We start from the raw sequence: 56,564 nt of genomic DNA, 5'->3' as shown, positions 1-56,564 counted from the left end.
GCTGAGGCCATCGACTATGCGCAATCCATTGCGACTAAGGTGGTGGCGATGCACGTTTCCTTTGATATTAATCCGGCTAAGGAAGAAAAGATTGCCAAGCAGTTTACAGCTAATTTTCCAGATGTCCGTTACGTCGACGTGCACTCTTCTTACCGATCGATTGTTAAACCAGTGGTTGGTTTTGTGACCAAGGTTTCCCATCAATCTGAAAAGATTAACCATTCCGTAACGGTCATTATTCCCCAGTTCGTGCCGAAGAAGCCTTGGCAAAATATTTTGCATAACCAGTCCTCGTTGCGACTGCGAGCAGCCTTATCGGCAATGGATAATATCTCTATTTCGACCTATTATTACCATCTTTCGGAATAACAATCAGTCAGCCAATCATCTTTAGGATTGGTTCAAAAAAAGCCTCCAAATTGTTTTGGAGGCTTTTTTGTTACCTATTTTTAGAAAGTTTCGGCAGGAACTTGATCCAACTTGGCTTGCCAATCAACGTCTGGATATTTGCGAGATAGGGCAGTCGCCAAGACGCGTTTGGCTAAGTTACCATTGCGGGTGAAGATTGGGCCGTGGAAGTAAGAACCATAAACGTTATGATAAATCACGCCTTCGGTCTGATCCATGCCGTTATTGCCTTGGCCAGTTGTGACCGTGCCTAAGGCTTTTTCACCTTGGCCCAAGAATGTTCGACCTTGATGGTTTTCAAAGCCGTGGTATTCTTCGCCAGTTTCGTTATTTTTGATGACAATGTCACCAGTTAACCGTTTACCCTTCAGGGTTTTAACCTGGTTGTCCGTCATATTGGTAGTGTAGTGATCCATGACCCCGATACCATCAACTTTGGTGCCATCAGCCATTTCCATATAATGACCGAGGAGTTGGAAACCACCGCAGACAGCTAGAAGTGGACCATCGTTTTCGATGTATTCCTTTAGTCCGTCGGCCTTCAATTTCAAATCATTGGCTACGACAGTTTCTTCGTAGTCTTGGCCACCGCCAAAGAGGACAAAGTCGTAAGCTTTTGGATCGAAGTCATCATCGAGGGAAACCAGCTGGTCATCAACATCGACGCCAATTTGCTTAGCATAGTAACGCAGGGCAATAATGTTGCCGTAGTCACCATAAGTGTTCATTAAATCACCATAGAGGTGGGCTAGTTTGAGTGTATAGTCAGCCATTAATATTCCTCCTGAATGTAACCATGGTTTTTTAAGACGGCCCGAATTTGGAGCATGGCCGTGTAGGTCGCGGCCAAATAAACTTTTTTAGTTGGCGCTTGGTCGATTGCGGTTAGGATTTCTTCCGTCTTTTGGTAGGTGCCATCGAGGTCAAAACCGGCCATCTTCAAGCGAACCGTGACGTCTTGATAACGTTCACCGCCGGTTGATAGAGCGGCTAATTTTGAATCATGGAGACGTTCAAATTCAGCGTCCCAAATCCAAGAAGTATCGATTCCGTCAGCATAATTCGCATTGAGGAGTGTAATCAAGGTGAAAGGATCTTTTTCCGTCTCCATCATATCGATCACGGAGTTTGTACCGACGGGATTTTTGATGAGCAGAATTGTGACATCTTTGCCAGCGACATCAAGTGATTCTTGGCGGCCAAAGACCTGCTTATCTTCTTCAAAAGCTTTCTTGATATCAGTAGGACTAACATCAAAGGTTCGACCAACAGCGTAGGCAGCCAGCGCATTATAGATGTTATAGAGGCCGCCAATGGCAATTTTGTAAGGTGTGCCATCGAGGTCAAAAGCAGAAGACTTTGGCGTTAGCTCATTTAATGCTGTCACAGCATAATCGAGCTTAGGTCGCTTGAAACTGTCGGTTGTTGAAAAATAACGGCCGAGGTTTGCGTAAGTAATGAAGTTATAATGAAGAACGGAGTTGTCCGTTGGGGAGAGAATACCATCTGTGTTTGTTGGCGCCTTTAAGTCTTTAAAATCAGTTTCTTTCACATTGTCAAAGCCATAGTAAATTCGCTGATTTGAGTAAGAACCACGAGCGAAGATGGGCGAATCAGCATTGGTAATCACCGTTGCATTTGGAGCTTGGTTAATGCCGGCGATGATTTTATCGTAAGTGGAATAAATTTCACCATAGCGGTCAAGTTGGTCGCGGAAAAGATTAGTTAAAACAAAGTATTTTGGTTCAATGGCCTTTGCCAGTGACAAGACGTTGGCCTCGTCAACTTCCAAAACGGCAACAGGCTTTTTTCCATTCGGTGACGGCTTAACTTTTGTAGTTAGAAGCGTACCAACGATTCCCTGGACCATGTTGGATCCGGATGGGTTGGTCACCACTGTGTAACCGCCGGCCCGTAAAACCCGAGTAATTAAAGCGGTTGTCAATGTTTTTCCGTTTGTTCCCGTGACAATGACCAGGTCGAATTCTTTTTCAATGGTCTGTAAAACTTCTGGATCAATCTTAACGGCTAGCTTGCCGGGCAAAGAAGTGCCACCGCGCTTTAAGATGTTGCGGAGCAAAAAATGACTACTTTTGGCCGTAAATTTGGCTAACTGACTTTTTACTGACATAAAAAAGTCCCCCTTTTTCTAAATTCTTATTTTACCATGCGTCTTGCGAATTTTCCCTAAAATGGTCTAGGCAGTCGAGTTATGGTTAAAAAATTGCTATAATGGATTAATAGAATAGATAAAACGAGTGAGGCGAAAACGTGGCACAACTGTACTTTGAATATGGGGCGATGGGCTCTGGCAAATCGATTGAAATTTTGAAAGTTGCTCATAATTATGAATCGCAGGACAAAGAGGTCTTGTTGCTAACCCCCTTAGTGGATGACCGCGATGGGATTGGTGTGATTGCCTCACGAATTGGTTTGAAACGGCCAGCAACGGTTGTCGACGAGAATGAAAACCTTTATGAAATGATTCAGGACCGTCAAAACGCAAAGTTGGCAGCTGTCTTAGTTGATGAAGCTCAATTTTTAACGGCCAACCAGGTTGATCAATTAGCCTATGTGGTGGATGATTTGGGTTTGCCCGTGATGGCCTTTGGCCTGAAGCAAGATGCCTTTAACCACCTGTTTGAGGGTTCACGCCGTTTATTGGAAATTGCCGACAAGCTCGAAGAAATGAAGACAATTTGCTCGTTTTGCGGTAAAAAGGCAACGACTCAGCTACGAATTGCCAATGGCCAACCGCAGTATTCTGGTAACCAGGTGCAAATCGGGGGGGATGAATCCTACTTGCCAACCTGCCGCAAGCATTGGTACCATCCAGTTTTAGAAATGATTCCAAAGAATTAAGGAGACACCATGGATCCGATATTTTCACAATTACAAGCGGTTGTAGACCGTTACGATGAATTGAATCAAATGCTAGCCGATCCCGAAGTCATGAGCGATTCCAAGAATTACATGGCGCTTTCAAAAGAAGCGGGTGGTATTCGTGAAACGGTTGAAACCTTCAAGCGTTATCAACAGGTTGTCAACGATTTGTTAGAGGCCGAAGAGCTCTTAGGAGATGCCGAAATGGGTGAGCTGGCCAAGGAAGACCTGGCGGCACTGAAGCCTGTGAAAGCTGAATTAGAGGAAAAATTGAAGGTTTTGATGCTGCCCACTGATCCAAACGATGATAAAAACATCATTATGGAAATTCGTGGTGCTGCAGGTGGGGACGAGTCATCCTTGTTTGCGGCTGATTTGTTAGGCATGTATCGACGTTACGCCGAAAACCAGGGTTGGTCATTGCAGATTGTTGATGAAACGATGACTGAAGTTGGTGGCTATAAAGAAGTGGTTGCCATGATTGTTGGTAACAACGTTTATTCAAAATTGAAATTCGAGTCGGGTGCCCACCGGGTGCAACGAGTGCCATCAACGGAAACACAAGGCCGTATTCACACCTCAACCGCAACGGTCGGGGTAATGCCGGAGTTCGAAGAAGTCGATGAAGACGGCTTAATTGATCCAAAGGATGTTCGTGAGGATGTTTACCGGTCATCTGGTGCCGGCGGTCAGCACGTTAACAAAACGTCTTCGGCTATTCGCTTGACTCACGAGCCAACGGGGATTACGGTTGCCATGCAAGACGAACGGTCCCAGCAACAAAACCGTGCACGGGCTTGGAAGATTTTGAATGCCCGTGTTTACGACCACTTTGCCCAGGAAAACGAGGCGGAGTATGCTGAGCAGCGGAAAACCGCTGTTGGCTCAGGTGCACGATCCGAACGAATTCGAACTTATAACTACCCACAAAATCGGGTGACAGACCACCGTATCGGTTTGACTTTGAATAAGTTGGACCGGGTTATTGCCGGTGACTTAAATGAAATCATTGATGCGTTGGTCTTAGCCGAACAAACAGCCAAGCTGGCGGAGTTAAATCAGCAATAATGACACACAAAAAAACCGACTGGCAACAGTCACATCGTTCCAAACAGGCAGGTTCAGAAAAACCGGTTCCGATTTCACTGTTAGAAGCGCGCAAGTGGGCACTCAAGGAATTGACGGCTGCTGGCTTGGATGCAGACGAGGCGAGTGATAACATTGATTTTCTTTTAACGGGTGCTTTGAAAGTGAACTATGGGATGCTGCGGGCCAACCTAACTCGACAAATGCACCCTTGGCTAGCCAAACGTTGGCCAACATGGATTGCCCAGTTACTAAAGGGTGTGCCTGCCCAGTACGTTCTCGGCCAGGCACCCTTTTATGGTCGTGAGTTCGTAGTTGATGACCGGGTCTTGATTCCCCGTCCAGAAACGGAGCTACTGGTCGACTGGGTTTTGACTGATTTGAAAGCTAAGGGTGAACAAGCGCCAACAATTCTAGACGTTGGAACCGGTTCTGGTGCGATTATCTTGACTTTGGCCCAGGAATTACCCGCTGCCCGTGGCATTGGCCTGGATATTTCGTTGGATGCCTTGGCGGTGGCCAAGAAAAACCGTCATCAATTTGAATTGGCGAATCGTGTTGGCTTGATGCATTCCGACATTTTCACAGCAGTGGCCAACCAACGTTTTGACATTATCGTTTCCAACCCGCCCTATATACGGCCGGATGGACAGGAAGAGATGGATAACTCAGTGGTGACCTTTGAACCTGATTTGGCCTTGTATGCTCCAAATGGTGGTAAAGCACTCTATGAACGAATGGCTCATGGTTTGGAAAAACAGCTCACGCCAGGTGGGGTGGCCTACTTTGAAATTGGCTATGACCAGGGCAAAGCCTTAACCAAGGTTTTCCAAGACCAATTACCAACAGCAACAGTGACATTGAAACAGGATTTAGCCGGTCTTGACCGACTAATCCGGGTACAGTTAAAAAAATGAAAACGAAAGATTTACAAAATAATAGTACGGATATCGAAGAAGCAGCGGCATTGATTCAAGCTGGTGAGGTAGTTGCTTTTCCAACTGAAACGGTTTACGGTCTGGGTGCAGATGCAACCAATGACGAAGCCGTACAAGCAGTCTTTACGGCAAAGGGCCGACCTGCGGATAATCCGTTAATCATGACGGTTGGGGATGCGAGTCAGTTGTCTGCTTACGTCGAGGTCTCTCATCAAGCGCGACAGTTGATGAACACTTTTTGGCCGGGCTCATTGACCATTATTTTACCGATTAAGGAAAATGCTGTTTCCATGTTGGTGACGGGTGGTTTGCAAACGGCCGCTGTGCGCATGCCTGACAACCAAGCAACGCGCGCAATGATTCGCAAGGCTGGGACGCCAATTGTTGGGCCATCTGCTAACCTTTCGGGTAAGCCATCACCGACAACGGCTGCTCACGTTCATCATGATCTGGATGGCAAGATTGCTGCTATTTTGGATGATGGTCCAACCCAAGTTGGCTTGGAATCAACGGTCATTGATTTGACAGCGGCCGAGCCCACCATTTTACGTACTGGAGCCGTTAGTCAAAAGATGTTGACAGTGGTCTTGGGGAAAAAAGTGATTGATGGGACTAGCCAAAAGTCTTTGGCGGCCAACGAAACCCCGAAGGCTCCGGGGATGAAGTACCGGCATTATGCACCAGATAAGCCCGTGATTGTCTTTGACCCATTGGACTTCAACGACCTTAAAGAAAGCTTGGGAGATGGTGATGCCGTCATGGCTTTCGAGGGGCTGCTGGCAGAGTTGCCAAAAACCGTGCCATCATGGTCTTTAGGGGCTGATTTGGCTGGTGCTAGTGAAAATCTCTTTGCTGGGTTACGCTACTTTGATGAAAAAGACGAAGTGAACAAAATCTATGCCCAAGCAATGCCAGACATTGATTTGGGTAAGGCATATAACAATCGCTTAGGCAAAGCCAGTGGTGGTCAGCGATTTACTCTGTAATAAAAGAGATTTACCTTGCTATTTTGTAAGCGCTTTGATAAACTAAAACTGAATAAAAGACTTTTCCAAAAAGGAGAATTATTATGGCAGAGACACAAGAGTTTAACATCATTTCAGAGACAGGGATTCATGCCCGTCCAGCTACTTTATTAGTACAGGCAGCTTCAAAGTTTGTTTCAGAAGTTACCTTGTCATACCAAGGCAAGGAAGTTAATTTGAAGTCAATCATGGGTGTGATGTCACTCGGTGTTGGCCATGGTGCAGACGTGACAATCAAGGCTGATGGTGATGATGCAAAGGATGCCTTGGCAGCAGTGGCCAAGGTCATGAAGGATGAAGGTTTGGTTAAGTAACCAAGGCTGATTTTAGATTAATTTCGACGAAAGGTCGCATTTTGGCGGCTTTTTTTATTTGAATGAAGAATGATTTTTAGTAAAATGAAGAAAAGTATCGATGTTAATTGGCGTCGATGACAGGGAGGGCTTTCATGAATATTTTGGTGATTGATACAAGTAACCAACCACTGCTCGTCGGCTTAGGAAAAGACGGCCAATTACTCGACACATTTCAAACAGACAAGCCAAAAAACCATTCAATTGATCTTTTGCCAGCGATTAAGTCGCTTCTGGCCGCTCAGGAATTAACGATACAAGATATCGATCAAATTGCTGTTGCCAAGGGGCCAGGATCTTTTACGGGTTTGCGCATTGGCTTGACGGTTGGTAAGGTCTTAGCGGACACGCTGAAAAAGCCACTTCTAGCTATTTCATCTTTGCAAAGCTTGGCCAAGCAGGTCCAACTAAAGCAACAACCTGATGTACTAGCAGCCGAGAATTCCATGGTCGACAATTTTCATGCGGGGCAGATAGCCAGGGACACGGTTGTGTTGGTCCTCTTTGATGCCCGCAATCAAAATGTTTTTGCCGGTGCTTATTTGGGCGATACGGTCGTCTTGGCGGATGGCCATTATCCATTGGAGGAGGTCTTGGCCCTTGTTAGCCAGGTAGCCGAGCCGGTGGTTGTAGTTGGGGATGGGTTGCATTTCCAGGACACGATTGAAGAGGCCTTATCAAATCAGTCCCTCAAGATTTTGGATCATGACCAGTCATTACCAACGGGGACTGGCCTTTTGGCTCTTTCAGCCACAACGACACCCGTTGAAAATATTGATGACTTGACGCCATCATACTTAAGAAAAACCCAGGCGGAATTAAACTGGGAACAAAATCATCAAGATGACGGGCAGGGCAAACCCTATGTTTTTAAAGTTTAAAAGAAAACAAAAAGAGCGGCCGGTCGCTCAAACATTGGTCGACTTTCCTGGAGAGTTTTTTCAAGCTGCTGGAGAAGAGCTATTATTACGAGTAGCAACTGTTTCCGATATTCCCGGACTCGTTGCCATTCAAGAAGCGGTCTATAATGGTTACGCACCCTGGGTTTCGCGCGATTTTTACCATGAACTAACCCAAGAAAAGGATCGGCTATACTTGGTTGCCTTAAGAAAGGACCAGGTCATTGCCTTTATTGCCCTGGTCAAGCGTGATTTGGTTTCTGATTTACATATTGCCAATATTGCCGTTTTGCCGGTTTGGCAGGGACAACAGGTTGGCTCTTATCTCATTAATACGGCAAAGGCGGTTGCTCGTGAAATTGGCTTAAAAGAGCTTTCCTTGGAAGCCAGGCGGTCAAACACTGGTGCCTTGGCCCTCTATGACCACCATGGTTTTACGGTTATTGATGTTGTGGAACATTATTATATTGATAACCATGAAGATGCAATTTCAATGGTACTCGACCTTGAACATTAAAAGAGCAACAATTGAGGATAGTCCAAGAATTCACCAAATCGCTTTGGCGGCCTTTTTAAGGGACCAGGTACCAAAACGGTTAATCGATGAGCAGTTGGCAGCTGGACGGGTGACCTACTTATTAGCAGAAAGTGCAATGTCCGCTTCTGCTAAAAGAGTTTTAAATGATGGGACTGTTGAGAACAACCCAATTGTCGGCTTTTTATCTTACCGAGCCATCTTGGACGAGGTCGACCTCTCTTTTTTGGCAGTTGATCCAGCTTTCCAGGGGCTAGGAATTGCTCGTGAGTTAATGCAGGCTTTTTGTGAGCAAAATTACGGGCAAACGGCTTACTTAGAAGTGGCTGAAAACAATCTTCCTGCCCGCCGGTTGTACGAAAAGTTTGGCTTTGAAATTTATGCCCGTCGCGATGGTTACTACCATGACGGTCAAACAGCCATCTTAATGGAGAAGAATTTATGACAACTTTAATTGCCTTTGAATCAAGTGCTGACGAGACTTCAGTCGCCATTGTCAAGGACGGTCAGACCGTCTTGAGCAATGCGGTGGCAACTCAAATTAATTCGCACCAACGTTTTGGTGGGATCGTACCTGAGGTTGCTTCCCGCCACCATCTTGAATGGATTACGAAGACTTTAGACATTGCCTTAGCGGATGCGCAGGTTGAGCCAAAAGACCTTGATGGTGTGGCCGTGACTTATGGCCCAGGTTTGGTCGGTTCTTTGCTAGTCGGTTTAATGGGGGCAAAAACCTTTGCAATGGCTCATGGCCTGCCGTTGATTCCAGTCAACCATTTGGCCGGCCACATTGCGGCTGCTAATTTTAACCGACCAATTATTTTTCCTGCTTTGGCATTGATGGTTTCTGGTGGTCATACGGAATTGGTCTTGATGAAAGAGCCCAATGATTTCCACATCTTGGGTGAAACCTTTGATGATGCCGCTGGTGAATCCTATGATAAGGTTGGTCGGTTGTTGAACTTGTCATACCCAGCCGGGAAGGCAATCGATGACCTGGCCCATCAGGGACAGGTCACCATCGACTTTCCACAATCGATGGCCAAAGAAGCCGGTTATAACTTTTCCTTCTCTGGTTTAAAATCAGCCGTAATCAATCAGGTCCACAACGCTGAGCAGCGCGGTGAAACCATCAAGGAAGAAGACCTGGCGGCTTCTTTCCAGGCTGCAGTTATTAAGGCGCTGGTCGGTCGTACAAAACGGGCCTTGACTGACTTTCCGGTGAAGTCACTCGTGTTAGCTGGTGGAGTGGCTGCTAACAGTGGTTTGCGTGCTGCGTTAACTGATTTAATGGCTGATTTTTCAAACATTGACTTTATCCCGGTGCCCAAGCAGTATACTGGTGATAATGCAGCCATGATTGGTGCGGCTGGCTATTGGAACTATCAAGACAAGATTTTTGCTGATCTTGATTTGAACACAAATCCAGGCCTTGATTTTCCGTTGATTGACCTTGACCAGCAGGATAATGAATAAAAATATTTGTGAAAAATGAGCGAATAGATAGGAAAACCCACAATCTATGCTATAATAAATATAATTTAGTTCACAAAGTGAAATGGAGACGCCATGGACGAGCAAGCAAAGATTCCACGAGCAACCGCCAAACGGTTGCCCATCTACTACCGTTATTTAACGTTTTTAAATGATGCCGGCACTAACCGGATTTCTTCTGCTGAATTGGCTGAAGCAACCAAGTTTGATGCTGCAACGATTCGCCGTGATTTTTCATATTTTGGTGCTTTAGGCAAACGAGGCTATGGTTACGATGTTGAGGCCTTGTTAGAATTTTTTGCCAAGGTTTTGGACCAAAATTCATTGATTAATGTGGCTTTGATTGGGGTTGGCCATTTGGGCCAGGCTCTTTTGAATTTTAACTTCCACCAATCATCAAACATGCGAATTGCCGCTGCCTTTGATATTAATGAAAACCGGGGCAAGATTTTATCCGGGGTACCAATTTATGACATGAGTGAATTGGAAGAACAAATCAAAGCTCAACGGATTAACATCGCCATTTTGACGGTGCCACAAGGTGTCGCCCAGGAAATTACGGATACTTTGGTGGCAGCCGGGGTCAAAGGAATTATGAACTTTACACCGTTACGAGTTTCTGTACCAAAGGGTGTTCGGGTTCAAAACGTTGATTTAACTAACGAACTCCAAACGTTGGTTTATTTTATTCAGAACTATGCCTCAATCACGACGGGAAAGTAAGAATATGACGGTCTTAGATTTAACACAGCCAGATCAAGTCCAAAGATATCAAGACTTTGTTAAGACGGCGGCTAAGGGTCAAGTTACCCAAGACCCACTTTGGGGTGACTTGAAGGCTAATTGGGGCCACCTATACCTCTACCATGAAAATGAGAATGGCGACATTGATGCAGCGCTGGCGGTTTTAACTATCGAAGCCGTACCAGGAAAGCTATTGGCATACTGCCCAAAGGGACCTGTTGCTGACGTGACTAATGTCGCCTTGGTCAAGGAATTGGTCCAAGAAGCACTAGCTAATCTGCCAGAAAATGTCTTTTTAGTTCGAATGGATCCAGAGGTACTCTACAACCAAGATTTAGATCAGGCTTACCAAGACGCTGGTTTTTTGACCCGTAACGTTAAAGTCGAGAATATGCATGGCAACATTCAACCACGTAAAAACGTGGTTTTGTTCTATGATGGTCGCGGTGAAGGAGCACAACCAATCACTGATGAAGCCAGCTTGATGAAACACTTCAAAAGCGATTATCGTAATCAAATTCGCCGGGCCATCAAGGATGGTGTCACAGTCACCTCAGGTCGTAACAAGGAAGACATTGAGGCCTTCTTTAAGACCTATACGATGATGGCTCAGGCTCAGGGAATTACCCACCGGCCAATCGAATACTTTTATCGCATGCAAGAACTCTGGGCCGATTCTGATTTGTTCCGGGTTTTCTTGGCTCATTATGACGGTCAAGTAATTGCGGCTGGAATTGGCTTTGGATATGGGGAAAAAATTTGGTATATGTATGCTGGATCAAACCGTGAATTTGCCAAGCATTACGGTCCCTACCTCGTGCAGTGGGAAATGTTGAAGTGGGGTCTTTCCTTAGGAAAGGTTGCTTATGATTTCGGTGGTGTTGGTGAATTTGACCATACTGACGGTTTGTATAAGTTTAAGCACGGTTTCGCCTATCATGACCCACAGGTTGCCTATATTGGGGAACTTGATTGGGTTGTTGACCAGGTAGCCTATCAGAAATACTTAGAACAATTTGCCTAGCCGATAATGGTAGCCCCTAGTTGTGTGAACTAGTCGACTAGCAAACAAGACAAGAAAGGCATCCAATGAGCATTAAAATGATTGCATCCGATATGGATGGTACGTTTTTATCCGGTGAAGATAGTTATGATCAAGAGCACTTTGCTCGGGTTTTGTCACAATTAAAGGAAAAGGGTGTGCGCTTTGTCGCAGCCTCCGGTCGACAAGTGGCCAATTTAAAGGAGTTGTTTGAGCCAATGGCCGCTTACGATTTGTTGGATCAAATTGACTTTGTCGGTTCAAATGGGTCGGTAGTAACGACACCAGGACAAGAACTATATGCGGTTTATCTGACACCTGAACAAATTCGCAAGGTGATTGATTGGAACGCCTTGAACCCTCAATCAGCCGACAATGTGATTGTTTTGGCTGGGGTCAATGGCACTTATATTTCCAACCACGTCAGTCAAGAATTTAAGGAAATGCTTTCGATGTTCTATCCGAATGTCGTCCAGGTTGAAAAACTCTTGAAGATTGACGACAAGATTTTAGGTGTTTCTTTTGTTTGGCCGCATGAAGAGGTTCAGGAACACGTTCAACAATTGGAAGCCGTTTTTGGCGCAGAAGTTCACGTTACCGGTTCTGGTTTTGGCTCCGTTGATGTTTTACCCAAGGGAGTCGATAAGGCGGCGGCCTTGGAAGTTCTTCAAGATTATTACAACATCGCGGATAACGAAGTGATGGTCTTTGGTGATAATACCAATGATTTGGAAATGTTGGCGAGATATGACAACTCTTATCTCATGCCAAATGCGATGCCATTAATGCACGATGCCCATAAGCGTTTGGCCTTAAAGACAAACGTCCAGGATGGCGTGTTAGCAACCATTGAAAGCGAATTGAAGCTTGATCATCAGGTTGAAATGGATTAAAAAAAAGACTCAGCCGAGTCTTTTTTTCTTGCCTCTTAAATTGGTTTTGTGCCCTGGACCTTGGCCGAAGACGATGCTTAATTGGTTTCCTGCTCAGGGATGCCAAAATAATTAACACCAATAGCGAACAAAACACCGATAAAGGTATCGACAATTCGCAAGAAGACGTAGTCGATAGTGGCATCCATTGGTATGGTTAAAGCAATCAACAGAAGGGCAGCGAGACCACCGACGATTCCCAGACTACAGTTTAGCGCGTTCAGGATAACAATCGTGCAGATAACAAAAACTGGAATAATGACGATTGGCATCCAGCTATTGTGGTGCGTAAATTCACGAATCAAAAAGTAAAGCAATGAGAAGAAACCACCAACACTATTTGATAGTAAACGAATTTTGGCGAATTGAATGGTATTGTCCCAATCTTCTCGAAGAGCGAAGACGGCCGCTAAGGCGGGAACCGATGCTGGTCGGTCGACAAAGTGATAAACGAGTAAGACCAACATCACAACAATGGCGGTCTTCAGGGTCCGCATGCCGACGTGGATCTGTAACTTTTTCATGGAGTACTCCTATTTTATTGATAGTATTTAGCGTATCATAGATATTAAAATAAAGGTAATGATTGTTCAATCAGTGAGGTAAAACATGATTAAAAATACAATACTTGATCAACTACATGATCACCAATCAATTCGTTCCTTCTCCGATCGGCCAGTGACCGACGAGGAAGTCGAGGCGATTTTCTCTGCGGCCCTTGCCGGACCAAATATGCAAAACTTTCAACCAGTCACCTTTATTGAAATTACCGACCAAGACCTTAAGAAATCAGTCACTGAAAAGGTGAAAATGAAGTATATTGAAAATGCTACTCGGTATTTTGTTGTTACAGTCGATTGGCACAAGGTTTTGTTAAATCAGGACGCTGAAACCCGGGCGATTATGGAAGAGCGAATCCAGCACTACCAATATTTGGAGGGTGGGATTGTTTCAGCTTCGATTGCCTTGGGCCGTGCTCAGGTGGCGGCTGAATCGCTTGGAATTGGCTCTGTAACAATGGCCGGTGCAATGGGTGCTTTTGAACTATACGAAAGGGAGTTAAACTTACCAAAGTATGTCAAACCGATTATGGGCTTTTCGCTTGGCTACCCTGATCAAAAGCCAGGGATCAAGCCTAAACTACCATTGACTGGTTCGTTGATGAAGGATCATTACGATGACGAGCAAATGATGGTCGCTATTAAGGAATATGATCAAACGATGGCGACTTACTTTAAGAGTCGCGATATTGATGCCAATTGGACGAAGCATAACGCCTCTTTGTTAACAAAGGGTGCTGCTAACACTGCTCTGTCGCAATACCCCCATGATAAGGGATTCGATTTAAAATAAAATAAAGATGGCTAAAAAGTCGTGCGACCTCTATTGTTAGGGCTCGCAACCGGCTTTTTCTTTTGAACAAAACTAATTTCACCGTGTTGACAAATAGGTCGAAGGTGCTATACTAAAGTCAGATTAGCACTCGATGTATACGAGTGCTAAAAATACAAACGGAGGTTGTGATCCATGTTAAAGCCCTTAGGAGACCGCGTGGTCGTTAGTGTTGCAGAACAAAGTGAAAAGACAGTTGGTGGCATTGTCTTAGCCGCAAATACGCAAGAAAAGCCAGTAACCGGTAAGGTGGTGGCAACGGGGAGTGGCTTGGTAGCCGATTCAGGCCAGAAGCTTGACATGACAGTCAAAGAAGGGGATCAAGTTTTGTTTGATAAGTTTGCCGGTCAGGAATTAACTTATAATGGTCAATCATACTTGGCTCTCCATGAAAAAGACATTATCGCCATCGTTAATTAAACAGCAATTAAAAAACAATTAGCACGAATAATGATGATTTCAATCAATTTTGGTTAAAGGAGTAAAGAAATGGCAAAGGAATTGAAGTTTGCAGAAGATGCTCGATCAAAGATGAAGGTCGGAGTTGACAAGTTGGCTGACACTGTTAAAACGACTATCGGACCAAAAGGTCGTAACGTTGTTTTGGAAGAGTCTTATGGTTCACCAATTATTACCAATGATGGGGTCACAATTGCTAAGGCGATTGAATTAGAGGACCACTTTGAAAATATGGGGGCCAAGTTGGTGGCTGAAGTTGCTTCAAAAACGAATGACATTGCGGGTGATGGTACCACCACTGCCACCGTTTTGACTCAAGCGATTGTTGGTGAAGGACTCAAGAACGTGACGGCTGGTGCAAACCCAGTTGGTATTCGAACTGGTATTGAAAAGGCAACGGCAGCTGCCGTTGCTAAGTTGCATGAAATGTCTCACACGGTTTCGACTAAGGACGAGATTGCACAGATTGCTTCGATTTCAGCAGCTAACGATGAAGTTGGCTCCTTGATTGCTGAAGCAATGGAAAAGGTTGGCAATGATGGTGTGATTACTATCGAAGAATCAAAGGGGATTGAAACCACTTTGGACGTTGTCGAAGGAATGCAATTTGACCGTGGATACATGTCACAGTACATGGTCACTGACAACGAAAAGATGGAAGCTAATTTGGATAACCCTTATATCTTGATTACGGATAAGAAGATTGGAAATATTCAAGATATCTTACCTGTTTTGCAACAAGTTGTCGAACAGGGTCGGTCAATGTTGATTATCGCTGATGATATTACTGGTGAAGCTTTGCCAACTTTGGTTTTGAACAAGATGCGTGGTACCTTTAACGTTGTTGCTGTCAAGGCACCTGGTTTTGGTGACCGTCGTAAGGCCATGTTGGAAGATATTGCTATCTTAACTGGTGGTACAGTTGTCACGGATGATCTTGGTTTAAATTTGAAGGATGTGACTATCGAACAATTGGGCCAAGCAAATAAGGTCAACATCACAAAAGACAATACGACTATTGTTGAGGGTGCCGGTGACAAGGAAGCCGTGAAGGAACGGGTTGACTTGATTAAGCAACAAATTGCCGACAGCACTTCAGAATTTGACAAGGAGAAGTTGCAGGAACGTTTGGCTAAGTTGGCAGGCGGTGTGGCCGTGATTAACGTTGGGGCTGCTACTGAAACGGAATTGAAGGAACGTAAGTATCGAATTGAGGACGCTTTAAATGCTACTCGAGCTGCCGTTGAAGAAGGCTTTGTCGCTGGTGGCGGTACAGCTTTGGTCAACGCCATGGCTGCCGCTGCTGCCGTTGAAGCTACGGGTGACGTGGCCACAGGTGTTAAGACTGTTGTGGCAGCTCTTGAGGCTCCGGTTCGTCAAATTGCTGAAAACGCAGGCTTGGAAGGCTCTGTCATCGTCAACAAGTTGAAGGAACAACCAGAAGGAACTGGCTACAATGCCAAGACTGATGAATGGGTTGATATGGTCAAGGCAGGAATCGTCGACCCAACGAAGGTAACGCGTTCTGCTTTGCAAAACGCCGCCTCTGTTTCAGCCTTGTTGCTGACAACGGAAGCCGTTGTTGCCGAATTGCCAAAGGAAGACGCACCAATGCCAGCAGCTGCTCAGGGCATGCCGGGGATGATGTAAAAAGAAGGCATTTCTGCTAAAATGTTTTGAAATAAGTGCTAAAGAAAGGAGTAGTCCAATTTGGGTTACTTCTTTCTTTTTTCTAAAAAAATCAGATGGACCGACTGCTTCCTTGTGCTAGAATAAAGTAACGGAGGGAACTTATGACGTTTTATAGTGTTGATTATTTAACCAAGCAAAATAACTTAACCAATACCGTCGTCATCTTACTGGTGGCCTTGACCTTTGTCCTGTTGGCTGTTGGTTTGGTAGCAACTTTTCGTCATCGCTTTAATACGCGCTATCGTGATTTGACGATCATTGCTTTTTTATTTTTTGTTTTTTTTGCGGGTGTTCAGTTTACTGATTTGCAAAACACAAATATCAGAAATTCACAGCAAAGTCAGATGACGGCCTTTGTTAAAAACTATGTCAAAGCACAGCATGTTAAAATCGACGATGTCTATTTTAATTCGACTTCGCTCGTTGATGGCATGATTGCTAAAGAAGGCAAGAATTATTACCAAATTGGCCTTTCAAAGGACGGCCTGTCCTATACCAGGACCCAGGTTTATTTGATTAATGCGAATGTGGAGGTACAACGATGAGTTTTTACTTACCGATTATTTTAAAGTTGGGCATCGGCCTGATTGCCTTGATCGTTCAAATTAATATTTTTGGAAAGGGAAATTTGGCTCCATCAAATGCCTTAGACCAAGTTCAAAACTATGTTTTAGGTGGTATCATTGGAGGAACCATTTATACGGCAACAATTACCGTTTTTCAGTTCATCATCGTGCTTGTGATCTGGACACTTTGGGTAATGATTTTGAAGTTCTTAAAAGAACATAATCGTTTGGCAAAAAAGATTATTGATGGCACACCAAAGGTTGTGATTGATCGCGGTCAGATTGATGTTGATGCTGTCGTAATGGCCGGCCAGTCGGCTTCTGATTTGATGTTTAAGCTCCGGGAACATGAAGTTTACGATGTTTCCAAAGTGAAGCGAGCCGTGATTGAACAAAACGGTCAGCTGACTGTGATTGAATATGGCGATCAGAATCCCAAATATCCGATTATTTATGATGGCCAGGCGAACTTTGATGTCTTAGATGCCATTGATCAAGACGAAGACTGGTTGGAAAATCAGGTGATTGCCGAAGGCTATGCTGGTATTAATGATATCTTCGTTGGCGAATACATTCAGGGGAAGATTCGGTTGACCCCTTATAATCAAAGTGATCAAAAGAAGTAAACGCTTGTTGTCAAGGCGAGCGTAGAAAGGATTTTTCATTGACGCTTAAAAAAATCTATCATCGCGCTCGCACTAGTCGAGTTTGGACGATTGTGGTGCCAATGCTTGTTGGCATTGCTTATTCGTGGTGGCGTTACCAACGACTTTTGTTTTGGCCAAGCTTATTGCTGGTAGTGACGGTCGCTGTAGTCAAGCTTGCCTATGATTGGTGGTTTGACCAGTACCCGAGTCATTCAATTTGGATTTTGCGGCTGAAACGGGTCATTGACGTTATCTTGCCATACTTTTTAATTGTTTTAATGCTGCTCTTGAATACAAAATTCAAGCCAACTGCGGGACTTTTAACCGTTTGGTTCGGAATTGCGTTTCCCTCGATTGCCTTTTCGCTGTCAATTTCAATTGCCAAGGACGTTCGCAAAATTCGCGCAGAGGAAATTAGTACAAAGGAGTTCCAGCATGCTCAAAGTCGGGCCAGTTGGGTACGTCCGATTTTCTTGCTTTTACCGGTTCTGGCCTATGCAGAAATCTTCTTGCTAACGCTATCGGGTTACCTGCCACTGCTTGCTTGGGCAATGATTGTTTTGTTTCCATTAGTTTTTGCTCAGGCTTTGGCGGTTGGCTTAGAATCAGATTTGGATAAGTCAGCTGATTTACCGGCTCGTAACCTCTTTTTGACAGGGATTGCCCTTGTCTTAGTACTAATAATTGCCGGTGCTTGAATATCAAAAAAGAAAACCGATGACTGTGAGGTCTGAACCCTGAAGTTTAGGATTCAGATCACGACTGTCATCGGTTTTTTTAGCGCTTAAACAAATTCATTTAAGTTTTCAACGGATTGGACTTGGAACCGCTTGCGTTCAAGTTTTGTGATAATCTTACGCAGGATGGGAGAGTCTTTTGTTAGTGGCAGGGTAAAGAGGATTGATTTCGGCTCGTTTTTCTCGTTTTGAATGGAAAGAACGGACTCGATATTCGTGTAGCGGGTGATAACCCGAGTGATTTGTTGTAGATTTCCCCGTTCTTCTTGCTTGGTCTTTACAGCAAGCGAAACACCACCCTTTTGGAGGGACCATGACTGTGACAAGAGGTCCATTAAGGAGGAATGGGTAAGAACGCCAATAAAGTGGTGGGCGTCATCAACCACAGCGATGTGAGGTAGGTCACGAATAGCGAAGAAAAGTTCATAGAAATCAGCCGAAGTTGAGATAAACTTGGTTGAATTGCGCATAATCGAGGTGGCCCGCTTGCTTGTGTCACCGCCACGAGCAATATACTCATAAACGTGTTGACGGTAAACATTACCACGGAAGAGGTGACCAGTGGTATCTAGAATTGGAATTGTGCGGATGTGATCGGCTTTTTTACTTTCAAACAGTTCGTAGACTTCTTTAATGGTGGTGTCTTCGCTGATGGTGAGTAATTGATTCTTAGGGACGATCAAAGACTTTGGAAACATAGATTTGCCTGCCTTTATAAAAGTTATTTCTTTGCTCTATCCTAACATATTTATGTGTCAAACTTGCGTGTTATAATGATAAGATTAGGATGTTAGTAGAAATGTTTGAAAGGGAACCCTGATGAAATTTATTTTTGGTCTTGGAAATATTGGTGAGAGCTATGATTTGACGAGACATAACATTGGCTTTATGGCCTTAGACCACTTTGCGGCTAGTCAGGGGGTCGAATTTGTACCAACGAAACTGTATGCATCGGCGGCCAAGGCTGTGATTGATGGGGAAGTGGTTTGGTTGGTTAAGCCAAGTACTTATATGAACGATTCCGGTCAAGCAGTTCGGGCCTTTTTGGACTTTTACGGCGGGGATGTTGATGATATTCTCGTGTTGGCCGATGATATGGATCAATCCTTTGGCAAGATTCGCTTTCGGGCAAAGGGTTCGGCCGGCGGCCATAATGGATTAAAATCAATTATGGCTCATACGAAAACGCAAGGATTCTTGCGTTTGAAGTTTGGGATTGGCCACCCAGACCATGACCATCAGTCGGTCGTTAATTACGTCTTGGGAAAATTTTCAAAAGATGATTTAGCTACCTGGGATGACACCTTTAAAAAGGTCGACCAGGCCCTAGTGGATTGGGTTCATGGGGCCAATGCAGCTGAATTGAGTAATCAATATAATGGGTAAGCATGACGTTAACAAAATATTTAGCGAACAATGAAACAATTACGAGATTAACCGAACAACAAAAGCCTGGCGAGCGCCAGCTTTTTTTGGGTGTGAATGGGGCAGCGAAAGCGGCTTCGTTAGCCGCGCTTTATGCACGGCGACCACAGCCAATCCTGGTACTCACTGATACCCAGGCTCACTTGGAGGACTTGGCGAATAACTTGGCTGATTTAGTAGCTGAAGAGGACCTGTACCGTTTTTCGGCCGAGGAGGCACTGGCGACAGAACTTGCCGTCTCCTCTAATTCTTTCGTGACTGACCGAGTAGAGGCTTTACAGGGCTTGGCTACCGGACAAGTAGGGATTTACCTGACAAATTTGGCGGCCTTCGTTCGTTATGAGCCACAGGTGACTGACTTCACTAATGCGCAAATGCGTTTGAAGGTTGGTGAAAGTTATGACTTTCAGGATTTGAAAGCGCGGTTTTTGACACTGGGTTACCGTTTGGTTGTCCGGGTGGAAAATCCGGGTGAATATGCCCAACGGGGCTCTATTTTTGACGTTTTTCCACCGACAGCCGATAATCCTTACCGTCTCGATTTTTTTGATGATGAATTGGATATGATTAAAACCTTTGATCCGTCTAGTCAAAAGAGTGCCAATTCGGTGACGGGGGTCACGGTCTTACCAGCAACTGATTTGGTGATTGACCAAGACCGCTATCAGGCTGGTAAGACCCGTTTGGAGGAGGCCTTTTCAGCCTATCGTAAGCGTTTGCCAGGGGTGGAGAAAAAACATGCCACTGAAGGCTTTGATAGTACACAGACGGCACTTGATGAAGGCAGGCGGGACCAATCGATTCTGCCTTACGCTCAGTATTTTTTCCAAGAGAAGACGACGCTGATTGATTATTTGGGTCAAGAGGGATTATTTGTTGTTGATGATTTTGCCCGCCTGCAGGAAAGCGCCTTGTCACAGAATAGCCTTGACCAGGAATGGCTTGACCAACAGGTCGAGACTTACCAGATTTTGCCGCCATTGGCTATTAAGGAAGACTTGGAGGCTATTTTAGGTCGAGTTTCTCAGGCCGAACTTTACTTGGCCAACTTTCAGCGGGGCTTGAATAAGTTAACATTTGCTCATCTGGAAGAAATAACATCCAGGCCGGCAAACCAATACTACGGTCAAATTCCGGCTCTGTTACCGGATTTGCAGTTTGCAAAAGACCGGGGCACGACCATGGTGCTTTTAATTAGCGACCGTGATCGAGCACAAAACTTTGTGGCCACACTGAAAGACCATGATTTAACAGTGCCAATCAACCGCGAGATTCAAGCCAATCAGGTCCAAATCATTATCGGTAACCTAGGTGCTGGTTTTGAGTGGCCTAAGACCCACTTAACGGTCTTAACTGAACGGGAGTTGTTTGATAAGGCGCGGAAGCCGGTGGCTCGTCGGTCGCGGAAGATGGCCAACGCCGAACGCTTGAAGTCTTATAATGAACTTCAGGTTGGCGGCTATGTCGTGCATATTAACCATGGGATTGGTCAGTATCAGGGCTTGCAAAGTCTAGAAGCCGACGGCGGTAAACAGGACTATTTGGTAATTTTGTACCAAAAGAATGCTAAGATCTTTTTGCCGGTAACCCAGTTAAACTTGATTCAAAAGTATATTGGCGGATCAGATGCTGGTAAGAAGCCCAAGATTAACAAACTGGGCGGGACTGAATGGCAAAAGACTAAGAAGCAAGTTCAAAATAAAATTGAAGATATTGCCGACGAGCTGTTGGAACTGTACGCCGAGCGGGAGGCAAAACAGGGCTATGCCTTTCCACCCGATGATACGGCCCAATTAAAGTTTGATACGGCTTTTCCCTATCCGGAAACGCCTGATCAGGTCCGCAGTATCGAAGAGATTAAGGCCGACATGCAGCGCTTGCGGCCAATGGATCGGCTATTAGTGGGAGATGTCGGCTTCGGTAAAACCGAGGTTGCTTTGCGAGCGGTTTTCAAGGCTGCCCATGCTGGCAAGCAGGTTGCCTTTTTGGCGCCAACGACGATCCTTGTCCAACAACACTATGAGACCATGGTCGAACGCTTTGCTGATTTTCCAGAGATTCGGATTGGCCACCTGTCGCGGTTCCAAACGGCAGCAGAAAACAAGCAGACCATCCAGGCATTAAAGGATCACGAAATCGATATCGTTGTTGGCACACACCGCTTATTGAGCGCCGATGTGGCCTTTGCCGACCTAGGGTTACTAGTCATCGATGAGGAACAGCGTTTTGGTGTGAAGCACAAGGAAAAGTTAAAGCAAATCAGGACCAATGTGGATGTCTTGACGTTAACGGCGACACCAATACCACGAACGCTGAATATGGCAGTCGTTGGTGCTCGCGATTTGTCTGTGATTGAAACGCCACCATTGAACCGTTATCCAATTCAGACCTACGTGGTCGAACTCGATTGGACATTGGTGCGCGATGTGATTGGCAAGGAGTTAGCCCGCAATGGCCAGGTCTTCTATCTGCATAATCGGGTGGCTGATCTGGAGCGGATTGCGGATCAAATTCAAGATTTGGTTCCTGATGCTCGAGTCGGAGTCATTCACGGTCAAATGTCAGAAGTTCAATTGGAGGGAATTCTTTACTCCTTCTTAAATCAGGAATTCGATGTTCTGGTGACAACGACGATTATTGAGACCGGGGTGGACATTCCCAATGCGAATACGTTGATTGTTGATAATGCCGATCACATGGGATTGTCGCAGCTTTACCAGCTTCGCGGTCGCGTCGGACGATCGGCTCGGTTAGCTTATGCCTACTTTACTTATCCGTTTACTCGTACGCCAAGTGAAGAGGGACAAAAGCGGCTGGAAGCCATTCGGGACTTTACGGAGCTGGGATCTGGTTTTAAAATTGCAATGCGTGACCTATCGATTCGAGGCGCTGGCGATCTGCTTGGCAAGCAGCAACACGGCTTTATTGATTCAGTCGGGTATGATTTGTATACACAGATGCTCAAAGAGGCGGTTGCTGCAAAGCAAGGTCAACCCCAGCCGGCAGCGACACCGCAAACGGATGCCGAACTGATTTTGGGGGTATTAGCCTTCTTGCCGGATGATTATGTGGCGGATTCGGCTGAAAAAATTGATCTTTACCGTCAAATTCGTCAGGCAAAGTCAGATGAAGACTTTGAGAATGTTGAAGCGGATTTGATTGACCGCTTTGGTGACTTCCCAGATGAGGTTGGTCGCCTGTTGTTGGTTTCTCGAATCAAGAATCTGGCTGATTTGGCCGAGGTAACGCAAATAAGGCGTCAAAGGAATCAAGTAACAGTTCGCTTTGCTGAATCGATGACCAGCAAGTTAGCTGGGGAAACAATTTTCCAAGCCTTGCAGGATGTGCCTTATAAGGCGGTTGTCGATGGCAAGCAAGCTCAGTTGGCCGTCACATTAACCATTGATTTGAAAGAGGAGTCAGCGTACTGGCTCAATAACCTGCGAAACTTCCTCTTGGTTGTTTTGCAACTGACAAAAAAGGATGAAATGAATGCGAATTGATAAGTTTTTAAAGCTTTCACGGATTATTAAGCGCCGGGCCGTTGCCAAAGATTTGGCTGACCAAGGGCGGATTGAAATTAACGATAAGCGGGCTAAATCAGCTGCTAATGTTGGTACCAATGACTTGATTACGATTCATTTTGGTAATAAGACATTAGTAGTCAGGGTTTTGAAGTTGGCTGAAATCGTTAAAAAGGACGAAGCACAAGATATGTACGAAGTTGTTTCCGAGTCTTATCAGCAAGATGACAAGGAAGGTTAAATTTGTCTAAAGTCTGCTGATTCGCCTTGCAAGTCTATTGCGATTATGTCAGAATAATACTGATAAGGAGTGGGGCAATGGTAGAAACTGAGCACCGACAATCGAATATTCGACCGTTAAATGCTCGGATTGCCAAGCAGATTGCTGCCTCTGATGCCCGTCGCGAAGCCAGTCGTAGGCACTATGCCAGGGCTCACCACTTACGGGAACGGCGGATTGTCTTAGTCGGCCTTGCCGTCGCGGCGGTTTTCATGGTTCAACTTGTCATGGGGCAGGTGCGATTGCACGCTGCTAATCAAACGTTGACTAAGTCCGAATTGGCCCTTCAAGCTGTTCAAAAGCAAAATAAATCCTTGAAGAAAACGGCGAACCAATTGAATGATCCAACTTACTTGCAACAAATTTTGCGTGATAAGTACGGATACTCACGTAAGGACGAAACAATCTATAACTTACCGGACAAATCTTAATTATTTGTTTGAAAGCCACCCTGGATAAGGGTGGCTTTTTCTTTATGACAATGGGTAAAATAAAAGCGATGAAGAAAACGATTGCACAGACAATTAAAGAAACAGAATGGCCAAACAAGGTGGTGTTAGCGGTCTCTGGTGGTCTCGATTCGATGACTCTTCTTGACTCATTGCGTCGTTATCGGCCGGAGCTGGATTTGGTCGTTGCCCATGTCAATTATCAATTGCGTGGTGCTGCTTCCGATGGCGATGAGGCCTTTGTGAGAAATCAGTGTCAGGATCGCCAAATTCCCTGTTATGTTAAAAAAGTGACAGCGCCAGGAAAAAACGGCGTTGAGGCTTGGGCGCGAAAAATACGTTACGATTTTTTTGATCGAGTTGCCCAAAAAACTGGTGCCAAGGCTATTATCCTGGCCCAGCACCTGGATGACCAGGTGGAAACGCTACTGTTACAATTAATTCGGGGTGGCGTAGCCCAACATAAGTGGGGAATGTCGGGGCAATCAAATTACTATTTGCGACCCTTTCTTGATTTTTCAAAAGAAGAGCTGAAAGCTTACGCCCAAGAGCACCAAGTCAGTTGGCGGGAAGATGCGACAAATGCAGATCCGAGTTATACCGGCCGTAACCAACTGCGCCACGAAGTTATTCCGGCCTTGATGGCTATTAACGCCAAGGCAAAAGACCATTTAGTTGATTTTGCCAAGCAGGAGGCTGCTGACCAAGTGTTGTTACGGGAGCAGGTGAAAAACTTTTTGCCGATTTTTCAGACTGATTTTCAGCGGGTGCCAAGGCCCTGGTGGGCGAAAACCGTGTTGTTGTGGTTGCAAAATCAGGGAATCTATCATGTTAAAAATGGACAGTTGGCTGCTATTTTGTCTCTATTGGCCAATGAACAAAAGCCAAATGGTCAGGTTGACTTGGGGGATGGTTGGCTGGTGGTGAAGGCTTATTCTCAGGTTCAACTGGTAAAAGAAGAAAAAACTGCAAAAAATGGCCGAAAGCCCGAAGAACTTGTGTTAAAATTAGACCAATGGCAATTTTTTGACCGTGGCCAGCTTTTGTGGACACAAAAAAAACCGCAAAAAGCTGATCAAGCTCTGGTTTTACCCGAACATTTGGTAGGCGATTTAACGTTATCTTTGGCTCAAAAAGCTGATCGTGTCCCTCTGAAAATCGGCACAAAATCAGTGCGTCGTCTCTTGATTGACAAAAAAATTCCGGTCACATTACGGGAGAAGACCTGGCTATTAACAGATCAAAGTCAAACAGTTTTGGCTGTTTGGTTAGGTCAACAGGTTTGGTACCTGCCCGCCGGACGTGATCGTCCGAATGTAGCTAAGCAATGGTTAGTATGGCGAATTGAGGAAAATTAGTGAATAACGATATCGAAGAAGTATTATATGACCAAGAGCAAATCCACGAAGCAGCGGTTCGCCTTGGTCAAACCATTACCAAAGACTACGCGGGGAGAAAGCCCCTCGTTTTGTCAGTGCTCAAAGGGGCGTACCTTTGGACGGCGGATTTGGTTCGTGAAATCGACTTGTACGTTGATTTAGAATTTATTAAAATTTCCTCCTACCACGGTGGGGTAACATCGTCCAATGAAATTCAGTTGGTAACAGATGTCCAGTCTGATGTTGCTGGACGCGATGTTTTGATTTTAGAAGACATCGTTGATACAGGTCAGTCCTTGCTATTTTTGAAGGACTTACTTAAAGATCGTGGCGCTAACTCCGTGCAGGTCGCTACGTTCTTAGACAAAAAGGGTGGCCGAAAGATTGAAATCGATGCCGATTATGTTGGCTTCGACGTTCGTAACGAATTTGTTGTTGGTTATGGTTTGGACTATGCAGGCTTGTATCGTAACTTGCCTTACGTTGGTATTCTGAAAAAGGATATTTATAGTTAACATCCATTTAATCTCACACCCGTATAATTTATAGCAACTTTTATCAAGATTGAGGACTCCCGATGAAAAAAAATAACGGTGGCTTCTTTAGAAGCTCCTTTCTATATGTCATCATCTTCTTGGCGGTTATTGCCGGAATTTACTCACTAGTTGGTGGGTCAAGTGGCGGAACAAAGACGTTATCATCGTCTGATTTCGTTAAGCAATTGTCTGACAAAGAGATTGACTCTTTCACAATCCAGCCCGGTAACGACGTTTACACGGTGACTGGAACTTATAAGAACAGCCAAAAGTCATCATCGACTGGTCAAGGCTTGAATAGCCTTTTGGCAAATCAGACTTCGACAACGAAGTTTTCAACTTCTGTTTTGGAAAATGATTCATCATTGAAGCAAATTACTGATTTGGCCAAGAAGACCAACACTGATATGACGACCAAGCCAGCACCATCTTCTGGCTTCTGGTTGAACTTGATTATTTCAATTGTGCCATTGCTCTTGATTGTTGGTGTCTTCTACTTGATGATGTCCCAATCAAGCGGTAAGGGCGGTCAAGGCGGCATGATGGGGAACTTTGGTAAGTCAAAGGCCAAGCCTTCTGATCCGAAGGACAACAAGATTCGCTTTGAAAACGTCGCTGGTTCTGATGAAGAAAAGGAAGAACTGGTTGAAGTTGTTGAATTCTTGAAATCACCAAAAAAGTTCGTGGATATGGGCGCCCGGATTCCAAAGGGGGTTTTGCTTGAGGGCCCTCCCGGAACTGGTAAGACATTACTAGCAAAGGCTGTTGCCGGTGAAGCCTCCGTACCATTTTTCTCGATGTCTGGTTCAGACTTTGTTGAAATGTTTGTCGGTGTTGGAGCCTCCCGTGTCCGTGATTTGTTCGAAGAAGCAAAGAAGGCTGCCCCTGCCATTATCTTTATCGATGAAATCGATGCCGTTGGTCGTCGCCGTGGTTCCGGTGTTGGCGGTGGTAATGATGAACGTGAGCAGACGTTAAATCAAATCCTGATTGAAATGGATGGATTTGAGAACTCTGAAGGGGTAATCATTCTGGCATCAACCAACCGTTCTGATGTTTTGGATCCAGCCTTGCTTCGTTCAGGTCGTTTTGACCGCAAGATTTTGGTTGGCGCTCCTGATGTTAAGGGTCGTGAAGCGATTTTAAAGGTTCACGCTAAGAACAAGCCATTGGCACCGGCCGTCGACTTGAAGGCAATTGCCCATCAAACGCCTGGTTATGTTGGGGCTGATTTGGAAAACTTGTTGAACGAAGCGGCTTTGTTGGCTGCTCGCCGTGACAAGAAGTTAATTGACTCCGCTGACTTGGATGAAGCAGAAGATCGAATTTTCCAAGGACCTGCCAAGGCAAACCGGGCAATGTCCGAGTTGGAGCGCAAGACAACTGCCTTCCACGAAGCCGGTCATGCTTTGGTTGGCTTGGTTCGGTCAAACGCTTCCGTTGTTCGGAAGGTGACAATTGTGCCGCGTGGACGCATTGGTGGTTATGCTTTGATGACGCCAAAGACGGACCGTTATAACATCCGTTATTCAGAAGCTAAGGAACAATTGGCTGGTTTGATGGGTGGCCGTGCCGCCGAATTGGCAACATTTAACGAAGCTTCATCGGGTGCTGCTAACGATTTCCAGCAGGCAACGAATTTGGCCCGTCAAATGGTGACGGCCTATGGAATGTCTGAAAAGTTGGGAATGGTCCAACTTGAAGGAAATGCTTCGGTTGGCTATAGCGAACAGGGTGGCGCCCAGTCATATTCAGACGAAACGGCTGCATTGATTGATGAAGAAGTGCGTCGTTTGACAAGGGAAGCCTTTGAAGAAGCAACCAAGATTTTGACGGAGCACAAGGACAAGTTGGCAGCGATTGCCAACGCCTTGTTGGATGTGGAATCATTGGATGAAAAGCAGATCAAAGACATCTACGAAACCGGTCACTTTACCAAGAAGGGTGAAGAAGACGAGGAGGATGCCAAGTCATTTGATGAAACCAAGGCTTCCTTGGACCACAAGGAAGACGAAGTGGAAGATGAAGAGCAAAAGGGTGATGAAAACCCAACAAAGCCTCTTGACCAAAATGATGAACAAGCTGAATCCGCAGACGATACGACCGACTCAGATCAATGAGTTTTTTAAAAAAGTTGGCTTAGGCCGGCTTTTTCTTTTACAATAAAGACAAGAACAGATAAAGGAATTTTTATGTCAGATCAATTAATTAAGGTCATTACAAAAGACGAGGCCTTCCGTGCCTTTGCTATCGACGGGACAAAGTTAGTCCAAGAAGCAGCAAGTGCTCACCATGCCTCACGGATTGCAACAGTCGTTTTGGGACGGGCATTGCTAGCAACAGAAATCTTGGCCCAGGCAACCCTGAAGGGCGAGGAACGTCTTGGCGTGAAGATGGACGGTAAGGGGCCGATTGGTAACGTTGTGACGGAAGCAGATGCGCATGGGGCAGTTCGTGGTTATGTAACGAACCCTCAATTGGAACCAATCGTTAACGATGATGACCAATTAAACGTGGCTGGTGCTGTCGGCAACCATGGTTCTTTCCAAGTGACAAAATTAGCGCCTTATTCAAAACCCTACCTCGGTCAATCAATTATTGTTTCTGGTGAAATTGGTGATGATTTCACTTATTATTTGACTCAATCTGAGCAGATTCCATCCGTGATTGGTGTCGGTGTGACCATGAATCCGGATGACACAGTCGCATCTGCTGGCGGTTTTTTGGTCCAGGCATTGCCGGGAGCAACAGAAGCCCAGTTGGATCAATTAGATGAGCACTTGCAGCAGATGACACCACTGTCGCAGTTATTGTCTGAAAAGAAGGGACCTCTAGCAGTTTTGGATGATCTTTTGGGTAAGGATAATTATACGTCTTTGTCTTCCGTGGCTGTTGGCATCGCCGCTGAGCCACCAAAAGAGGCCTATGGTGAAATGCTAGCCACGTTACCCTCTCATGAAGTTCAGGCAATGATTGATGAAGATGGTGGTGCAGAAGTTGTTGGTCGTTTCTCAGGGAAGAAGCACTATTTTGAAGCCAGTGAACTAGAAAAAATCTTAAGCAAGATTCTAAAGCGTGAAGCCGAAGTTGAAGAAAAAGCTGATGAAAAATCAGATTCGGATCACGAAAAGAGCGAAGACTAACGTTAAGAAAAATTGAGAAAAGACGATGAGACGGGCAAACCAGGCGGTTTGCCCTTTTGTCTTGGCCGTTGTTTTGTTATACTGGAACAAGATAAATGAGCGAATATTCGCCGACAGGAAGGTAGATAGATATGGCTGAAGAAAAAGCCTTAAATGATCAAATGGTCGCCCGCCGTCAAAAGATGAAGGCGCTAGTTGACGATTTGAACATTGATCCATTTGGACATCGTTTTGACCGAGACGCTTTGGCAGCGGACCTCCATGAACAATACGATGGGAAAACACAAGAAGAGTTAGAAGCAAACCCAGTTGGGGTGATTATTGCTGGCCGGATGGTTGCCAAGCGTGGCGCTGGGAAAGTTATCTTTGCTGATGTCCGTGACCGCTCAGGTGAAATTCAGGTTTATGCTCGCCGTGATGACTTGGGGGATAACTACCCAATCATTAAGCGCGCCGATTTGGGTGACTTCTTAGGAATTAAGGGTCAGATGATGAAGACTGAGGCCGGTGAATTAACCATCTTGGTAACCCACTTGACTCATTTGTCAAAGGCCTTGCGCCCAATGCCTGATAAGTTTCATGGTATTTCAGACGTGGAAACGCGTTACCGTAAACGTTATCTTGATTTGATTGCCAATAAGGATTCTTTGACTCGGTTCCAAAACCGCTCAAAGATCGTTTCAGCTATCCGGGCCTTTATGGATGGTCACGATTTCTTAGAAGTCGAAACACCTATCTTGCAAACGCAAGCTGGTGGTGCCGCCGCTAAGCCGTTTATTACTCACCACAACGCCTTGAATATTGATATGTACATGCGAATTGCAACTGAATTGTATTTGAAGCGTTTGGTTGTTGGGGGAATGGAACGGGTCTATGAAATCGGTCGGATTTTCCGTAATGAGGGAATGGATCCAAAGCACAACCCAGAATTTACGACCTTGGAATCATATGGCGCCTATTGGGATTTCACAGACGTAATGGACGAAACAGAAGGCATCTTCCGTGCTGCTGCTAAGGTTGTCCATCCTGATTTGCAAGTGAACTATCAAGGCACTGCCATTGATTTGTCAAAGCCATTTGCTCGTAAGCATATGGTTGACTTGATCAAGGAAAAGACTGGTGTTGATTTCTGGCCAGAAATGACGGTTGAGGAAGCTCGCCAATTAGCGGACGAACATCATGTCAAGTATGAACAGTACTGGCAGGTTGGTCACATTATCAATGAATTCTTTGATAATTTTGTTGAAGATACTTTGGAACAGCCGACTTTCGTCTATGGTCACCCAGTGGAAGTGTCGCCATTGGCAAAGAAGAATGCAGATGATTCACGCTTTACAGATCGATTTGAGCTGTATATCGTTGGTTCTGAATTTGCTAATGCCTTTACCGAATTGAACGATCCAATCGATCAGCGAGCACGTTTTGAAGCTCAAGCAGCCGAACGTGATAACGGTAATGATGAAGCCGAAGGGATTGATGAAGACTTCTTAGAGGCTTTGGAGTACGGTATGCCACCTACCGGTGGCTTGGGAATTGGAATTGACCGTTTAGTCATGCTGCTAACGGATGCCGCTTCCATTCGTGATGTCGTGTTGTTTCCAACGATGCGGCCAGAATAACTTTTTATTTTGCTAATAAATAGTTGACACGCTTGGCTTGATTTTGTATACTTATATAGTTGAGCCAAGCGCTTTATTCCGACTTAGCTCAGTTGGTAGAGCACCTGACTGTTAATCAGGTTGTCGCCGGTTCGAGCCCGGCAGTCGGAGTATAAAAAAGATCAGACAGAAATGTCTGGTCTTTTTTTTGTCGCAATGGCTTCTAACTTTAGCGGTAAAAATTAAACATTTGTCTTCTACAAGGAAGAATAAAAAGGATCAAGACGAAGGCTAAGAAGTAATACCAGCAAAAATTGTATTAACTTGCCCACGAATATGGACAGAGGGAGCGGTTAATTGTATATTTTGCGATAATTTTCTATGAGAGGGATAATAATTGTCCTTGTTGACTAAGACCAATGGCGCTATACTAGTTGTTAGTGTTTTGCCAATCGTGGCAAAAACGGAGAAATAATTTGCGTCTGTGAGCGCTAATTTTGAAAGGAAGTAAATTTAATATGGCAGATGTTTCCCCTATGCAGAACACAGAGGTTTTGCATCACAAGCATTTTTCTAAAAATCAGAAGTTAACGCTATGGTCGACAACGGCTGGTTTTGGACTTGAGAATATGGATGTCATGTTCATTTCCTTTGCTTTATCTTCAATCATCGCATCTTTGCACATTAGCAATTTTGCGGGTGGGTTGATTGCCACAATTTTTTCAATTGGAACGTTGGTCGGTGGCTTGAGCTTTGGAATGTTGGCTGATCAATTTGGTCGTGCACGGATTTTTACGAGTACATTGGTCATTGTCGCATTGGCAACAGCCGGAATGTACTTTGCCCATAATATTTGGATTTTATATGCGTTACGCTTTATTGTTGGTGCAGGAACCGGTGCCGAATATAGTGCCGGCGTGACAATGGTGGCCGAAGCATTTACGGGAAAGAAAATCGGGCGTTTGATGTCCATCGTGCAAATTGGTGGACAAGGTGGGTCAATCTTGGCTGCCCTTGCAGCGGCAGTAATCATTCCTCGTTGGGGCTGGAATGCTTTGTTCTTAGTCGGCCTTTTGCCGGTTGCGTTTGCATTTTTGATTCGAATCCACCTGAAGGACAGTCAAGAATTTGAGCAAGCCAAAGAACAGCGACGGGCCAATCAGCAAGAAACAATCCGCGTCCCCCTTTTAGCAGTTTTTCAAACGCCGGCGATGGCTCTGCAAACAATCGGACTGATTTTGATGATGATGGTTCAAACAGGTGGTTACTACGGCTTAATGAACTGGTTGCCTAAGATTATGCAAAAGCAATTAGGTCTCTCCATTTCGTCATCTTCAATGTGGATGATTGCTACCATTGTCGGCATGTCTTTGGGCATGTATGCCTTTGGTTTCATTTTAGATTACTTTGGTCCACGGTGGGCCTTTGGCATTTTCTTGGTTGTTGCAGCCGCTTCCGTTTATTTGATTCCAATGGCCAATAACGCTTGGTCATTACTATTGATTATGATGATGGTGGGCTTTTTCTCTAATGGTATGTATGGTGGTTACGGTGTTGTTGTTTCCCGATTGTATGGGATTGATGTCCGTGTGACCGCTAATTCTGTTGTTTCATGTGTTGGAAAACTCTTTGGCGGCTTCTTTCCGGCCTTGATTGGTTTGATGATGGATAAGACATCACTTTCAGTGGTCATGGTGTTCTTCTCAGCCATTTATCTTTTTTCTTTCTTGATTATGCTACTGATTCCAGCATTAGGTAAGAAAACTCAATTTTAATAATGAATACAGCAAAAAACCAGGTAAAATCTGGCAAATTATTCCATCAGTTCAAGACGTTAGGGAGTGATTCGCAGGTTAACCTGGTTTTTTAAGTATTAAACAATTATTTGATCACGGCGAAACCACCAGTCCAAGCAATTTGCTTGGTAACGGCTAAGGTCATTTGCAAGAAACCAATTGATTCTAATTCACGGGCACGACGCAAAGCTCCGGCATCAACAACGTCAAGGTCGCTTCCCTGAAAGGCTTTTTGCAACAATTCTTTGCTGTCCTTGTTATCACCAGCAGTCAAAACTTCAACAGGGTTATTGCCAACTTTACCAGATACGATGTTGGCCGCAAAGATGGTATTAAAGGCTTTTAAGACGTGACTGTCTGGTAAATCAGCTTGTAATTGGGCAGTTGCTGAAGAGTCGGCTGGAACGTCCAAGCTGTCAAAAGTTTTAAAATTAACAGGGTTGGTAGTTTCAACAATTGTTTTGCCGGCAAATTTTTGTTGGTATTCTTTGGCAATGCTTGTCAATGCGCTGTAAGGAACAGCCAAAATAACTAAATCAGCAACCGTGTCTACCTTATGTTCTGTTGTCACGTAGTCGACTTGGTTGCCGGCTTTTTCTAATTGAGCGCCAACGGCTGAACCGATATTTCCTTTACCAAAAACAGTAACATTCATGTGCAGTCTCCTTTTCAATCTAATGATGCCTACATTGTAAGACGGCACTGTGTCAGTGTCAAAGTTTGGCTGTGGATAGTGGGGTCGGTCTCGGCTGATTTTCTAAAAAGTTAATAAAATAATGTGTGAAAATGATTGACAGTCCCCGCTGCAAATGGCATAATATAATAGTTGTTTTAAACGACAAGTCATTCCGACTTAGCTCAGTTGGTAGAGCACCTGACTGTTAATCAGGTTGTCGCCGGTTCGAGCCCGGCAGTCGGAGTTATGCCGATGTAGCTCAGTTGGTAGAGCACGGGTATCGTAAACCTGGGGTCGAAGGTTCAAATCCTTTCGTCGGCATCATGAATAAAAGCTTGAAAGCTAACAGTGGGAGCAACCTGCTGTTAGCTTTTTCTTTGTTCCTTACCTTGCTTATAGCTGTTAATTTTTGTATTCTAAAACCATTATGTAAAAGGATTAACCTGCTTGAAAAGACCGGAGCTAAGGCTTTTACTGAGATAGGGGAGGAATTAGATTGATGTGGCAAATTAAAACTTTTAATGAACTCAGCAATCGTGAAATTTGGGCGATGTACCGTGCCAGGATGGCCGTTTTTGTTGTTGACCAGCACATTGAGTACCAAGACGTTGATGAGCAGGATCTAACGGCCCTGCATGTCTTCTATGAAGAAGATGACGAATTGTTGGCTTACGCCCGCATTTTCCAAAAAAGCGATGACACAGTAACCTTTGGCCGGGTACTGACCGTCAAGAAGGCCCGTGGTAAAGGCCTTGGCAAAGCCCTGGTTCAACAATTAATGGATGTGATTGCTTCCCGCTTTGTTCAAGACAAAATTGAAATTGAGGCTCAACAGCATGCAATTGGCCTTTATGAGCGGTTTGGCTTTGAGGCATACGGCGATACTTTTTTGGAAGTTGGCGTCCCGCATCAGATGATGGCTAAAAAAATCAGAAAAAGTCAAAAAAGATCTGAATGAATTCTACACATAATCAGTATTAATACTACAAGGGCACGTTAACTTTAGGTTGGGTGGTCTCGAACTGATGCGAGCCTAAAATTAACTCGCAAGCGGGAATTTTGGACCATTTCAAAGAAAAAGCACTCAAACAGTTAAGTTTGAGTGCTTTTATATTAGTTGCTACCAAATGGTTATAAACACTGGTATAGCAGTGTTTCATTATGCGGCTGGCGGGAGTCGAACCCGCACGTCCTAAAGCGGACACAGGATCCTTAATCCTGCGCGTCTGCCAATTCCGCCACAGCCGCATGTATTAATACAACTATCAAATTTTACCTAGAATTGTTATTCTTGTCAAGCGCTGATCTTCTTTCTTCTTTTTATTCGGTTTTAATAGTAATTTTTGTTAAAATAGACATTGATTGGAGAATACCTATGAAGTTATTTAATTGGTCGAACAAAAAAGACCAGCAAGACAAAGAAATCCAAACGCAGGTTGATTTCCTGCAGGCTGAAAACGATCAGCTCTTGGACCAAGTTGAGTCCTTAAAGCTCGACATAAGTGAAGCACGTAGTGAAAACGAGCATTTGAAGGAAGCTTTGAATCGGTCAACCTTCCGTCAGGGGTTAATTAAAATGACCATTGGCATGGCCACTTTAATTGTCTCTTATGCGCTTTTGGTTTTGGTTGGAGAGCGCAATACCAACTTGCCCTGGCTATTGTTGATTGAGGCTGTCTTCTTGTTCTTGATGCTGAATCGGGGAGAAAGTAAATGAGTGCGCAGGACCGGCAACCATTTGTCGTAGCCAATTGGAAAATTAACATGATGCCGGACCAGGTTGCTCCCTATCTGGATACTGTTTTACCCGCTTTGACAGGTGAGAAGGAAGTTGAAGTTGGCATCGCCGCGCAAGACCTGTATTTAAGCCAGATGTTGCAGGCTGCAAAGGGAACTCCGCTAGCAATTGTTGGTGAAAATTCTCATTGGGAAGATGATGGTGCTTTTACTGGTGAAACGTCACCAAAAGCTTTGGCAGCACTTGGCGTTGAATACGTTTTAATTGGACATTTTGAACGACGAAAGTTTTTTAATGAAACGGATGAGACGGTGAACTTAAAAGCGTTAGCAGCGCTGCGCAATGGTTTAAAACCGATTGTCGATTTAGATGAAGACTTGTCGGTTTACGGCCACCTGGTGCCTGAAAAGGTTATCTTAAAGCAGTTACAGGCAGCTCTTGATGGGGTTACGGCAGCCGCAATGGCGCAAGTAACGATTGCTTATGAACCAACATGGGCAATTGGTTCTGGGTCTGCAGCATCGGCTGATCAGGCTCAAGAAGCAGCTGCTTTAATTCGACAAAGCTTAGCTAATTTATACAATCGAGACTTGGCTAATACCATTCGCATTCTGTATGGTGGCTCAGTGACGCCGAAAAATGCACCTGCTTTTTTATGCCAGCAAGACATCGACGGGATCCTGGTCGGTAAGGCCGCCTTGGATCCCAGACAGTTTTTGACCCTGGTGGACCAGGCGAAAAAGTAAAATTAGTTCTCAGACAAATCTGCCAAACCGTTGGCTAAGCTAGAAAGAACCCATTTTTCCTGTTCATTTTACCTGGTAAGGGTGTTATAATTTAGTTGGTTTTATAAATATTAACCACAGACAAAAGGAGAGCATAAAATATGTCTTTGATTTCAGATATCATCGCACGTGAAGTTCTTGATTCACGTGGAAACCCAACAGTCGAAGCTGAAGTTATCACTGAAGTTGGTGGATTTGGCCGCGGAATCGTGCCATCTGGTGCATCAACTGGTGAACACGAAGCTGTCGAATTGCGTGACGGTGACAAGAACCGTTTCGGTGGCAAGGGTACGACTAAGGCCGTTGCTAACGTTAATGATGTAATCGCTAAGGCTTTGGTTGGTAAGTTTGACGTAACTGACCAACGTGCCATCGACCAAGCCATGATTGACTTGGATGGTACTCCTAACAAGGGTAAGTTGGGTGCCAACGCTATCTTGGCCGTTTCAATCGCAGCAGCCCGTGCTGCTGCTGATGAATTGGGTGTTCCTTTGTTCTCATACATTGGTGGCATGAACTCTTACGTTTTGCCTACACCAATGATGAACGTTATCAACGGTGGTGCTCACTCAGATAACAAGGTTGACTTCCAAGAATTCATGATCATGCCTGTTGGTGCTCCTTCAATCAAGGAAGCCATCCGTTATGGTTCAGAAACTTTCCACGAATTGAAGAAGTTGTTGGCCGCTGATGGCAAGGCTACTTCAGTTGGTGATGAAGGTGGATTTGCCCCTGACTTCGCTAACAACGAAGAACCATTGCAATACTTGATTAAAGCGATTGAAGCTGCTGGTTACAAGCCTGGTAAGGACATCGCCATTGCTGTCGATGTTGCCTCATCAGAATTGTGGGATGCTGACAAGTCAAAGTATGTTTTGCGCTGGTCAACAAAGGAAGAATTCTCAACTCCTGATTTCATCAAGTACTTGGAAGACTTGGCTGACCGTTACCCAATCATTTCAATCGAAGATCCTATCGATGAAAACAACTGGGATGACTGGGCTGAAATCACGAAGGAGCTTGGCAAGAAGGTTCAATTGGTTGGTGACGACTTCTTCGTTACCAACACTGAATACTTGGCTAAGGGAATCCGTATGGGTGCTGCCAACTCAATTTTGATCAAGGTTAACCAAATCGGTACTTTGTCAGAAACAATGGATGCCATCGAAATGGCTAAGGAAGCTGGTTACACGGCGATTGTTTCACACCGTTCAGGTGAAACTGAAGACACTACGATTGCTGACTTGGTTGTTGCTACTAACGCCGGTCAAATCAAGACAGGTTCAATGTCACGTACTGACCGTATCGCCAAGTACAACCAATTGATCCGTATCGAAGAATTGCTTGCTAATACTGCTAAGTATAAGGGTGTTCACGCATTCTACAACTTGTCAGCTGACGCACGCGAAGCAATCCAAGCTAAGTAAATAAATTTTTAACGAAAAACGCCTTGTGGGGCGTTTTTTTGTGTTTTCTTTCGTATAATATGGGAAAAGATTATTCAGATAAAAATTGCTTTGTCAAAGAGGGGGATGCATGGTAACACGTTGTCGTTGGGCTGTAAATTATAAAGAGGGAACGCCAATGGTTACCTACCATGATCGTGAGTTTGGTCACCCCGTACGAGATGATGATCAACTTTTATTCGAGTTGCTGACATTGGAACTTTTTCAATCAGGCTTGAGTTGGCGAACGGTCTTAAGTAAGCGAAAAAATTTTAAGGTTGCTTTTGCTAACTTTGATATTAACCAGGTGGCCCAATTTGATCAACAAGATGTTGAGCGACTGCTCTTTGATGCTGGCATTATCCGTAATCGGCTAAAAATTGAAGCAACAATTAATAATGCTCAACAAATTCGAAGGCTCCATCATCGGGGTGAGACATTTTCTGATTTGGTTTGGCAGCAGACCAATGGTCAAATACTCGATATTGGTGTTAACCAGGAGGAAAAGCCAGCCAGTCGCAATACACTTTCTGAAAACTTTAGTAAGCGGCTGAAAAAAATCGGCTTTAAGTTTCTGGGACCAGTGACTGTTGAATCATTTTTGCAGGCTGTTGGTGTTGAAAATGCACATGATTTAGAATGTGACTTTCGTTAATATTGAAGAATCAACAAGAAAAAGCACCTGCATTCAATTAAGAATGCGAGGTGCTTTTTGTGTGAAGTACTGCGAAACTACTCCATCGTCGTTATAAACATTGATAGATCAGCACTGTTTATGCGCGATCCGGGAGTCGAACCCGGATTGCAAGAACCGGAATCTTACGTGCTATCCATTACACTAACCGCGCGAACTAGATTATTATAACCTACTTTGCGGGAATTTCCAAGTATGTTTCACCGATTTTCTGAAAAGAAACCTGGCCGGCAAAGCGGTTTTTCAGTTCTTCCTCAAAGGCTTTTACCTGATCCGGTGCAACCGCTACTTGGTGGTGGACGGCGGTGTCGAAATCAGTGGCAAAGACCGGGTAATCTTCTTGCTTCAACCAATAAGTCAGTTGATCATTATTTTGGTAATCAATATCAATTTGAATTTTTTCGCGCCAAAGGCGTTCAACCAAACCGGCCTCATCTAACCCTTGGGCAACGGTTCCGGCATAGGCTCGGATTAACCCACCCGCGCCAAGCTTAATTCCTCCGAAGTAGCGGGTAATAATGGCCAAAATATTGTGAACCTGACGTTTCTGCAAGACTTCAAGCATCGGAACCCCAGCCGTCCCAGAAGGCTCACCGTTGTCCGAATAGCGCTTAATTTCATCGTTGTCCCCAATGACATAGGCAAAGACATTGTGAGTTGCCTTGTGGTGTTTTTTGGAAATCTGGTCGATGTAGGTCTGTGCCTGTTCTTCAGATTCGATGCGAAAGAAAGAAACGATAAAGTCTGATTTTTTGATTGTTTGTTGCCAGGAATAATCATTCTCAGCGAGTAGGTAAAAAGGCTCCATAGCTCGTATTATAACATGACTAAATTTAGAAGGTAGGTAGAAAAATGAATGTCGAGAACCTTTATGGCCGCTTGGTAACTTGGCCCAAAGAAATTGATCCACCAGTACCTTGTCAAATTCTACCGGCCTTTAAAAAAGGGGTCTGTCAGCGTTGTGGGCAAAAAGAACGAGCGAGACTTGCCGGCAGTGGTTTTTACTGCTTAAAGTGCCTGAACATGGGACGGGTTTCGACTAATGACTGCCTGCTCACAATTCCGGAGCCCAATCTCTTTCAAGCTAAAAGTCACCTTAGATGGGATGGCCGGCTGACTGATCAGCAAGAGCGGGTTAGCCGAGATTTGATGGCGAGCTATGCTAAGCGAGAAAATCGGTTAATCTGGGCGGTCACCGGTGCTGGTAAAACGGAGATGCTGTTTCCATTAATTGACCATGCATTGCAGAGACAAGGACGGGTTGCCATTTTGACGCCGAGGGTCGATGTTGTCCTTGAACTAGCGCCACGATTAGAGCAGGCTTTTGATTGCCCAATTCAAGTTCTCTACGGTCAACATGGTAGCCGGTACCGTTATAGCCAGCTGGTTTTAGCGACGACTCATCAGGCGTTACGTTTTTATCGTGCTTTTGACTTATTAATTATCGATGAGGTTGACGCTTTTCCTTTCCGGGGTGATGGTGCATTAGCTTATGCCGTTTTACGGGCACAAAAAAATCAAGCGAGTGTTGTTTATTTGACTGCGACACCAACGGCTGTGTTGAAACGCTTAGTCAAGCAGAAACGATTAGCTCAGTCCTATTTGCCACAGCGTTTCCATCGCGGCCTGTTACCGCAAATTCAGGTTCGCCGGATTGGCAATTGGCGTAAGCAACCACCAAAAAAACTATTAAAGGCGGTTCAATTCTGGATTGGTCAGCAGAACCCCTTTTTGGTTTTCGTGCCACGAGTTAATGATTTAGCGCGAGTATTTGACTATCTGCAACGTTTTCAGACAATTAATGGGGCAACGGTCCATGCTGCTGATCCTGATCGTGCTGAAAAAGTTCGCGATTTGCGGTCAGGAGTCTACCGTTATTTAATCACGACGACGATTTTAGAGCGCGGGGTGACGCTACCGGCCTTGGAAGTAGTGATTTTGGGGGCGGATGATGCTGTTTTTTCAACAGCAGCGCTCGTCCAGATTGCCGGACGGGTGGGACGGTCTCAAGAGCACCCCGATGGTCTGGTTTTAGCACTCGTGCAGGAGCCGACTTTCAAATTACGGGCAGCTCGCCAGCAAATTGCTGATTTGAACCGTCGGGTAAAACAGATGGGCGCCATACCAACAGATAGCCAGGAGGATGAGATTTGAATTGTTTACTCTGCCAAGAAGGTTTTCAACCAGTAGTCACAATGGGCCAGTTGGTCTTTAATCGAAAGCAAGCCAAGCAGTTGTTGTGCCCGAGATGTTTAAATTGTTTTGCTCGTTTAAAGGGAACGTTGTGTGGTGGATGCGGCCGTCAATTGGTCCATCGAATCCCAGTCGAGGGGACACAACTGATTTGTCCAGATTGCCAGTTCTGGCAAAGTCAGGGTTACCGCCTACTTGGCCATCGAGCCTTGTATGCTTACGATGGGCAATTAAAGGAATACATGTCCCGCTACAAGTTTATGGGGGATTATCGACTGGGCCTCGTGTTTCAAAAGGAAATGCGGCAAATGATTCGACGCCTGGTAAAAGAACGGCAAATCGACCTAGTTATCCCCATCCCGGTAAGTAAGAAGCGGCTTTTGCAGCGGGGGTTCAACCAAGTCGAGCCATGGCTTGTGCGTTCTGCCAAAGCAGTTTTGGAGGTGGCTAATCATAATAAGGTTGACCAATCTCGTTTGGATCGAGCAAAACGGCTCAAGACACCCCAGCCATTTGCCATTGCTGACAATCAAGCTGCATTAGTGGTGAGGGCGAAAATCTTGGTTGTTGATGACGTTTATACGACTGGACGGACACTTTATCATGCAGCCGACTGCCTTTATCAGGCTGGGGCTCGCTTTGTGTCATCAGCTTCGTTAGCTCGTTAAGTCGAATAGAAAAAATTTTTGCCTATGAGCATTTTGGCATAGTGAGAATCTGTGTGAGAAAAGCTTTGTTACATTGCCGGTTTGTCCTTTCTGTTATAAAATGAAACGAATAAAAGGAGAACTTTCATGCCACCACTTTTGACTTTGACCACAACGATTGCCGCCATCTATTTTGTCTTTTACCTGCTTCGTCCGATTGATTTTGGCAAGTTACTACCAAAAAATCCTTTGCAGGCGGCCGTGCTCAAAGTAGTTGTTGCAACCAGCCTCGGATTTTTGCTGGCAACGGCACTAGTGTCGCTTTTGAATTCAGCCTTACAACTACCAGGAACTCTCCTAAAAGATTTCTAAGAGATGCCGGCCGAAACTGGTCAAGTATGATATAATTTAAAGGATTGTAGGGGACTGTTTTTTCTTTTAGACCCTACCGAACATGAATTTTGGAGAAATAATAACCATGGCAAGAGATATTGGAATTGATTTGGGAACCGCCAACGTTTTGATTTACGTTGAAGGCGAAGGTGTGGTCCTTAATGAACCTTCCGTTGTCGCCGTTGACGACAAGACTGACCGTGTTTTGGCCGTTGGGGCTGAAGCCTACCGGATGGTTGGTCGGACACCCGGAAACATTCGGGCCGTTCGTCCTTTGAAGGATGGAGTCATTTCTGACTTCGATATTACAGAAGCGATGTTGACTTACTTTGTTAACAAATTGAACGTCAAAGGCTTTATGTCAAAGCCAAACATCATGATCTGTGCACCAACAAACATTAGTGAAATTGAACGTAAGGCAATTATTCAAGCCGCTGAAAAGGCTGGTGGTGCTAAGGTTTATTTGGATTACGAGCCAAAGGTTGCTGCTATTGGTGCTGGTTTAGATATCTTTAAGCCAGTTGGTTCAATGGTAATTGATATGGGTGGTGGAACTTCTGATATCGCCATCTTGTCATTGGGTGACATTGTTGTTTCAGAATCAATCCGGGTTGCCGGTGATCGCATGAACACTGATATCGTCAATTACTTGAAGCGTGAACATGGTTTGATTGTTGGTGAGCGTTCAGCAGAAACCATTAAGATTGAAATTGGTTCTGCCTTGAAGTCAGATACGCCAAAGACGATGACTGTTCGTGGCCGTGACAACTTTGAAGGCATGCCACAAACGATTACTGTTAACTCAAACGAAATTGAAGAAGCCTTGCATGACACGTTGGTTCAAATTGCTGACGCTGCCCACTTGGCTTTGTCAAAGTTGCCACCTGAACTGGCTGCTGACATCATCGACCGTGGTGTGATGTTGACCGGTGGAGGTGCATTGCTCGATGGCATGGATAAGTTTATTGCCGATCGTTTGACAGTTCCTGTTTTTGTTTCAGAATCACCATTGGACAACGTGGCCAAGGGAACTGGGGCATTGTTGGAACACATGATGACGAAAAAATAAGGAGCAGTCATGAGCAAGAAAAATCAGAGCTTTGGCGTGTCTTTGGTCACAAAGGACGACGAAATCCAGGTTTTGGTTGATGATCAACCAATCGGTAAAATCGAACAAAATCAGGGTAGCTATACTGGTGTTTTAGGCAAGCAGGTTGTCATTGCCAGTGCTCAATCGACCGATGAAGCCTTGCAGGCAATCCTCGCATCATTCAATCTCTACCATTAATTTTTAAAAAGAATCCTTTGCCGCGGCAAGGGGTTTTTGTACATAGAACCACCTAAAAATTTTGTGCAAAAGGAAGATTCACCATGCAGCGTATCGCATCACATAAAACCGACCGGCCATCTGCTTCAGAGTTGGATTGGGGCATGATTTTAATTTTAATCTTGCTGATGTTAATTGGTCTGTACTCCTTGTACTTTGCTATTTTAAACGGTGGTAAAGGTGCCTCACCGATTAGAGCTGTTATTATGCAGATTGTTTACTGGATTGCTGGTGGCGTGATGATTGCTTTCATTATGCATTTTGATGCCTTCCAGCTCTGGCGATTAGCACCCTTTCTTTATGCCATATCCTTTATTTTACTGATTGCCGTTCTGATTTTTTATAATCGGGCTTTGTATGCGAATGCGGGTGCTAAGTCATGGATTGTTATTGGACCTGTTTCGATTCAGCCGGCGGAATTTGTAAAACCATTTTATATCGTGATGTTAGCGAAAATTGTCGCTAGTCATAACCGTTTGTACCCAACCCACCAGGTTGATTCCGATTGGTTGTTAATTGCTAAGATTGCCGGATGCTTCTTACCATTGGCCTTCTTAATCGCCTTACAAAACGATTTGGGGACACTTCTCGTCTTTATGGCCATCACGGCTGGAATTGTCGTTGTTTCCGGCATTACCTGGCGGATTCTGGGGCCAGTCTTTGCGGGTGTGGGCGTCTTAGGCGGTGGTATGATTTTCTTAGTGGCTTCGACAATTGGTCGAAGCATTCTGGGAACATTAGGTTTCCAGTCTTACCAATTTGCTCGAATTGATGCCTGGTTGCATCCAGGCCAAGATACCTCAAATACTGGTTATCAGACGTATCAAAACTTGAAAGCTATCGGATCTGGTCAACTGTTTGGGTCTGGGTTTGGTAATATGAAAGTCTTTGTGCCTGTTCGTGAATCGGATATGATTTTCTCAGTAATGGGCGAGTCCTTTGGCTTCATTGGAGGCGCCTTCTTAATTTCCTTATACTTCTTTTTGATTTATCGCATGATTAAGGCAACGTTTAAGGCTAAAAACGCCTTTTATGCTTATATTGCTGCCGGTGTGATTATGATGGTTTTGTTCCACGTCTTTGAAAACATTGGTATGAACATTGGTCTCTTACCATTGACAGGAATTCCACTGCCCTTTATTTCACAGGGAGGGTCGTCGCTGGTTTCGAATATGATTGGGGTTGGGCTGATAATGTCGATGTCTTATCAACAACAAAGTAGAACTTTCAACGATTCGAACGAATTTAATTTGTAAAAGGGTGCTATGGAAGAACTTGCAGCAATTCATGAAAAAACACGGGTGTTATTATCACAGCTACGCAGTGGGGATGTTTATGAATCACTACCTGAGTTACTCTATGTCTTAAAAGAAAATGCGGACATGGAACCGGCTGAGCCAACTCCACGACCTAGAGATTCAATGGCCGTGATTGAACAAATGCAGGTCTACCAGGATGTGTGGTCGGCCAACCATGAGGAATCCAATCAGTTTGTAGCAGATGATGACTTGCGGGCAGTCGTGGAACAGTTGTCTTCACCGAGTGCAAAGATTCGTGATACGGGGGCCTTCTTCTTTCTTGGGAATGCCATCCAAAATGGGCATTTAAGTCATCAGCAATTAGACTGGTTGACGGCTGAAATGATTGGTGACGACCACCTACTTAGTCAAATTTTGCAGGAAGAAAACGATGGTGCTTATGGACGCTCTTTTGCCCTTGCCATTCTTTCGATTTTATTGATGGCTGATCAGCAAGCTGCTGAACCCTTTATTGGCTCAGAGTTGATGATGGCTATCGTCGAACAGGTTAGCCTGTATGCGCTGTTAGAACTGGATACACGCGGTTTCGTGCCTGGCCATGGTTGGATTCATGCCTTTACTCATTTAGCAAATGTGTTGGGCGCGATTTTTGACCGGACGGATGTTCCACGGTCAGACAAACTTTTCTTGCTTGCTTGTATCATGACGAATTTCCGTCAGCTAAACACACCACTCACGATGGGTGAGCTAAACCGCCAAGTAGGAACCATCTTGCGCTTGAGTCAAAAGCACAGCCTCTACGCCGATTATTTACTACTATCATTAAAATTGTGGCGGCAAGACCTTGTGAATGAACCCTTTGCACAAACTCGGTCACGCTGGCAGAAATTATATAATCGCGTTGATTTCTTCCAGCAAATTTTAGCTTTTGGTCAAGATCAGGTGCCTGAAAAAATTTGGGCATATGTCCAAGAGACTAAGAATTACCTTTCTTAATTGTCTTCGTCTCGCTAGGTTGGCGAATGAAAAAAATATTTACCCATGACGTCCACCTGGCTGGTGGACCAATAAAGGAATTTTCTTATGAGCAAAAAACATGTTGTATTGTTGTTTGGTGGAAACTCGTCAGAGCACGATGTTTCCAAGCGGTCTGCCTATAATTACTATCAGGCCCTAAAGGAAACGGGCAAGTATGACCTTTCGGTCGTGGCTATTGCCCAAAATGGTTTTTTCTTGGATGCTAAGCGATCATTTGAAATTATGAACCAAGCCGATGAGGCTCCTTTGGTTGCTGAATACATGGCAAGCATTGACCCACAGGAAACGTTGGCACCGATTGCTGCCTTAAAGGATTTGCCACCAATTGATATCTTTTTCCCAGTTGTTCATGGTAACCTTGGCGAAGATGGTACGCTTCAAGGTCTTTTCCGTCTCTTGAAGAAGCCTTATGTTGGTGCCGCTTTGCGTGGCCACGCAATTTCTTTTGATAAGGTGATTACCAAGGAAATTTTGACGGCCAATGGCATCCGTAATACCAAGTACCTGGTTACTTATCAAAATGATGATCAGCCATTGACCTGGGCAACTGTTGCAAAAGAGTTAGGTTCACCGGTCTTTGTTAAGGCTGCTAATCAGGGATCATCCGTTGGTATTTCACGGGCTGAAAATGAGGCCGAATATCAGGCTGCCTTGGCTGATTCCTTCAAGTATGACCGCAAGGTCTTGGTTGAGGCAGCCGTTAATGGCCCCCGTGAATTAGAGGTTGGCGTGATTGGAAATGATGATATTTTAGTTTCTGAAATCGGTGCCCACCAAGTACCAGATCAAGGTGGGAATGGTAAGGGCTGGTATGATTACAAATCAAAGTTTGTGGATAACTCAGCTGTTGCCTTTGAGATTCCCGCTAACTTGCCAGAAGATGTCACGGCTGAAATTAAAGCGATGGCAAAGAAGGCTTACCAAGTCTTGAACTTGGCCGGTGAAGCTCGGATGGATTTCTTAATTGACGAGAATAACGTTCCTTACTTAGGTGAACCAAATACGCTGCCAGGATTTACTAACATGTCCTTGTTTAAGCGCTTGTGGGATTATTCCGATATTAACAATGCCAAGTTGGCTGATATGATGGTGCAATATGGCTTTGAAGCTTACGAAAAGGAACAACTGATTTCTTATTCATTTGAATCATTGGGTGAAGAGAAGGTTGGAACTTTCAACGGCCAATAATTTTAAATAAAAAAACGTCCCTTGTTGTTACGCAAGGGACGTTTTTTTACTGATTTTTACTTTTGAGCGAGCTTTGCGCAACGAACAACCAAGACGTCGATTGTCGCGATTCGAGTAACGAAGGCGGTGACAGAACCGACAACTAGACGTTCAACCGTGTTGAGACCAGTGGCCCCAATTACAATCAAATCAGCTTTGATTTCTTTTGGAATATCGGTTGCAATCATGGTCTTTGGTGAACCATAGTCAATCCGATATGAAACATTTGAGAGGCCTGCCTCAGTTGCTTGCTTTTTGTAAGCTTCCAATGATTGACGGGCATCTTCCGTGATGGTGTCAACCATCGTGTTATCGAAAGATGTAATGTTTTGAATGGCACGAGTATCAATGATATTAGCAATCACTAATTCAGCGTCGTCGTCTTCTTTTGCTAGGGCGATTGCGCGCTTCAAGGCCGCCTCAGCCTCCTTTGAGCCATCCATTGGAACCAAAATTTTCTGGTAAGACTGTGTCATCGTAAAGACCTCTCTTTCTAGGTTCATTATAAGTCTTTTAAGACGAAATAAAAAGCAGAGTCTGCGAATAGGAATTAGTGGATACCAGCAATTGGCTAATTCGTTTAGTCTTTAGTATGAGTTCACAAAAAAAGCCCGCCCGAAGGCGAGCCGTGGGTCATGCCCACGATACTCTATTGGCACCGTTAACCGCTACTCAGATTTTCCTCGAAATTATCGAGGTGGGCGTTTCACCGGGGGCTTTGACTACCAAACGAAAGGGCATGTCATAACCTGAGGATCCCCGTCCAAAATAAAAAGGTTGTAAGGAAAAAGCTGTAAATGTAGCAATGCGTATACCAGAGTATTCACTAAATAGTATACTGATTTTGTCTAAAAATACTAGTCTTGACATTCTGATTTTTGTGAGTAACCATCAGCAAAATTGTTGTTCAAAATCAGATTGGTATTGTTTATTTTAAACCACGGCGCTGTTGGTTTTTGAGGCTCTGATTAACATCCTTTAATTGCTGCTCGAAATTCGAGTTACCTTTTGGCTGGAAATAGGCGTCATCTTTGATCGTATCTGGAAGGTACTGCTGAGCAACCCAGTCATTAGGGAAGTCGTGAGGGTAAATGTAGTCATTTCCGTGGCCGAGTTTCTCGGCGCCCTTGTAGTGACTATCGCGTAGATGGTTTGGGATGGTCTGGGCCTTTGAACGACTGGCTTGGGCGATGGCAGCATCGATTGCGGTGTAAGCTGAATTGGACTTTGGCGACAATGCTAATTCAATAATGGCATTGGCCAGTGGAATCCGCGCCTCAGGTAATCCTAATTTTTCAGCGGTTTGAATAGCTGTCACGGCTCGTTGTGCGCCGTTTGGATTAGCCAGACCAACATCCTCGTAGGCAATCACAATCAGTCGGCGGACTAAGATTTGCAGGTCACCGGCAATAATCAGCCGGGCGGCGTAGTGTAGGGCCGCGTCGACATCCGATCCTCGAATTGATTTTTGTAGAGCCGAGATAATGTCATAGTGGGCATCGCCATCCTTGTCGGCGACGAGTGACTGCCTTTGAGTAGTTTCTTCGATAACTGCCAGGTTTACCTGGACGATCCCGTTTGCATCCGGCTTGGTCGAAAGAGCTGCTAACTCCAAGGAATTCAGGGCAGAACGAAGATCGCCGTTGGTTGCTTGGCTAAGGTGGGTGAGGGCCTCTTCGCTTAGATTGACTTGGTAGTTACCAAGTCCGTTTTCTTGATTTGTCAGTGCCCGTTTAATCGCTTTTTTGATGTCCAGGTCACTTAAGGGTTGGACTTGAAAAATTTGGGTCCGGGAACGGATGGCTGGCGTGACGTTTAAGTAAGGGTTTTCCGTTGTCGCCCCAATCAAGATAATCGCGCCCGATTCAAGGTGAGGAAGGAGGAAGTCTTGTTTGACCTTGTTTAGACGGTGAATTTCATCTAAAAGAAGGACGACAGTCCCTGACATTTTTGCCTCCTCAGCCACAACCTGGAGGTCCTTTTGCGAATCGGTCGCCGCGTTTAGGGCCCGAAAAGCGAAGTTGGTCGAACCAGCAATGGCTGAGGCAATTGAGGTTTTACCAGTTCCGGGTGGACCATAAAGAATCATCGAGGAAAGGCGCTTGGCTGCCACCATCCGCCAAATGATTTTATTTTCGCCGACTAGGTCTTCTTGGCCAACGATTTCTTCAATTTTTGTTGGCCGCATTCGGTAGGCCAGCGGTTTTTGTCCGGGCATGAAGGCTCCTTTCTCAGTATGGCTCTGTTTTGATAAAAAAGAAGCCGGTTGAAACCGGCTTCGTCAGGTTACAGGTCAATTGATTCTTGGTTTACGGCTGATTTTGCCGCAAGAACGACCGCATAGGGGTCGCTTGTTTGTGTTGTTCTTTCAAAATCAGATAGCAGGGTGTAGGGGTGATTGGTGCTAACAGCCATTTGTAAGTAGTTAATGTAAGCATCACCACAAGCATCCTGGTCAATCAGTAAGGTCGTGTTTGGCCAGTTTTGCATCCTTGCCTTGAGTTCTTCTTGAACTTGGCTATCATCGGCCTTTGATTCTTTAACGGCCGCGACTACTCGTTCACGAAAAGTGCCTAGGTAAAGGCGCTGCTCATCAGGATTAATCTTGGGACCGCCATTACCTTGCTGTCCCTGTTCTAAACGGCTGTTAACATCATCCATTGGGTTATCCTCCAATTACTTTACTACAGACAATTATACGAAAAAAGTTAAAAAGATTAAAGGCTTGTGCGCTTTTTTTGACGGTTAATCAACGTTTACTGGTTGATTGACCAGCACTTTGCGGTTTGATGGTTGCAGTTGTGAGCGTTGCCTGCTCAAGCAATTGTGCGAACGATTGTCGCGCTGATTTTTTCCAAAAAAAAGCCACTGCATCAGCAGTGACTTTTCAACCAGAAAGAGTTAATTAAATTATCCCAAACGGTTGTAGTATTCGACAATCAAGGCTTCGTTGATGTCAGCATCCAATTCTTCACGTTCTGGCAAACGAACGAAAGTACCTTCAAGCTTGTCGGCATCAAAAGAAACGAATTGTGGACGTGAAACCACTGATTCAACAGCGATTTGGATTGGCACAATGTTCTTTGACTTTTCGCGAACAGAGATTACTTGACCAGGAACAACTTCGTATGATGGAATATCAACGCGCTTACCATCAACCAAGATGTGACCGTGGTTAACCAATTGACGTGCTTGTTGGCGAGTAGTTGCCAAACCAAGACGGTAAACCAATGAGTCCAAACGGCGTTCCAAGAAGATCATAAAGTTTGTACCGTGAGTACCTTGACGAACCTTGCCGGCCTTGTTGAACAATGAGTGGAATTGACGTTCAGTCAAACCATAAGTGAAACGCAACTTTTGCTTTTCGCGCAATTGCATTCCATATTCAGAAACCTTTCCACGACGGCCTTGGCCATGGTCACCAGGTGCATAGGCACGACGTGACAATTCCTTACCAGTTCCAGAAAGTGAAACACCCAAACGACGTGAGATACGCCATTTTGGTCCAGTATAACGTGACATGTATATGTCCTCCAAAATGTATTTTGCTGTACATTTGAGGGTCGGCACCAGATGCGTGCAGCGTCAAGAAAAATCGTTTCTCAGTGACTGTAGCTAAGTCCTTACTAACGAGTTTGGACGTTGTTGACGCGCTTCTTTACCGACTGCTACTCAATACAACTTCAACCAGTATAGCAAATCAGAAGGAAATTAGCAAGAAAAAGAGTGTTGAACAAAATGGTATCCGTATTTTTATGTCGTTTCGATTGAAAAGTCAGGCTGAAAAAGAATCAAAAATCTTAAGAAAGGGATAAAAGAAGGCAAATGAATCTAATTTCAGTAGCCAATAGTGTATGGTGGACTTAATTAGTAAATAAAGCTGAGGGTTTAGTACATATGTGGATTATTATTGCAGTTATCGTGATTATCGCTATCTTAATCGGTCTTGGTTGGGTGGTTTTGACACAACGGCAGGCTGCCGCGCAGGCGGTAGATTTTAGTTTGGCTAAAAAAGCGCTCATGGATGAAGACATTGCCACTGATTTGGCAGCAGCAAGAAAGGTCGCCTTAGCTGGTCAGGCTTTGCAAAATTTCCAGGAAACGGAAAAGATTTATCGTGACTTGCGCAACCATCGCTTTGCGGCAATTGATGCGGAAATCAATCGCGCGATGCAATTGAGCGCTGGATTGAACGTTTGGAAGACCAGAAAGTCGCTACAATCTTTGTTAGATCAAATGACCGAAGCTGTTTCTTTGCAAAAACAGGTTGTTTCAGGACTGGAAAGTATACAGCAAGAAAACAAGATGCAACGTCAGGCTATCGATCAATTACATGGGGATTTTGACGATATCACAGAGCGGTTAACAGCCACGAATAACCCCTATGGCCCAAGTGCACCGGCTTTATTAGCCTTTTTATCTGATGAGGAAGATGAGTACCAACGCTACCATGAATTAATTGAGGCTGGGGACCGAGTAAAGGCAGCCCAAAAGTTCGAAGAGGTTGGGATGATCGCTGGTCAGGTTCTTGATTATATGCAAAATCTGCCGATTTTATTTACCGCTTTTAATGAAAAATACTTGGATCAGATTAACGAATTGCACACGAGCTGGCTTGATTTGACGGATCGTGGCGTTGTTTTTGTCGAAGGTGTCTTGGAAGATGCTTTGAGTGAGGTCGATGACCTCCGCCTTCAAGGACTTCAGGCGATTGAAGGTTTGAAAGTCAAGGAAGCAAATACGATTTCAACAACGTTAAACCAGAAGATTCAAGATTTGTATGACCTCATGGAAGAAGAATATCAGGCCTATCACCGTTACTTTAAGCAACAAGAACGTGTCAATAAAGAATTTGATCGGGTTAAGGAACAAAACCATTCTTTGCTGCTTGAGCTAACTTATTTGAAGGGACGTTTCATTTTGGGTCATGAGGAAGAAGACCGACAGTCTAGTTATCACCATGACATTGAAGAATTAGTATTGAGTCAACAAGAAGTCCAACGGGCCTTAAAGGAAGGTAGTCAGACATACAGCTGGGCAGTTACGCGCCAAGAAAATTGGTTATCAATTTTGAGCCAATTAGATAGCGACCAGGTTGCCTTGTACCATCAAATTGAGGAATTCCAACCTGCTTTGCAGTCCGCTAAGGAGCATACAACTGCTTATATTGATCAAATTCGTGGTGTGAAGCGCTCCCTTGAGCGTCGCGACCTACCAGGGTTGCCCGAGGACTTTCTACAAAAATTCTTTACAGTGAGTGACGAAATTACGCGCCTCGATGAGGCCGTGTATGCGGGAGAAGTCGATTTGGATGATGTGCAGCGTCAATTGAACATTGTCGCTGCTGACTTCGACACCTTAAAGGAACAGGCTCATACTGTGATTGTCGCTGCTGATTTAGCCGTTTCACTCCTTCAATATGCTAACCGTTACCGCGAACAAAACGAAGAAGTCGCTAAGGCGTTAAAGGTCGGTCAAAAGCTCTATCAAGTTGATTTTGATTACGATGGCGTAATTCAAGAGATGAAGCCAGTCTTGCAAGAGGTTGAGCCCGGAGCCTTTGAGCGCCTCCAGAAAAATCAGGATCCAGTTCTTTTATAAGAAGTGGATCCTGCTTAAAATAATGAAAGTTAGTGGTCCGTGTTCTGATTTCACCACTTAATCACGTCAAAAGTAAATCAAGAAAAAAGAAAAGCTGACTGTCTGGGTTGATTCCCAAACAGTCAGCTTTTTCAATGGAGTTATTTGTTAATTTGCTTCAGTGCAGAGTGGCGGATACCGTAAGTAAAGTACCAAATCAGGCCAATTACGACCCAAACACCATACATTTTCAATGTTTCTGCAGGCAAGCGTAGGATCAACAGTAATGATAATCCGGCAGCAATTAATGGTAAGACAGGATAGAATGGCATCTTGAAACCATCATGTTTCAGGTCGTGACGCTTACGTAAGATCAAGACGCCGAAGCTGATAAACATGAAGGCCGTCAAAGTACCGATGTTAATCAAGTTAGCCAATGTACTCAATGGGACAAGGCCAGCCAAGAATGCTTCAACAGCAACTGCTAAAATCAAGGCGTTGACTGGCAGACGGTGTGGACCAGCGACCTTTCCTAAACCACGAGGTAAGAGACCATCACGACCGAAAGAATAAGCCAAACGTGATGAAGCGAAAATTAAGGCCAACACAGCGGTGAACATTCCAATTAAAGCGCCAATTGTAATGACAACGGAAAACTGTGTTTGCTTAACGGCCTGCAAGGCGAAAGCGGCTGGGTCATCAACGCCCAAGCTCTTGTAATTGACGATCCCTGTCAAGACAATTGAGAACAAGGTGTACAGGATGGCGGAAATTGCGACTGTACCTAAGATCCCCCGAGACATTGTTTTTGTTGGATTCTTGACTTCGGCTGCGTGGGCAGCAATCGTGTCAAATCCTAGGAAGGAGAAGATGATGGAAGCGGTTGCGGCAGTTAAACCACCCAAACCAAAGGCACCTGTTTGGAACTGCTTAGGGTAGAAATCAGCGTAGTTATGTCCTTTTATGAAGAAGAGGCCACCGATAATGAAGAGGGCAATAATGGCAACCTTCAAAACAACACCGGCATTTTCAATCTTCTTTGATTGGCTCACACCAGCGAATAGAACAGCTGCTGAAATTAAGATAATAACCACGGCCATCAAATTGACGACACCACCGGCACCAGGTCCAGCCTGGAGAGCCTTAGGCAAAGCCCAACCCATTTGGCTCAGTAAATTATTGAAATAAGCTGAAAAACCAGTGGCAATCGCTGAAACTGCCAAGAAGTATTCCAAAATTAAGGACCAGCCAAGAATCCAACCAATTACTTCACCATAGATGACAGATCCGTAAGAATAAGCTGATCCAGCAACTGGCATGGCTGATGAAAATTCGGCAAAGGCCATGCCGCAGATACCAGAGAAGATAGCTGCAACTAGAAAGGCGATAGAAACAGCCGGACCAGCGTTGTTAGCGGCCTCATGACCGGGTAAAATAAAGATTCCAGAACCAATGACGGTTCCCACACCCAGGCCGATTAGGTCTTTTGTTGTAAGCACACGCTCCATCTGCTGATCCTTTTCAAGGTAACCAGCAGCTGACTCGCGGGCAAAGGCACGTTTTAGTAACTGCATAACTTTTCTCACTTTATTTTAATATAACTGCCATCAATTGTACCAACTTTTAACTGGATTGTCGATTATTTTGATGATAAGGTAAGAAAACAAAGAAATGGGGGATGAGAAAGCCATGAATCGGGTAATTGTTTTAACGGGACCAGCTGGAGCGGGAAAGACCTCAATTGCAACTTACTTAAAGGAAAAATGGCGCGTGCCGCAAGTCATCACACATACTACCCGTCCTAAGCGGGCTGGTGAGGTTGACGGCCTTGATTATTATTTTGAAACGAAGGATTCTTTCTTATTAAACCATTATTTAGAGTCTGTTCATTATAGTCAGGCAAATTATGGTTCTTCTAAGGAAGGTTTAGAAAAAGCGTGGCAGAAAAACAACCTTGCTAGTATTGTCTTAGACACCAAAGGAGCTGAAACCTACCAAAAAATTTTAGGTGACCAGGCCTGGATTTGGTACGTTACGATTAAAGATGTTGTCAAACTTGAGAACCGCCTGATTGCTCGTGGGGATGAAAAAGACCGGGTGCAGGATCGCTTATCGGCACCGGAGTTCCAACGAGACTTAAAGCTACCCGATCAATTGCAAGGCGGTGCTGAGATTATTGTTAATGATGATTGGCAGCAAACCTGTGACCAGGTAGATCGGTTAGTAGAACGCTAAAGGTTTTCAATCGACGAATGTTAAATTTACAATGCTGATAAATCAGCGTTTGAGACCAATCGCTAAAATTACCAAAAAAAGTGTTGACGAGTAGTCAGGTAGGCGCTATACTAGTTATTGTTCGTTACGAAGCAAAGCTGCTTCGAGCGAGGCGCTGGTTGTCAGAGATGACCGGCAGTTGATAAAAGTTCATCAGAAAGTTGTTGACAAGCTTCAACATTCCTGATAAACTAATCAAGTTGCCCTAACAAAGCAACTCAAATAACTTTCTAAATTAGTTGTTGACTTTAGGTCACAGCTAAGGTAAGATAAATGAGTTGCCCAACAAGGCATCGCACATTGAAAACTGAACAAAACTTTGAACAAACAAATCTGTAACGGTGGCTACTTGGTAAGTAGTCACAAACAAATTTGCGAAGTCAATTCGTAACAAACAATAAACGGATAGGCGTTATCGAGAGATAGCAACTAGTCAGTTTAATCGAAGAGCAATCTTCAAACTTTTAACATGAGAGTTTGATCCTGGCTCAGGATGAACGCTGGCGGCGTGCCTAATACATGCAAGTCGAACGCGCAGCGAAGAGTGCTTGCACTCTTCAAGCGAGTGGCGAACGGGTGAGTAACACGTGAATAACCTACCGAAAAGCAGGGGATAACATTTGGAAACAGATGCTAATACCGTATAAAACGTGCTGTCGCATGACAAAACGTTAAAAGGTCCGTTTGGACCACTTTTTGATGGATTCGCGGTGCATTAGTTAGTTGGTGGGGTAAAGGCCTACCAAGACAATGATGCATAGCCGAGTTGAGAGACTGACCGGCCACATTGGGACTGAGACACGGCCCAAACTCCTACGGGAGGCTGCAGTAGGGAATCTTCCACAATGGGCGCAAGCCTGATGGAGCAACGCCGCGTGTGTGATGAAGGCTTTCGGGTCGTAAAGCACTGTTGTATGGGAAGAACGGTAAGGGTAGGAAATGATCTTTACATGACGGTACCATACCAGAAAGGGACGGCTAAATACGTGCCAGCAGCCGCGGTAATACGTATGTCCCGAGCGTTATCCGGATTTATTGGGCGTAAAGCGAGCGCAGACGGTTCGATAAGTCTGAAGTGAAAGCCCACAGCTCAACTGTGGAAGTGCTTTGGAAACTGTCGAACTTGAGTGCAGTAGAGGTAAGTGGAACTCCATGTGTAGCGGTGGAATGCGTAGATATATGGAAGAACACCAGTGGCGAAGGCGGCTTACTGGACTGCAACTGACGTTGAGGCTCGAAAGTGTGGGTAGCAAACAGGATTAGATACCCTGGTAGTCCACACCGTAAACGATGAACACTAGGTGTTAGAGGGTTTCCGCCCTTTAGTGCCGAAGCTAACGCATTAAGTGTTCCGCCTGGGGAGTACGACCGCAAGGTTGAAACTCAAAGGAATTGACGGGGACCCGCACAAGCGGTGGAGCATGTGGTTTAATTCGAAGCAACGCGAAGAACCTTACCAGGTCTTGACATCCTTTGAAGGTACTAGAGATAGTGCTGTTTTCTTCGGAAACAAAGTGACAGGTGGTGCATGGCCGTCGTCAGCTCGTGTCGTGAGATGTTGGGTTAAGTCCCGCAACGAGCGCAACCCTTATGTTTAGTTGCCAGCATTCAGTTGGGCACTCTAGACAGACTGCCGGTGACAAACCGGAGGAAGGCGGGGACGACGTCAGGTCATCATGCCCCTTATGACCTGGGCTACACACGTGCTACAATGGCGTATACAACGAGCAGCGAACTCGCGAGGGTAAGCGAATCTCTTAAAGTACGTCTCAGTTCGGATTGTAGTCTGCAACTCGACTACATGAAGTCGGAATCGCTAGTAATCGCGGATCAGCATGCCGCGGTGAATACGTTCCCGGGTCTTGTACACACCGCCCGTCACACCATGGGAGTTTGTAATGCCCAAAGCCGGTGGCCTAACCTTTTAGGGAGGAGCCGTCTAAGGCAGGACAGATGACTGGGGTGAAGTCGTAACAAGGTAGCCGTAGGAGAACCTGCGGCTGGATCACCTCCTTTCTAAGGATAATCGGAGCGTTACAGGGACGTCAGAGTCAATTTGATTTGTGCAAAGTTTTGTTTAGTTTTGAGTGCGTGAAGCACAACCAGCGCATGGGGGATTAGCTCAGCTGGGAGAGCACCTGCTTTGCAAGCAGGGGGTCAGCGGTTCGATCCCGCTATTCTCCATTGGCCAGAAGAAAGCCTTTTGGCCAAAAGCTAGTACATTGAAAACTGAATAATCAAGAAATTCTTTTAAAATGATTCAGAGGTGAATCATCTAAATGAACCGAGAAACAACACAAGTTCTTTAAAAAGAACGGTTTAATCGCAGGTCTGAAAGAAGACCAACTCATAAAACTGATCCAACTGAAAAGTTGTGGTTAAGTGAATAAGGGCGCGTGGTGGATGCCTTGGCACTAGGAGCCGATGAAGGACGTGACTAACTACGATAAGCTTTGGTGAGCGGTAAGTACGCTATGACCCAGAGATTTCCGAATGGGGAAACCCAGCACATAGAAGTGCTATCACTATCTGAATACATAGGATAGTTGAAGGAATACGCTGTGAACTGAAACATCTCATTAGCAGCAGGAGCAGAAAGAAAAATCGATTCCCTGAGTAGCGGCGAGCGAAACGGGAAGAGCCCAAACCAGTGTGCTTGCATGCTGGGGTTGTAGGACTGTCGTTGAGTTACCAAGATAGAAGTTAGGTGAAAACGTTGGGAAGCGTTGTCAAAGAGGGTGATAACCCCGTAACCGAAAGCTTTTGTCCTCTAGACAGGATCCTGAGTACGGCCGGACACGTGAAATCCGGTCGGAATCTGCGGGGACCATCCCGTAAGGCTAAATACTCCCTAGTGACCGATAGTGAACCAGTACCGTGAGGGAAAGGTGAAAAGCACCCCGGAAGGGGAGTGAAATAGTTCCTGAAACCACGACGCCTACAAGAAGTCAGAGCCCGTTAATGGGTAATGGCGTGCCTTTTGTAGAATGAACCGGCGAGTTACGGTATCGTGCGAGGTTAAGGTGAAAAAACCGGAGCCGTAGCGAAAGCGAGTGTGAAAAGCGCGAATAGTACGATGCTGTAGACCCGAAACCAGGTGACCTACCCATGGTCAGGATGAAGGTGAGGTAAAACTTACTGGAGGTCCGAACCGGTGCATGTTAAAAAATGCTCGGATGAACTGTGGGTAGCGGTGAAATTCCAAACGAACTTGGAGATAGCTGGTTCTCTCCGAAATAGCTTTAGGGCTAGCCTCATGAAGAGCATACTGGAGGTAGAGCACTGTTAAGCCTAGGGGCCCATCTCGGGTTACCAAAGTTTGATAA

The 56,564-nt window shown here is 44.9% G+C and carries 55 protein-coding genes, 6 tRNA genes and 2 rRNA genes (2 of these 63 running past the window's edge); 50 read left to right on the top strand and 13 right to left on the bottom strand.

The window, feature by feature from the left end; all coding sequences use genetic code 11:
• Positions 1-369, top strand: partial view of an APC family permease gene (locus tag ACSYSH_RS03875; RefSeq protein ID WP_252773484.1) — the end only. Its footprint begins 1,476 nt before the window's first position; 369 of the gene's 1,845 nt are visible here — the last part of the coding sequence; its start codon lies beyond the left edge, outside the window; it ends in the stop codon at positions 367-369.
• 80 nt (positions 370-449) lie between these two features.
• On the opposite strand, the gene ACSYSH_RS03870 is transcribed toward ACSYSH_RS03875, so the two are convergent.
• Both ACSYSH_RS03870 and ACSYSH_RS03865 read right to left on the bottom strand, forming a co-directional pair.
• Positions 450-1,181 carry a type 1 glutamine amidotransferase gene (locus ACSYSH_RS03870; protein ID WP_252773485.1) on the bottom strand — a complete coding sequence of 244 codons (732 nt, stop codon included), beginning with the start codon at positions 1,179-1,181 and terminating at the stop codon, positions 450-452.
• Entirely contained in the window at positions 1,181-2,539 is a 1,359-nt protein-coding gene (locus ACSYSH_RS03865) for a MurT ligase domain-containing protein (RefSeq protein ID WP_489816046.1), read from the bottom strand. The genes ACSYSH_RS03870 and ACSYSH_RS03865 overlap by 1 nt, the downstream gene beginning before the upstream one ends.
• 140 nt (positions 2,540-2,679) lie before the next feature.
• On the opposite strand from ACSYSH_RS03865, the gene ACSYSH_RS03860 reads away from it, so the two are divergent.
• The 12 genes from ACSYSH_RS03860 (at position 2,680) to ACSYSH_RS03805 (ending at position 12,300) form a co-directional block, all read left to right on the top strand.
• Entirely contained in the window at positions 2,680-3,270 is a 591-nt protein-coding gene (locus ACSYSH_RS03860) for a thymidine kinase (protein ID WP_252773487.1), read from the top strand.
• A gap of 9 nt (positions 3,271-3,279) precedes the next feature.
• Positions 3,280-4,359, top strand: a complete 1,080-nt coding sequence (gene prfA, locus ACSYSH_RS03855; RefSeq protein ID WP_489816045.1) for a peptide chain release factor 1 — start codon at positions 3,280-3,282, stop codon at positions 4,357-4,359.
• Complete coding sequence (gene prmC / locus ACSYSH_RS03850) at positions 4,359-5,294, top strand: peptide chain release factor N(5)-glutamine methyltransferase (protein WP_489816044.1); 936 nt, start codon at positions 4,359-4,361, stop codon at positions 5,292-5,294. Before prfA ends, prmC begins: the two co-directional genes overlap by 1 nt.
• Positions 5,291-6,301, top strand: a complete 1,011-nt coding sequence (locus tag ACSYSH_RS03845; RefSeq protein WP_489816043.1) for an L-threonylcarbamoyladenylate synthase — start codon at positions 5,291-5,293, stop codon at positions 6,299-6,301. Before prmC ends, ACSYSH_RS03845 begins: the two co-directional genes overlap by 4 nt.
• Positions 6,302-6,384: 83 nt before the next feature.
• A complete protein-coding gene (locus ACSYSH_RS03840) occupies positions 6,385-6,654 on the top strand; it encodes a phosphocarrier protein HPr (RefSeq protein ID WP_047974667.1) in 270 nt (89 codons plus the stop codon).
• A 134-nt stretch (positions 6,655-6,788) separates the two neighbouring features.
• A complete protein-coding gene (tsaB, locus tag ACSYSH_RS03835; RefSeq protein WP_252773491.1) occupies positions 6,789-7,574 on the top strand; it encodes a tRNA (adenosine(37)-N6)-threonylcarbamoyltransferase complex dimerization subunit type 1 TsaB in 786 nt (261 codons plus the stop codon).
• Positions 7,558-8,109 carry a ribosomal protein S18-alanine N-acetyltransferase gene (gene rimI / locus ACSYSH_RS03830; protein WP_252773492.1) on the top strand — a complete coding sequence of 184 codons (552 nt, stop codon included), beginning with the start codon at positions 7,558-7,560 and terminating at the stop codon, positions 8,107-8,109. The genes tsaB and rimI overlap by 17 nt, the downstream gene beginning before the upstream one ends.
• Positions 8,099-8,572 (top strand): GNAT family N-acetyltransferase, encoded by a 474-nt coding sequence (locus ACSYSH_RS03825; protein WP_491706140.1) that lies wholly within the window; start codon positions 8,099-8,101, stop codon positions 8,570-8,572. The genes rimI and ACSYSH_RS03825 overlap by 11 nt, the downstream gene beginning before the upstream one ends.
• On the top strand, positions 8,569-9,603 hold the full coding sequence (gene tsaD, locus ACSYSH_RS03820) for a tRNA (adenosine(37)-N6)-threonylcarbamoyltransferase complex transferase subunit TsaD (protein ID WP_491702354.1): 1,035 nt from the start codon (positions 8,569-8,571) through the stop codon (positions 9,601-9,603). The genes ACSYSH_RS03825 and tsaD overlap by 4 nt, the downstream gene beginning before the upstream one ends.
• Positions 9,604-9,696: 93 nt before the next feature.
• On the top strand, positions 9,697-10,344 hold the full coding sequence (locus ACSYSH_RS03815; RefSeq protein ID WP_047974671.1) for a redox-sensing transcriptional repressor Rex: 648 nt from the start codon (positions 9,697-9,699) through the stop codon (positions 10,342-10,344).
• A gap of 4 nt (positions 10,345-10,348) precedes the next feature.
• Complete coding sequence (locus ACSYSH_RS03810) at positions 10,349-11,389, top strand: lipid II:glycine glycyltransferase FemX (protein WP_489816041.1); 1,041 nt, start codon at positions 10,349-10,351, stop codon at positions 11,387-11,389.
• 65 nt (positions 11,390-11,454) lie between these two features.
• A complete protein-coding gene (locus tag ACSYSH_RS03805) occupies positions 11,455-12,300 on the top strand; it encodes a Cof-type HAD-IIB family hydrolase (RefSeq protein ID WP_252773496.1) in 846 nt (281 codons plus the stop codon).
• A gap of 77 nt (positions 12,301-12,377) precedes the next feature.
• Here ACSYSH_RS03805 and ACSYSH_RS03800 read toward each other — a convergent pair whose 3' ends face one another.
• Complete coding sequence (locus tag ACSYSH_RS03800; RefSeq protein ID WP_252773497.1) at positions 12,378-12,863, bottom strand: FUSC family protein; 486 nt, start codon at positions 12,861-12,863, stop codon at positions 12,378-12,380.
• An 88-nt stretch (positions 12,864-12,951) separates the two neighbouring features.
• Between ACSYSH_RS03800 and ACSYSH_RS03795 the strand changes: the two genes are divergently transcribed.
• The 6 genes from ACSYSH_RS03795 to ACSYSH_RS03770 all read left to right on the top strand — a co-directional run bounded on the left by ACSYSH_RS03795 (position 12,952) and on the right by ACSYSH_RS03770 (position 17,793).
• Positions 12,952-13,692, top strand: a complete 741-nt coding sequence (locus ACSYSH_RS03795; RefSeq protein ID WP_491702649.1) for a nitroreductase family protein — start codon at positions 12,952-12,954, stop codon at positions 13,690-13,692.
• 174 nt (positions 13,693-13,866) lie between these two features.
• Complete coding sequence (gene groES / locus ACSYSH_RS03790; protein ID WP_252773498.1) at positions 13,867-14,151, top strand: co-chaperone GroES; 285 nt, start codon at positions 13,867-13,869, stop codon at positions 14,149-14,151.
• Between the two features lie 69 nt (positions 14,152-14,220).
• Positions 14,221-15,840: a chaperonin GroEL gene (gene groL, locus ACSYSH_RS03785; protein ID WP_252773499.1), complete on the top strand. Its 1,620-nt coding sequence runs from the start codon at positions 14,221-14,223 to the stop codon at positions 15,838-15,840.
• Between the two features lie 143 nt (positions 15,841-15,983).
• On the top strand, positions 15,984-16,427 hold the full coding sequence (locus ACSYSH_RS03780; RefSeq protein WP_252773500.1) for a DUF3290 domain-containing protein: 444 nt from the start codon (positions 15,984-15,986) through the stop codon (positions 16,425-16,427).
• The gene (locus tag ACSYSH_RS03775) at positions 16,424-17,074 is read left to right on the top strand and encodes a DUF421 domain-containing protein (protein WP_252773501.1); all 651 of its coding nucleotides are present in this window, start codon (positions 16,424-16,426) and stop codon (positions 17,072-17,074) included. Before ACSYSH_RS03780 ends, ACSYSH_RS03775 begins: the two co-directional genes overlap by 4 nt.
• A 38-nt stretch (positions 17,075-17,112) precedes the next feature.
• Entirely contained in the window at positions 17,113-17,793 is a 681-nt protein-coding gene (locus ACSYSH_RS03770) for a hypothetical protein (protein WP_252773502.1), read from the top strand.
• Between the two features lie 86 nt (positions 17,794-17,879).
• Here the strand turns inward: ACSYSH_RS03770 and cbpA are convergent, their stop codons facing one another.
• Complete coding sequence (gene cbpA / locus ACSYSH_RS03765; protein ID WP_252773503.1) at positions 17,880-18,530, bottom strand: cyclic di-AMP binding protein CbpA; 651 nt, start codon at positions 18,528-18,530, stop codon at positions 17,880-17,882.
• Between the two features lie 121 nt (positions 18,531-18,651).
• Here cbpA and pth point away from each other — a divergent pair, with 121 nt between their 5' ends.
• From pth to ACSYSH_RS03710, 11 genes are all read left to right on the top strand, one after another.
• Positions 18,652-19,218 carry an aminoacyl-tRNA hydrolase gene (gene pth / locus ACSYSH_RS03760; protein ID WP_252773504.1) on the top strand — a complete coding sequence of 189 codons (567 nt, stop codon included), beginning with the start codon at positions 18,652-18,654 and terminating at the stop codon, positions 19,216-19,218.
• 2 nt (positions 19,219-19,220) lie between these two features.
• Positions 19,221-22,760, top strand: a complete 3,540-nt coding sequence (mfd, locus tag ACSYSH_RS03755; protein WP_491702355.1) for a transcription-repair coupling factor — start codon at positions 19,221-19,223, stop codon at positions 22,758-22,760.
• Positions 22,750-23,022 (top strand): RNA-binding S4 domain-containing protein, encoded by a 273-nt coding sequence (locus ACSYSH_RS03750; protein ID WP_252773506.1) that lies wholly within the window; start codon positions 22,750-22,752, stop codon positions 23,020-23,022. The genes mfd and ACSYSH_RS03750 overlap by 11 nt, the downstream gene beginning before the upstream one ends.
• A gap of 77 nt (positions 23,023-23,099) precedes the next feature.
• A complete protein-coding gene (locus ACSYSH_RS03745) occupies positions 23,100-23,492 on the top strand; it encodes an FtsB family cell division protein (protein WP_252773507.1) in 393 nt (130 codons plus the stop codon).
• Between the two features lie 44 nt (positions 23,493-23,536).
• Positions 23,537-24,868, top strand: a complete 1,332-nt coding sequence (tilS, locus tag ACSYSH_RS03740) for a tRNA lysidine(34) synthetase TilS (protein ID WP_491706139.1) — start codon at positions 23,537-23,539, stop codon at positions 24,866-24,868.
• Positions 24,868-25,404: a hypoxanthine phosphoribosyltransferase gene (gene hpt / locus ACSYSH_RS03735; RefSeq protein WP_252773509.1), complete on the top strand. Its 537-nt coding sequence runs from the start codon at positions 24,868-24,870 to the stop codon at positions 25,402-25,404. Before tilS ends, hpt begins: the two co-directional genes overlap by 1 nt.
• Positions 25,405-25,466: 62 nt before the next feature.
• Positions 25,467-27,545 (top strand): ATP-dependent zinc metalloprotease FtsH, encoded by a 2,079-nt coding sequence (gene ftsH / locus ACSYSH_RS03730; protein WP_252773510.1) that lies wholly within the window; start codon positions 25,467-25,469, stop codon positions 27,543-27,545.
• 72 nt (positions 27,546-27,617) lie between these two features.
• Complete coding sequence (gene hslO / locus ACSYSH_RS03725) at positions 27,618-28,568, top strand: Hsp33 family molecular chaperone HslO (RefSeq protein ID WP_252773511.1); 951 nt, start codon at positions 27,618-27,620, stop codon at positions 28,566-28,568.
• Between the two features lie 131 nt (positions 28,569-28,699).
• Positions 28,700-30,187, top strand: coding sequence for a lysine--tRNA ligase (gene lysS / locus ACSYSH_RS03720; RefSeq protein ID WP_491702356.1), 1,488 nt, complete (start codon positions 28,700-28,702; stop codon positions 30,185-30,187).
• A gap of 77 nt (positions 30,188-30,264) precedes the next feature.
• Positions 30,265-30,337: transfer RNA gene (locus ACSYSH_RS03715), tRNA-Asn, on the top strand.
• Between the two features lie 347 nt (positions 30,338-30,684).
• Positions 30,685-31,941, top strand: a complete 1,257-nt coding sequence (locus ACSYSH_RS03710) for an MFS transporter (protein WP_252773513.1) — start codon at positions 30,685-30,687, stop codon at positions 31,939-31,941.
• Between the two features lie 106 nt (positions 31,942-32,047).
• Here the strand turns inward: ACSYSH_RS03710 and ACSYSH_RS03705 are convergent, their stop codons facing one another.
• Entirely contained in the window at positions 32,048-32,617 is a 570-nt protein-coding gene (locus ACSYSH_RS03705) for an NADPH-dependent F420 reductase (RefSeq protein WP_252773514.1), read from the bottom strand.
• Positions 32,618-32,809: 192 nt separating this feature from the next.
• Here ACSYSH_RS03705 and ACSYSH_RS03700 point away from each other — a divergent pair.
• The 3 genes from ACSYSH_RS03700 (at position 32,810) to ACSYSH_RS03690 (ending at position 33,596) form a co-directional block, all read left to right on the top strand.
• Positions 32,810-32,882: transfer RNA gene (locus ACSYSH_RS03700), tRNA-Asn, on the top strand.
• A 4-nt stretch (positions 32,883-32,886) separates the two neighbouring features.
• Positions 32,887-32,959: transfer RNA gene (locus ACSYSH_RS03695), tRNA-Thr, on the top strand.
• A 178-nt stretch (positions 32,960-33,137) separates the two neighbouring features.
• Positions 33,138-33,596 (top strand): GNAT family N-acetyltransferase, encoded by a 459-nt coding sequence (locus tag ACSYSH_RS03690; RefSeq protein ID WP_252773515.1) that lies wholly within the window; start codon positions 33,138-33,140, stop codon positions 33,594-33,596.
• Positions 33,597-33,800: 204 nt separating this feature from the next.
• Here ACSYSH_RS03690 and ACSYSH_RS03685 read toward each other — a convergent pair.
• Positions 33,801-33,886, bottom strand: a tRNA-Leu gene (locus tag ACSYSH_RS03685).
• Positions 33,887-34,013: 127 nt separating this feature from the next.
• On the opposite strand from ACSYSH_RS03685, the gene ACSYSH_RS03680 reads away from it, so the two are divergent.
• The 4 genes from ACSYSH_RS03680 (at position 34,014) to ACSYSH_RS03665 (ending at position 37,261) form a co-directional block, all read left to right on the top strand.
• Positions 34,014-34,355 carry a bZIP transcription factor gene (locus ACSYSH_RS03680; RefSeq protein WP_252773516.1) on the top strand — a complete coding sequence of 114 codons (342 nt, stop codon included), beginning with the start codon at positions 34,014-34,016 and terminating at the stop codon, positions 34,353-34,355.
• On the top strand, positions 34,352-35,122 hold the full coding sequence (gene tpiA / locus ACSYSH_RS03675) for a triose-phosphate isomerase (RefSeq protein WP_489816035.1): 771 nt from the start codon (positions 34,352-34,354) through the stop codon (positions 35,120-35,122). The genes ACSYSH_RS03680 and tpiA overlap by 4 nt, the downstream gene beginning before the upstream one ends.
• Positions 35,123-35,262: 140 nt before the next feature.
• Positions 35,263-36,588: a phosphopyruvate hydratase gene (gene eno / locus ACSYSH_RS03670; RefSeq protein WP_047974695.1), complete on the top strand. Its 1,326-nt coding sequence runs from the start codon at positions 35,263-35,265 to the stop codon at positions 36,586-36,588.
• A 109-nt stretch (positions 36,589-36,697) separates the two neighbouring features.
• Positions 36,698-37,261: a DNA-3-methyladenine glycosylase I gene (locus ACSYSH_RS03665; protein WP_489816034.1), complete on the top strand. Its 564-nt coding sequence runs from the start codon at positions 36,698-36,700 to the stop codon at positions 37,259-37,261.
• 121 nt (positions 37,262-37,382) lie between these two features.
• Here ACSYSH_RS03665 and ACSYSH_RS03660 read toward each other — a convergent pair.
• Positions 37,383-37,454: transfer RNA gene (locus tag ACSYSH_RS03660), tRNA-Arg, on the bottom strand.
• An 18-nt stretch (positions 37,455-37,472) separates the two neighbouring features.
• Positions 37,473-38,108 carry a YigZ family protein gene (locus ACSYSH_RS03655; protein ID WP_491702357.1) on the bottom strand — a complete coding sequence of 212 codons (636 nt, stop codon included), beginning with the start codon at positions 38,106-38,108 and terminating at the stop codon, positions 37,473-37,475.
• A gap of 215 nt (positions 38,109-38,323) precedes the next feature.
• Here ACSYSH_RS03655 and ACSYSH_RS03650 point away from each other — a divergent pair, with 215 nt between their 5' ends.
• The 8 genes from ACSYSH_RS03650 to ACSYSH_RS03615 all read left to right on the top strand — a co-directional run bounded on the left by ACSYSH_RS03650 (position 38,324) and on the right by ACSYSH_RS03615 (position 45,345).
• The gene (locus ACSYSH_RS03650) at positions 38,324-39,454 is read left to right on the top strand and encodes a helicase-related protein (RefSeq protein WP_491702358.1); all 1,131 of its coding nucleotides are present in this window, start codon (positions 38,324-38,326) and stop codon (positions 39,452-39,454) included.
• The gene (locus ACSYSH_RS03645) at positions 39,451-40,161 is read left to right on the top strand and encodes a ComF family protein (protein ID WP_491702359.1); all 711 of its coding nucleotides are present in this window, start codon (positions 39,451-39,453) and stop codon (positions 40,159-40,161) included. The genes ACSYSH_RS03650 and ACSYSH_RS03645 overlap by 4 nt, the downstream gene beginning before the upstream one ends.
• 126 nt (positions 40,162-40,287) lie before the next feature.
• Positions 40,288-40,512 (top strand): DUF1146 family protein, encoded by a 225-nt coding sequence (locus ACSYSH_RS03640; protein WP_252773523.1) that lies wholly within the window; start codon positions 40,288-40,290, stop codon positions 40,510-40,512.
• Between the two features lie 106 nt (positions 40,513-40,618).
• A complete protein-coding gene (locus tag ACSYSH_RS03635) occupies positions 40,619-41,602 on the top strand; it encodes a rod shape-determining protein (RefSeq protein ID WP_252773524.1) in 984 nt (327 codons plus the stop codon).
• A gap of 9 nt (positions 41,603-41,611) precedes the next feature.
• On the top strand, positions 41,612-41,821 hold the full coding sequence (locus tag ACSYSH_RS03630) for a DUF2969 family protein (RefSeq protein WP_252773525.1): 210 nt from the start codon (positions 41,612-41,614) through the stop codon (positions 41,819-41,821).
• An 83-nt stretch (positions 41,822-41,904) separates the two neighbouring features.
• Positions 41,905-43,116, top strand: coding sequence for an FtsW/RodA/SpoVE family cell cycle protein (locus ACSYSH_RS03625; RefSeq protein ID WP_252773526.1), 1,212 nt, complete (start codon positions 41,905-41,907; stop codon positions 43,114-43,116).
• 9 nt (positions 43,117-43,125) lie between these two features.
• Positions 43,126-44,115, top strand: a complete 990-nt coding sequence (locus tag ACSYSH_RS03620; protein ID WP_491702360.1) for a DUF2785 domain-containing protein — start codon at positions 43,126-43,128, stop codon at positions 44,113-44,115.
• 87 nt (positions 44,116-44,202) lie between these two features.
• Positions 44,203-45,345 (top strand): D-alanine--D-alanine ligase family protein, encoded by a 1,143-nt coding sequence (locus ACSYSH_RS03615; RefSeq protein ID WP_491702361.1) that lies wholly within the window; start codon positions 44,203-44,205, stop codon positions 45,343-45,345.
• 56 nt (positions 45,346-45,401) lie between these two features.
• Here ACSYSH_RS03615 and ACSYSH_RS03610 read toward each other — a convergent pair whose 3' ends face one another.
• From ACSYSH_RS03610 to rpsD, 4 genes are all read right to left on the bottom strand, one after another.
• Positions 45,402-45,860, bottom strand: a complete 459-nt coding sequence (locus tag ACSYSH_RS03610) for a universal stress protein (RefSeq protein WP_491702650.1) — start codon at positions 45,858-45,860, stop codon at positions 45,402-45,404.
• A 452-nt stretch (positions 45,861-46,312) separates the two neighbouring features.
• The gene (locus tag ACSYSH_RS03605; protein ID WP_491702362.1) at positions 46,313-47,602 is read right to left on the bottom strand and encodes a replication-associated recombination protein A; all 1,290 of its coding nucleotides are present in this window, start codon (positions 47,600-47,602) and stop codon (positions 46,313-46,315) included.
• A 68-nt stretch (positions 47,603-47,670) separates the two neighbouring features.
• A complete protein-coding gene (locus ACSYSH_RS03600) occupies positions 47,671-48,045 on the bottom strand; it encodes a YueI family protein (RefSeq protein ID WP_252773530.1) in 375 nt (124 codons plus the stop codon).
• Between the two features lie 249 nt (positions 48,046-48,294).
• Entirely contained in the window at positions 48,295-48,906 is a 612-nt protein-coding gene (gene rpsD, locus ACSYSH_RS03595; protein ID WP_047974713.1) for a 30S ribosomal protein S4, read from the bottom strand.
• Positions 48,907-49,281: 375 nt separating this feature from the next.
• Here rpsD and ACSYSH_RS03590 point away from each other — a divergent pair, with 375 nt between their 5' ends.
• A complete protein-coding gene (locus tag ACSYSH_RS03590) occupies positions 49,282-50,985 on the top strand; it encodes a septation ring formation regulator EzrA (RefSeq protein WP_491702363.1) in 1,704 nt (567 codons plus the stop codon).
• Between the two features lie 140 nt (positions 50,986-51,125).
• Here ACSYSH_RS03590 and ACSYSH_RS03585 read toward each other — a convergent pair whose 3' ends face one another.
• Positions 51,126-52,538, bottom strand: a complete 1,413-nt coding sequence (locus ACSYSH_RS03585; RefSeq protein WP_489816026.1) for an APC family permease — start codon at positions 52,536-52,538, stop codon at positions 51,126-51,128.
• Between the two features lie 115 nt (positions 52,539-52,653).
• On the opposite strand from ACSYSH_RS03585, the gene ACSYSH_RS03580 reads away from it, so the two are divergent.
• The 4 genes from ACSYSH_RS03580 to ACSYSH_RS03565 form a co-directional block, all read left to right on the top strand.
• Positions 52,654-53,199, top strand: a complete 546-nt coding sequence (locus tag ACSYSH_RS03580; protein ID WP_491702364.1) for a guanylate kinase — start codon at positions 52,654-52,656, stop codon at positions 53,197-53,199.
• 504 nt (positions 53,200-53,703) lie between these two features.
• Positions 53,704-55,254, top strand: a 16S ribosomal RNA gene (locus ACSYSH_RS03575).
• Between the two features lie 95 nt (positions 55,255-55,349).
• Positions 55,350-55,422, top strand: a tRNA-Ala gene (locus ACSYSH_RS03570).
• Positions 55,423-55,614: 192 nt separating this feature from the next.
• Positions 55,615-56,564, top strand: a 23S ribosomal RNA gene (locus ACSYSH_RS03565); it runs 1,957 nt beyond the window's last position.
• The 16S and 23S rRNA genes sit together here with 1 tRNA gene alongside, the layout of an rRNA operon.

Source organism: Fructobacillus sp. ESL1117 (assembly GCF_058508565.1).
The sequence above is the reverse complement of the archived record's forward strand: the minus strand, read 5'-3'. Positions and strand labels throughout refer to the sequence as shown.

What these genes read in the sequence shown, in the direction of transcription:
- ACSYSH_RS03580 (WP_491702364.1), top strand. Translation starts at nt 52,654, where the DNA reads ATGAATCGGGTAATTGTTTTAACGGGACCAGCTGGAGCGGGAAAGACC.
- ACSYSH_RS03615 (WP_491702361.1), top strand. Translation starts at nt 44,203, where the DNA reads ATGAGCAAAAAACATGTTGTATTGTTGTTTGGTGGAAACTCGTCAGAG.
- ACSYSH_RS03635 (WP_252773524.1), top strand. Translation starts at nt 40,619, where the DNA reads ATGGCAAGAGATATTGGAATTGATTTGGGAACCGCCAACGTTTTGATT.
- hslO (WP_252773511.1), top strand. Translation starts at nt 27,618, where the DNA reads ATGTCAGATCAATTAATTAAGGTCATTACAAAAGACGAGGCCTTCCGT.
- ACSYSH_RS03690 (WP_252773515.1), top strand. Translation starts at nt 33,138, where the DNA reads ATGTGGCAAATTAAAACTTTTAATGAACTCAGCAATCGTGAAATTTGG.
- groES (WP_252773498.1), top strand. Translation starts at nt 13,867, where the DNA reads ATGTTAAAGCCCTTAGGAGACCGCGTGGTCGTTAGTGTTGCAGAACAA.
- ACSYSH_RS03780 (WP_252773500.1), top strand. Translation starts at nt 15,984, where the DNA reads ATGACGTTTTATAGTGTTGATTATTTAACCAAGCAAAATAACTTAACC.
- rpsD (WP_047974713.1), bottom strand. Translation starts at nt 48,906, where the DNA reads ATGTCACGTTATACTGGACCAAAATGGCGTATCTCACGTCGTTTGGGT.
- tsaD (WP_491702354.1), top strand. Translation starts at nt 8,569, where the DNA reads ATGACAACTTTAATTGCCTTTGAATCAAGTGCTGACGAGACTTCAGTC.
- ACSYSH_RS03655 (WP_491702357.1), bottom strand. Translation starts at nt 38,108, where the DNA reads ATGGAGCCTTTTTACCTACTCGCTGAGAATGATTATTCCTGGCAACAA.
- lysS (WP_491702356.1), top strand. Translation starts at nt 28,700, where the DNA reads ATGGCTGAAGAAAAAGCCTTAAATGATCAAATGGTCGCCCGCCGTCAA.
- rimI (WP_252773492.1), top strand. Translation starts at nt 7,558, where the DNA reads ATGTTTTTAAAGTTTAAAAGAAAACAAAAAGAGCGGCCGGTCGCTCAA.
- ACSYSH_RS03705 (WP_252773514.1), bottom strand. Translation starts at nt 32,617, where the DNA reads ATGAATGTTACTGTTTTTGGTAAAGGAAATATCGGTTCAGCCGTTGGC.
- prmC (WP_489816044.1), top strand. Translation starts at nt 4,359, where the DNA reads ATGACACACAAAAAAACCGACTGGCAACAGTCACATCGTTCCAAACAG.
- ACSYSH_RS03800 (WP_252773497.1), bottom strand. Translation starts at nt 12,863, where the DNA reads ATGAAAAAGTTACAGATCCACGTCGGCATGCGGACCCTGAAGACCGCC.
- tilS (WP_491706139.1), top strand. Translation starts at nt 23,537, where the DNA reads ATGACAATGGGTAAAATAAAAGCGATGAAGAAAACGATTGCACAGACA.
- ACSYSH_RS03610 (WP_491702650.1), bottom strand. Translation starts at nt 45,860, where the DNA reads ATGACACAGTCTTACCAGAAAATTTTGGTTCCAATGGATGGCTCAAAG.
- ACSYSH_RS03845 (WP_489816043.1), top strand. Translation starts at nt 5,291, where the DNA reads ATGAAAACGAAAGATTTACAAAATAATAGTACGGATATCGAAGAAGCA.
- tsaB (WP_252773491.1), top strand. Translation starts at nt 6,789, where the DNA reads ATGAATATTTTGGTGATTGATACAAGTAACCAACCACTGCTCGTCGGC.
- ACSYSH_RS03815 (WP_047974671.1), top strand. Translation starts at nt 9,697, where the DNA reads ATGGACGAGCAAGCAAAGATTCCACGAGCAACCGCCAAACGGTTGCCC.
- ACSYSH_RS03585 (WP_489816026.1), bottom strand. Translation starts at nt 52,538, where the DNA reads ATGCAGTTACTAAAACGTGCCTTTGCCCGCGAGTCAGCTGCTGGTTAC.
- ACSYSH_RS03750 (WP_252773506.1), top strand. Translation starts at nt 22,750, where the DNA reads ATGCGAATTGATAAGTTTTTAAAGCTTTCACGGATTATTAAGCGCCGG.
- ACSYSH_RS03620 (WP_491702360.1), top strand. Translation starts at nt 43,126, where the DNA reads ATGGAAGAACTTGCAGCAATTCATGAAAAAACACGGGTGTTATTATCA.
- mfd (WP_491702355.1), top strand. Translation starts at nt 19,221, where the DNA reads ATGACGTTAACAAAATATTTAGCGAACAATGAAACAATTACGAGATTA.
- cbpA (WP_252773503.1), bottom strand. Translation starts at nt 18,530, where the DNA reads ATGTTTCCAAAGTCTTTGATCGTCCCTAAGAATCAATTACTCACCATC.
- ACSYSH_RS03590 (WP_491702363.1), top strand. Translation starts at nt 49,282, where the DNA reads ATGTGGATTATTATTGCAGTTATCGTGATTATCGCTATCTTAATCGGT.
- ACSYSH_RS03745 (WP_252773507.1), top strand. Translation starts at nt 23,100, where the DNA reads ATGGTAGAAACTGAGCACCGACAATCGAATATTCGACCGTTAAATGCT.
- eno (WP_047974695.1), top strand. Translation starts at nt 35,263, where the DNA reads ATGTCTTTGATTTCAGATATCATCGCACGTGAAGTTCTTGATTCACGT.
- ACSYSH_RS03805 (WP_252773496.1), top strand. Translation starts at nt 11,455, where the DNA reads ATGAGCATTAAAATGATTGCATCCGATATGGATGGTACGTTTTTATCC.
- ACSYSH_RS03640 (WP_252773523.1), top strand. Translation starts at nt 40,288, where the DNA reads ATGCCACCACTTTTGACTTTGACCACAACGATTGCCGCCATCTATTTT.
- ACSYSH_RS03625 (WP_252773526.1), top strand. Translation starts at nt 41,905, where the DNA reads ATGCAGCGTATCGCATCACATAAAACCGACCGGCCATCTGCTTCAGAG.
- ACSYSH_RS03870 (WP_252773485.1), bottom strand. Translation starts at nt 1,181, where the DNA reads ATGGCTGACTATACACTCAAACTAGCCCACCTCTATGGTGATTTAATG.
- pth (WP_252773504.1), top strand. Translation starts at nt 18,652, where the DNA reads ATGAAATTTATTTTTGGTCTTGGAAATATTGGTGAGAGCTATGATTTG.
- ACSYSH_RS03665 (WP_489816034.1), top strand. Translation starts at nt 36,698, where the DNA reads ATGGTAACACGTTGTCGTTGGGCTGTAAATTATAAAGAGGGAACGCCA.
- ACSYSH_RS03775 (WP_252773501.1), top strand. Translation starts at nt 16,424, where the DNA reads ATGAGTTTTTACTTACCGATTATTTTAAAGTTGGGCATCGGCCTGATT.
- ACSYSH_RS03630 (WP_252773525.1), top strand. Translation starts at nt 41,612, where the DNA reads ATGAGCAAGAAAAATCAGAGCTTTGGCGTGTCTTTGGTCACAAAGGAC.
- ACSYSH_RS03865 (WP_489816046.1), bottom strand. Translation starts at nt 2,539, where the DNA reads ATGTCAGTAAAAAGTCAGTTAGCCAAATTTACGGCCAAAAGTAGTCAT.
- ACSYSH_RS03650 (WP_491702358.1), top strand. Translation starts at nt 38,324, where the DNA reads ATGGGACGGGTTTCGACTAATGACTGCCTGCTCACAATTCCGGAGCCC.
- ACSYSH_RS03840 (WP_047974667.1), top strand. Translation starts at nt 6,385, where the DNA reads ATGGCAGAGACACAAGAGTTTAACATCATTTCAGAGACAGGGATTCAT.
- ACSYSH_RS03600 (WP_252773530.1), bottom strand. Translation starts at nt 48,045, where the DNA reads ATGGATGATGTTAACAGCCGTTTAGAACAGGGACAGCAAGGTAATGGC.
- ACSYSH_RS03680 (WP_252773516.1), top strand. Translation starts at nt 34,014, where the DNA reads ATGAAGTTATTTAATTGGTCGAACAAAAAAGACCAGCAAGACAAAGAA.
- ACSYSH_RS03810 (WP_489816041.1), top strand. Translation starts at nt 10,349, where the DNA reads ATGACGGTCTTAGATTTAACACAGCCAGATCAAGTCCAAAGATATCAA.
- ftsH (WP_252773510.1), top strand. Translation starts at nt 25,467, where the DNA reads ATGAAAAAAAATAACGGTGGCTTCTTTAGAAGCTCCTTTCTATATGTC.
- groL (WP_252773499.1), top strand. Translation starts at nt 14,221, where the DNA reads ATGGCAAAGGAATTGAAGTTTGCAGAAGATGCTCGATCAAAGATGAAG.
- prfA (WP_489816045.1), top strand. Translation starts at nt 3,280, where the DNA reads ATGGATCCGATATTTTCACAATTACAAGCGGTTGTAGACCGTTACGAT.
- ACSYSH_RS03605 (WP_491702362.1), bottom strand. Translation starts at nt 47,602, where the DNA reads ATGCCCGGACAAAAACCGCTGGCCTACCGAATGCGGCCAACAAAAATT.
- tpiA (WP_489816035.1), top strand. Translation starts at nt 34,352, where the DNA reads ATGAGTGCGCAGGACCGGCAACCATTTGTCGTAGCCAATTGGAAAATT.
- ACSYSH_RS03710 (WP_252773513.1), top strand. Translation starts at nt 30,685, where the DNA reads ATGGCAGATGTTTCCCCTATGCAGAACACAGAGGTTTTGCATCACAAG.